The 49,763-nt window shown below is 42.0% G+C and carries 49 protein-coding genes and 1 tRNA gene; 31 read left to right on the top strand and 19 right to left on the bottom strand.

Going from position 1 to position 49,763, the window contains the following annotated elements:
* Positions 1-265: 265 nt before the first annotated feature.
* The 3 genes from NBH03_RS12420 to NBH03_RS12410 all read right to left on the bottom strand — a co-directional run bounded on the left by NBH03_RS12420 (position 266) and on the right by NBH03_RS12410 (position 1,829).
* Positions 266-353: transfer RNA gene (locus NBH03_RS12420), tRNA-Ser, on the bottom strand.
* A 69-nt stretch (positions 354-422) separates the two neighbouring features.
* Entirely contained in the window at positions 423-974 is a 552-nt protein-coding gene (locus NBH03_RS12415; RefSeq protein WP_250799770.1) for a Fe-S-containing hydro-lyase, read from the bottom strand.
* Positions 975-986: 12 nt separating this feature from the next.
* A complete protein-coding gene (locus NBH03_RS12410) occupies positions 987-1,829 on the bottom strand; it encodes a fumarate hydratase (protein ID WP_015512989.1) in 843 nt (280 codons plus the stop codon).
* A gap of 195 nt (positions 1,830-2,024) precedes the next feature.
* On the opposite strand from NBH03_RS12410, the gene NBH03_RS12405 reads away from it, so the two are divergent.
* The gene (locus NBH03_RS12405) at positions 2,025-3,299 is read left to right on the top strand and encodes a chloride channel protein (RefSeq protein ID WP_215691151.1); all 1,275 of its coding nucleotides are present in this window, start codon (positions 2,025-2,027) and stop codon (positions 3,297-3,299) included.
* A 158-nt stretch (positions 3,300-3,457) separates the two neighbouring features.
* On the opposite strand, the gene gyrA is transcribed toward NBH03_RS12405, so the two are convergent.
* The 6 genes from gyrA to dnaA all read right to left on the bottom strand — a co-directional run bounded on the left by gyrA (position 3,458) and on the right by dnaA (position 12,255).
* On the bottom strand, positions 3,458-6,007 hold the full coding sequence (gyrA, locus tag NBH03_RS12400; RefSeq protein ID WP_250799769.1) for a DNA gyrase subunit A: 2,550 nt from the start codon (positions 6,005-6,007) through the stop codon (positions 3,458-3,460).
* Positions 6,008-6,042: 35 nt separating this feature from the next.
* Entirely contained in the window at positions 6,043-7,953 is a 1,911-nt protein-coding gene (gene gyrB / locus NBH03_RS12395; protein ID WP_117528540.1) for a DNA topoisomerase (ATP-hydrolyzing) subunit B, read from the bottom strand.
* A gap of 17 nt (positions 7,954-7,970) precedes the next feature.
* Positions 7,971-9,068 carry a DNA replication/repair protein RecF gene (gene recF, locus NBH03_RS12390; protein WP_250799768.1) on the bottom strand — a complete coding sequence of 366 codons (1,098 nt, stop codon included), beginning with the start codon at positions 9,066-9,068 and terminating at the stop codon, positions 7,971-7,973.
* 3 nt (positions 9,069-9,071) lie between these two features.
* The gene (locus NBH03_RS12385) at positions 9,072-9,281 is read right to left on the bottom strand and encodes an RNA-binding S4 domain-containing protein (protein WP_330371273.1); all 210 of its coding nucleotides are present in this window, start codon (positions 9,279-9,281) and stop codon (positions 9,072-9,074) included.
* A 99-nt stretch (positions 9,282-9,380) separates the two neighbouring features.
* Positions 9,381-10,484: a DNA polymerase III subunit beta gene (gene dnaN / locus NBH03_RS12380; RefSeq protein ID WP_250799767.1), complete on the bottom strand. Its 1,104-nt coding sequence runs from the start codon at positions 10,482-10,484 to the stop codon at positions 9,381-9,383.
* Positions 10,485-10,887: 403 nt separating this feature from the next.
* Positions 10,888-12,255: a chromosomal replication initiator protein DnaA gene (dnaA, locus tag NBH03_RS12375; RefSeq protein ID WP_117528537.1), complete on the bottom strand. Its 1,368-nt coding sequence runs from the start codon at positions 12,253-12,255 to the stop codon at positions 10,888-10,890.
* A 538-nt stretch (positions 12,256-12,793) separates the two neighbouring features.
* On the opposite strand from dnaA, the gene rpmH reads away from it, so the two are divergent.
* From rpmH to NBH03_RS12330, 9 genes are all read left to right on the top strand, one after another.
* On the top strand, positions 12,794-12,928 hold the full coding sequence (gene rpmH / locus NBH03_RS12370) for a 50S ribosomal protein L34 (protein WP_015512996.1): 135 nt from the start codon (positions 12,794-12,796) through the stop codon (positions 12,926-12,928).
* 126 nt (positions 12,929-13,054) lie between these two features.
* Positions 13,055-13,414 carry a ribonuclease P protein component gene (gene rnpA / locus NBH03_RS12365; protein ID WP_015512997.1) on the top strand — a complete coding sequence of 120 codons (360 nt, stop codon included), beginning with the start codon at positions 13,055-13,057 and terminating at the stop codon, positions 13,412-13,414.
* Complete coding sequence (gene yidD / locus NBH03_RS12360) at positions 13,407-13,616, top strand: membrane protein insertion efficiency factor YidD (RefSeq protein ID WP_207658540.1); 210 nt, start codon at positions 13,407-13,409, stop codon at positions 13,614-13,616. Before rnpA ends, yidD begins: the two co-directional genes overlap by 8 nt.
* A gap of 18 nt (positions 13,617-13,634) precedes the next feature.
* Positions 13,635-14,924: a YidC/Oxa1 family membrane protein insertase gene (locus tag NBH03_RS12355; RefSeq protein ID WP_117539783.1), complete on the top strand. Its 1,290-nt coding sequence runs from the start codon at positions 13,635-13,637 to the stop codon at positions 14,922-14,924.
* A 17-nt stretch (positions 14,925-14,941) separates the two neighbouring features.
* A complete protein-coding gene (gene jag, locus NBH03_RS12350; protein ID WP_250799766.1) occupies positions 14,942-15,736 on the top strand; it encodes an RNA-binding cell elongation regulator Jag/EloR in 795 nt (264 codons plus the stop codon).
* 202 nt (positions 15,737-15,938) lie between these two features.
* Entirely contained in the window at positions 15,939-17,315 is a 1,377-nt protein-coding gene (gene mnmE, locus NBH03_RS12345) for a tRNA uridine-5-carboxymethylaminomethyl(34) synthesis GTPase MnmE (RefSeq protein ID WP_117539781.1), read from the top strand.
* A 14-nt stretch (positions 17,316-17,329) separates the two neighbouring features.
* Complete coding sequence (gene mnmG, locus NBH03_RS12340; RefSeq protein ID WP_250799765.1) at positions 17,330-19,279, top strand: tRNA uridine-5-carboxymethylaminomethyl(34) synthesis enzyme MnmG; 1,950 nt, start codon at positions 17,330-17,332, stop codon at positions 19,277-19,279.
* Between the two features lie 12 nt (positions 19,280-19,291).
* Complete coding sequence (rsmG, locus tag NBH03_RS12335) at positions 19,292-20,011, top strand: 16S rRNA (guanine(527)-N(7))-methyltransferase RsmG (RefSeq protein WP_117528532.1); 720 nt, start codon at positions 19,292-19,294, stop codon at positions 20,009-20,011.
* A gap of 11 nt (positions 20,012-20,022) precedes the next feature.
* On the top strand, positions 20,023-20,463 hold the full coding sequence (locus NBH03_RS12330; protein WP_015513002.1) for a GNAT family N-acetyltransferase: 441 nt from the start codon (positions 20,023-20,025) through the stop codon (positions 20,461-20,463).
* Between the two features lie 58 nt (positions 20,464-20,521).
* Here NBH03_RS12330 and NBH03_RS12325 read toward each other — a convergent pair whose 3' ends face one another.
* From NBH03_RS12325 to argS, 4 genes are all read right to left on the bottom strand, one after another.
* The gene (locus tag NBH03_RS12325; protein WP_227082434.1) at positions 20,522-21,175 is read right to left on the bottom strand and encodes a DUF4446 family protein; all 654 of its coding nucleotides are present in this window, start codon (positions 21,173-21,175) and stop codon (positions 20,522-20,524) included.
* A 25-nt stretch (positions 21,176-21,200) separates the two neighbouring features.
* Positions 21,201-22,289 carry a ParB/RepB/Spo0J family partition protein gene (locus NBH03_RS12320; protein WP_250799764.1) on the bottom strand — a complete coding sequence of 363 codons (1,089 nt, stop codon included), beginning with the start codon at positions 22,287-22,289 and terminating at the stop codon, positions 21,201-21,203.
* Positions 22,280-23,059 carry a ParA family protein gene (locus NBH03_RS12315; protein ID WP_015513005.1) on the bottom strand — a complete coding sequence of 260 codons (780 nt, stop codon included), beginning with the start codon at positions 23,057-23,059 and terminating at the stop codon, positions 22,280-22,282. The genes NBH03_RS12320 and NBH03_RS12315 overlap by 10 nt, the downstream gene beginning before the upstream one ends.
* A gap of 367 nt (positions 23,060-23,426) precedes the next feature.
* Positions 23,427-25,112 (bottom strand): arginine--tRNA ligase, encoded by a 1,686-nt coding sequence (gene argS / locus NBH03_RS12310; RefSeq protein ID WP_250799763.1) that lies wholly within the window; start codon positions 25,110-25,112, stop codon positions 23,427-23,429.
* A 306-nt stretch (positions 25,113-25,418) separates the two neighbouring features.
* Here argS and NBH03_RS12305 point away from each other — a divergent pair, with 306 nt between their 5' ends.
* The 6 genes from NBH03_RS12305 (at position 25,419) to NBH03_RS12280 (ending at position 31,431) form a co-directional block, all read left to right on the top strand.
* On the top strand, positions 25,419-26,378 hold the full coding sequence (locus NBH03_RS12305) for an alpha/beta hydrolase (protein WP_250799762.1): 960 nt from the start codon (positions 25,419-25,421) through the stop codon (positions 26,376-26,378).
* A 150-nt stretch (positions 26,379-26,528) separates the two neighbouring features.
* A complete protein-coding gene (locus NBH03_RS12300) occupies positions 26,529-28,016 on the top strand; it encodes an aminotransferase class I/II-fold pyridoxal phosphate-dependent enzyme (protein ID WP_250799761.1) in 1,488 nt (495 codons plus the stop codon).
* Between the two features lie 109 nt (positions 28,017-28,125).
* Entirely contained in the window at positions 28,126-28,710 is a 585-nt protein-coding gene (locus tag NBH03_RS12295) for a nucleoside/nucleotide kinase family protein (protein ID WP_250799760.1), read from the top strand.
* Positions 28,711-28,803: 93 nt separating this feature from the next.
* Complete coding sequence (holB, locus tag NBH03_RS12290; RefSeq protein ID WP_015513010.1) at positions 28,804-29,793, top strand: DNA polymerase III subunit delta'; 990 nt, start codon at positions 28,804-28,806, stop codon at positions 29,791-29,793.
* Between the two features lies 1 nt (position 29,794).
* Complete coding sequence (locus NBH03_RS12285) at positions 29,795-30,697, top strand: PSP1 domain-containing protein (protein ID WP_117528523.1); 903 nt, start codon at positions 29,795-29,797, stop codon at positions 30,695-30,697.
* A complete protein-coding gene (locus tag NBH03_RS12280; RefSeq protein ID WP_117528522.1) occupies positions 30,697-31,431 on the top strand; it encodes a tRNA1(Val) (adenine(37)-N6)-methyltransferase in 735 nt (244 codons plus the stop codon). The genes NBH03_RS12285 and NBH03_RS12280 overlap by 1 nt, the downstream gene beginning before the upstream one ends.
* Before the next feature lie 140 nt (positions 31,432-31,571).
* On the opposite strand, the gene NBH03_RS12275 is transcribed toward NBH03_RS12280, so the two are convergent.
* On the bottom strand, positions 31,572-32,345 hold the full coding sequence (locus NBH03_RS12275) for a hypothetical protein (RefSeq protein ID WP_250799759.1): 774 nt from the start codon (positions 32,343-32,345) through the stop codon (positions 31,572-31,574).
* Positions 32,346-32,602: 257 nt separating this feature from the next.
* Between NBH03_RS12275 and rsmI the strand changes: the two genes are divergently transcribed.
* Positions 32,603-33,451, top strand: coding sequence for a 16S rRNA (cytidine(1402)-2'-O)-methyltransferase (gene rsmI, locus NBH03_RS12270; protein WP_250799758.1), 849 nt, complete (start codon positions 32,603-32,605; stop codon positions 33,449-33,451).
* Between the two features lie 155 nt (positions 33,452-33,606).
* On the opposite strand, the gene NBH03_RS12265 is transcribed toward rsmI, so the two are convergent.
* Complete coding sequence (locus tag NBH03_RS12265; protein ID WP_015513017.1) at positions 33,607-33,876, bottom strand: AbrB/MazE/SpoVT family DNA-binding domain-containing protein; 270 nt, start codon at positions 33,874-33,876, stop codon at positions 33,607-33,609.
* 288 nt (positions 33,877-34,164) lie between these two features.
* Here NBH03_RS12265 and NBH03_RS12260 point away from each other — a divergent pair, with 288 nt between their 5' ends.
* Positions 34,165-34,707, top strand: coding sequence for an isochorismatase family protein (locus NBH03_RS12260; protein WP_250799757.1), 543 nt, complete (start codon positions 34,165-34,167; stop codon positions 34,705-34,707).
* Positions 34,708-34,827: 120 nt separating this feature from the next.
* Here NBH03_RS12260 and NBH03_RS12255 read toward each other — a convergent pair whose 3' ends face one another.
* The 4 genes from NBH03_RS12255 to NBH03_RS12240 all read right to left on the bottom strand — a co-directional run bounded on the left by NBH03_RS12255 (position 34,828) and on the right by NBH03_RS12240 (position 39,566).
* Complete coding sequence (locus NBH03_RS12255) at positions 34,828-35,244, bottom strand: metal-dependent transcriptional regulator (protein ID WP_117528519.1); 417 nt, start codon at positions 35,242-35,244, stop codon at positions 34,828-34,830.
* A gap of 58 nt (positions 35,245-35,302) precedes the next feature.
* Positions 35,303-35,755, bottom strand: coding sequence for a MarR family winged helix-turn-helix transcriptional regulator (locus NBH03_RS12250; protein WP_320054966.1), 453 nt, complete (start codon positions 35,753-35,755; stop codon positions 35,303-35,305).
* 177 nt (positions 35,756-35,932) lie between these two features.
* The gene (locus NBH03_RS12245) at positions 35,933-37,630 is read right to left on the bottom strand and encodes a phosphoenolpyruvate carboxykinase (ATP) (RefSeq protein WP_215691189.1); all 1,698 of its coding nucleotides are present in this window, start codon (positions 37,628-37,630) and stop codon (positions 35,933-35,935) included.
* A gap of 118 nt (positions 37,631-37,748) precedes the next feature.
* Positions 37,749-39,566 (bottom strand): DUF885 domain-containing protein, encoded by a 1,818-nt coding sequence (locus NBH03_RS12240; protein WP_250799756.1) that lies wholly within the window; start codon positions 39,564-39,566, stop codon positions 37,749-37,751.
* Positions 39,567-39,916: 350 nt separating this feature from the next.
* Between NBH03_RS12240 and metG the strand changes: the two genes are divergently transcribed.
* The 13 genes from metG to NBH03_RS12175 all read left to right on the top strand — a co-directional run bounded on the left by metG (position 39,917) and on the right by NBH03_RS12175 (position 49,382).
* Positions 39,917-41,893 (top strand): methionine--tRNA ligase, encoded by a 1,977-nt coding sequence (gene metG / locus NBH03_RS12235; protein WP_250799755.1) that lies wholly within the window; start codon positions 39,917-39,919, stop codon positions 41,891-41,893.
* Between the two features lie 251 nt (positions 41,894-42,144).
* Positions 42,145-42,771 carry a trimeric intracellular cation channel family protein gene (locus NBH03_RS12230; protein WP_117528545.1) on the top strand — a complete coding sequence of 209 codons (627 nt, stop codon included), beginning with the start codon at positions 42,145-42,147 and terminating at the stop codon, positions 42,769-42,771.
* A gap of 97 nt (positions 42,772-42,868) precedes the next feature.
* Positions 42,869-43,645 (top strand): TatD family hydrolase, encoded by a 777-nt coding sequence (locus NBH03_RS12225; protein ID WP_250799754.1) that lies wholly within the window; start codon positions 42,869-42,871, stop codon positions 43,643-43,645.
* A 240-nt stretch (positions 43,646-43,885) separates the two neighbouring features.
* The gene (locus tag NBH03_RS12220; protein WP_250799753.1) at positions 43,886-44,098 is read left to right on the top strand and encodes a hypothetical protein; all 213 of its coding nucleotides are present in this window, start codon (positions 43,886-43,888) and stop codon (positions 44,096-44,098) included.
* A complete protein-coding gene (locus tag NBH03_RS12215) occupies positions 44,062-44,871 on the top strand; it encodes an RHS repeat-associated core domain-containing protein (RefSeq protein ID WP_250799752.1) in 810 nt (269 codons plus the stop codon). Before NBH03_RS12220 ends, NBH03_RS12215 begins: the two co-directional genes overlap by 37 nt.
* A 107-nt stretch (positions 44,872-44,978) precedes the next feature.
* The gene (locus NBH03_RS12210) at positions 44,979-45,455 is read left to right on the top strand and encodes a hypothetical protein (protein ID WP_147322556.1); all 477 of its coding nucleotides are present in this window, start codon (positions 44,979-44,981) and stop codon (positions 45,453-45,455) included.
* Between the two features lie 29 nt (positions 45,456-45,484).
* Complete coding sequence (locus tag NBH03_RS12205) at positions 45,485-45,970, top strand: hypothetical protein (protein ID WP_250799751.1); 486 nt, start codon at positions 45,485-45,487, stop codon at positions 45,968-45,970.
* Between the two features lie 212 nt (positions 45,971-46,182).
* Entirely contained in the window at positions 46,183-46,896 is a 714-nt protein-coding gene (locus NBH03_RS12200) for a hypothetical protein (RefSeq protein WP_117529294.1), read from the top strand.
* Between the two features lie 244 nt (positions 46,897-47,140).
* Entirely contained in the window at positions 47,141-47,566 is a 426-nt protein-coding gene (locus NBH03_RS12195) for a hypothetical protein (RefSeq protein ID WP_250799750.1), read from the top strand.
* On the top strand, positions 47,554-47,781 hold the full coding sequence (locus tag NBH03_RS12190) for an RHS repeat-associated core domain-containing protein (protein WP_250799749.1): 228 nt from the start codon (positions 47,554-47,556) through the stop codon (positions 47,779-47,781). The genes NBH03_RS12195 and NBH03_RS12190 overlap by 13 nt, the downstream gene beginning before the upstream one ends.
* 262 nt (positions 47,782-48,043) lie before the next feature.
* On the top strand, positions 48,044-48,538 hold the full coding sequence (locus NBH03_RS12185) for a hypothetical protein (protein ID WP_227082422.1): 495 nt from the start codon (positions 48,044-48,046) through the stop codon (positions 48,536-48,538).
* Between the two features lie 72 nt (positions 48,539-48,610).
* Positions 48,611-48,802, top strand: coding sequence for a hypothetical protein (locus NBH03_RS12180; protein ID WP_250799748.1), 192 nt, complete (start codon positions 48,611-48,613; stop codon positions 48,800-48,802).
* A gap of 19 nt (positions 48,803-48,821) precedes the next feature.
* A complete protein-coding gene (locus NBH03_RS12175; RefSeq protein ID WP_015513028.1) occupies positions 48,822-49,382 on the top strand; it encodes a hypothetical protein in 561 nt (186 codons plus the stop codon).
* Positions 49,383-49,763 lie beyond the last annotated feature (381 nt).

The raw sequence follows: 49,763 nt of genomic DNA, 5'->3' as shown, positions 1-49,763 counted from the left end.
TGAGCCAGGATCAAACTCTCATGTTTGATTTTGGTTAAGATTCACAGCTAGCTGTTATCTCTTCCCGTTTTACTTTGGTTTGTGTTCTTAAAAATTCTTTTTAGGAATTTTCGGGATTGTTTTATTATTTAGTTATCAATGTTCTTTTCTCTTAGTCAGTGTTTTGCACCGACCGTTATAGGATATCATTTCTTTCAAACTTTGTCAAGCACTTTTTTAATTTATTTTTAAAAAGTTTTTTCAAAGTTTTCTGGAAATGTTCCAGCGGAGAAAGAGGGATTTGAACCCTCGCGCCGGTTGCCCGACCTACACCCTTAGCAGGGGCGCCTCTTCGGCCTCTTGAGTATTTCTCCAGTCCTCACCGTCATTGCAGTGAGCATTTGTTATTATACAGGTACTGTAACCTTTTGTCAACAACTTTTTTAAATTTTTCGATATTTTTTTGCTACGTCTTCATATAAGTAACTGCCTTCGCTGTCAATGACCACGATTGCAGGAAGATTCTCCACTTCCAGTTTCCTGATTGCCTCTGTTCCTAGGTCATCATAAGCAATCACTTCTGCCTTTTTAACTGCTTTAGATAAAAGTGCGCCTGCCCCTCCGACTGCTGCAAAATAAACAGCGCCATTTCTCACAATTGCTTCCCGAACTTCTGCAGAACGCTTTCCTTTTCCGATCATACCCTTTAATCCCTGGTCCATGAGAAGTGGTGCATACTTATCCATTCTGCTGCTGGTTGTCGGTCCGGCCGAACCAATCGGACGTCCTTCTCTGGCCGGTGACGGTCCCATGTAATAAACAATATTATTCTTCAGGGGCATCGGTACTTCCTGCCCATTCTGAAGGGCTTCATACATTCTCTTATGTGCTGCATCCCTGGCCGTATAAATGGTACCTGATATATATACATAATCTCCGGCTTTCAGTATCTTCACTTCATCATCATTTAATGGTGCCTTTATATGTCTGTCCATTATCACCGCCTCCTATAATTCTTTTGTCACATGTCGATTCACATGACAGCATATATTAACTGCTACCGGCAGTCCTGCAATATGCGTCGGATATGTCTCGATATTCACTGCAAATGCCGTCACTGTTCCGCCTAAACCACCCGGTCCGATTCCAAGTCGGTTCACCTTATCCAACATCTCTTCCTCCAATGCACGTACATAAGGTACAGAGGAATGTTCACCTGCTGCTCGTGTCAATGCATGCTTGGCCATGATGGCACATTTTTCAAAATCACCACCGACACCAACACCGATCACCATCGGCGGACAGGCATTCGGTCCTGCCAGATCAACTGTCTCTAAAATTACTTTCTTCACACCTTCTATACCATCTGCCGGTTTCAGCATGACAACGCGGCTCATATTCTCGCTTCCGAATCCTTTCGGTGCCAATGTGATTCTGAATCTATCGCCCGGAACAATAGAATAATGAATGATAGCCGGTGTGTTATCCTGAGTATTCACTCTTTCAATCGGATCACTGACAACAGACTTTCTCAGATAGCCTTCAACATATCCCTGTCTGACGCCCTCATTGATGGCATCCTCAAGACCACCATCCGTAATATGTACTTCCTGCCCGATTTCAACAAAAACAACAGCCATGCCCGTATCCTGACAAATTGGGATCATATCTTCCCCTGCAATCGTCAAATTTTCGCACAACTGCTCCAGAATCTGACGTCCGAGCGGAGATTCTTCCTTCTCCACACCTTTGTAAAGTGCAGACTTCATGTCATCTGACAAATAATGGGTGGCCTGAATACACATTTCTTTGATACTGCTGATAATCGCATTACAACTGATTTCTCTCATAGCTTCCTCCGTAACTTTTTAAGCAGATAAATTTATTATATAATGACGTTTTTTTGATGTCAATAAGCTCAAAACCCCTTATTTTCTTGCATTTCAGTGCAACAATCACTATAATAAAATTATCGTAACTGTTCAGAGCTTGGCTCTGAACAGTTACAAATTATCTTTACTAAATCTTTAACAGGAGATAAAACGATGAATTTCAAGGACCACATCGAACATTTAAAAACATTTTTTACCCCATCTGTAAAAAATGTCATCTTACTGATCCGCTGGCTGATTACGGCCGTCTTTACAGGCCTTCTCGTTGGAGCCGTCGGAACACTTTTTTATTATGCCATGAGTTTTGTGACCGGCTGCCGAACCGCTCACCCCATACTCATTTACCTGCTACCCTTTGCCGGTCTGCTGATTATTTTTCTCTACAGGGTAAGCGGTCAGTACAACAATACCGGAACCAATCTGGTTCTGTCCTCCATCCAGTCGGACAACCATATTTCTGTTAAAGTAGCACCTCTAATCTTAGTATCAACGCTGATCACCCATCTGTTCGGCGGTTCGGCCGGTCGTGAAGGTGCTGCCCTGCAGATTGGCGGAAGTCTCGGTGATTTTCTGGCTCAGACCTTTCATTTTGATGAAAAAGATAAGAAACTGATGATTATGTGCGGCATGAGTGCCTGCTTCTCAGCTGTATTCGGTACCCCGATGGCTGCCGCAGTATTTTCTATGGAAGTCATCAGCGTCGGCATTATGCATTATTCTGCCTTGGTACCATGTGTTATTTCATCTCTGACAGCTTCCATGCTGGCCAGACATTTTGGCGCTATGCCGGAAGTTTTTCCGATTACGGATCTCCCGGCTCTGACAGCCCTTACCGTCGGTCAGATAATTCTTGCTGCAGCTGCTTTTGCCGCCATCAGTGTTGTCTTCTGCATTGCCCTGCATCTTTCCGAGCATACATACAAGAAATACATTGCCAACCCGTATCTTCGCGTTTTTGTCGGCGGTTTAATTGTTGTTCTTCTGACACTGCTTTTACATACCAATGATTACAATGGTGCCGGCATGCCGATGATTGCTCGCTGCTTTGAAGGCTCTGTTCCGCCATGGGCGTTTATGATGAAGATTATTTTTACAGCAGCTACCCTGGGTGCCGGATTTAAAGGCGGTGAAATCGTTCCTTCGTTCTTTATCGGTGCCACTCTGGGCTGTGTAATCGGTCCAATCCTCGGTCTTCCTGCTGCTCTCTGCGCCGGCTGCGGTATGGTCGGTGTGTTCTGCGGTGTGACCAACAGCCCGATTACCTCCTTGCTGATTTCCTTCGAACTGTTTGGCTTTGAAGGGATGCCCTATTATCTGATTACCATTGCTGTCAGTTATATGCTGTCCGGATACTATGGTCTTTACAGCAGTCAAAAGATTATTTATTCAAAGACGCGAACTGAATATATCGATGCGCATACGCATTGATCAGCCATTATCTCCAAAGGTAGCCTATGCTATGCTTTGCTTTCACTGTTAATACAAAAAACAAAGGGCCGCAGCATTTTTTCACGATGCTGCGGCCCTTTTTCCACATTTCTGATTTTTTTCAGAGGACTTATCCACAATCAGAACCATTCATCCAACTATTCTGTTTCATTTTCCTCAGAATTATCCACTGAATCGGTCTCTAAAACTTCTTCTATCATCCCGGCCTCTTCTGACTGTTCGTCTGAAGTCTCCTCATCGTCTTTCATATCTTCACGGATCTTTGCAATACTTGCAACTACAGAGCCTTCATCCAGCTGGATCAGTTTAACCCCTGAAGTGATACGCTTCAAAATAGAAATGCCTTCTACCGGCATACGGATAATGATACCGCCGGTTGTAATGATCATCAGCTCATCTTCTGCGTTGACACATTTTACGCCCACAACAAGACCTGTCTTATCTGTGATCTTATAGCATTTAAGGCCCTTGCCGCCGCGATTCTGAACATTAAATTCTTCCAACATGGTTCGCTTTCCGAGACCTTTTTCGGATACGATAAGCACTGCTTCGCCCTGGCTGCTGACCTGCATGCCGACAATCAGATCATCCGCATCCAGATCCATGCCGATCACGCCCATAGAAGTACGGCCTGTTGCACGAACATTATCCTGCTTGAAGCAGATACTCATACCCTTCTGGGAAACAAGATAAATCAAATCAGACTCATCTGTTACCTTAACTTCGATCAGTTCATCATCTTCACGCAGACCGATAGCCAGAAGGCCTGTCTTACGGACATTGATGTATTCCATGATAGACGTCTTCTTGACCATACCGTTCTTTGTAGCCATGAAAAGATATTTGTCATTCTCATATTTTTCAAGCGGAATGGTTGCTGTTACCTTTTCACCCGGCTCAAGCTGCAGCAGATTGATCAGTGCTGTACCTCTGGCAATACGGGATGCCTCCGGAATCTCATAGCCTTTCAGTCTGAATACACGGCCTTTATTAGTGAAGAACAGAACATAATCATGGGTGTTTGCCATCATCAACTCTGTAATGCAGTCTTCATCCAGCTTCGTCATACCTTTAATGCCTCGGCCACCGCGGTTCTGACTTCTGAAGTTATCCATGGTCATACGTTTAATATACCCCAGCTGAGTCATGGCAATGACTGTATTTTCGCGTTTGATCAGATCTTCAACGGTAATTTCGTCATCATCCACACCCAGGGATGTTTTTCTGTCATCACCATATTTATCACGGATAAGCTTAATTTCTTCGCGGATCACGCCGAGAAGCAGTTTTTCATCCGCAAGGATTGCTTTTAATTCGCCGATTCGCTTCATCAGTTCATTGTATTCGTTCTCAATCTTTTCTCTTTCCAGACCTGTCAAAGCTCTCAGACGCATATCAACGATGGCCTGAGCCTGAACCTCAGTCAGACCAAATGTTTCCATCAGCCGTGTTTTGGCCTCTGCAACATTTTTCGATGAACGGATAATGCTGATAACCTCATCAATATGGTCAAGAGCAATTAATAAGCCCTGTAAAATATGTGCACGTTCTTCCGCTTTATTTAATTCAAAACGTGTTCTTCGTGTCACAACTTCTTCCTGATGCTTCAGATACAGTTCAAGCATCTGTTTCAGATTCAGGATCATCGGCTGATTATTAACAAGCGCCAACATGATCACACCATACGTATCCTGCAGCTGGGTATGTTTATACAGCTGGTTCAGTACAACATTCGGATTAGCATCCTTTTTCAGTTCAATCACGACACGAAGGCCTTCACGGCTGGATTCATCTCGAAGATCAGAAATCCCTTCAATCCGTTTATCTTTTACCAGCTCGGCAATTTTTTCAATGAGTTTTGCCTTGTTGACCATATAAGGCAGCTCTGTGGCTACAATACGATGACGGCCATTCGGCATTGTCTCGATATCCGTCACTGCTCTTACTTTTAATTTGCCGCGGCCGGTACGGTAAGCCTGATTGATACCGTTTTTGCCAAGGATCATGGCACCTGTCGGGAAGTCCGGTCCCTTGATTATCTCCATCAGTTCTTCGATGGTTGTCTCACGATTTTCTTCCACACGATTATCAATGATCTTGATAACACCGTCAATGGTTTCACGCAAATTGTGCGGCGGAATATTTGTCGCCATACCAACAGCGATACCTGTTGTACCATTCACCAGCAGATTTGGATATCTGGACGGCAGTACAACCGGCTCTTTCTCTGTCTCATCAAAGTTCGGCTGAAAATCAACAGTGTCCTTGTTGATATCTGCCATCATTTCCATGGAAATTTTGCTGAGACGTGCCTCAGTGTATCGCATGGCTGCGGCGCCGTCGCCATCCATGGAGCCAAAGTTGCCGTGGCCATCTACCAGCGGATATCTTGTTGACCAGTCCTGAGCCATATTGACCAGTGCACCGTAGATGGATGAATCACCATGCGGATGATATTTACCCATTGCATCACCGACAATACGCGCACATTTACGATGCGGCTTGTCAGGACCATTATTCAGCTCTATCATTGCGTAAAGTATTCGTCTCTGTACCGGTTTCAAACCGTCTCGGACATCCGGCAGAGCACGGGATGCAATAACGCTCATGGCATAGTCGATATAGAAGGTTTCCATTCTTTCCTTCAGATCGACCTCATGAATCTTATCGAAAATCTTATCGTCCATTCTCTTCCTCCATAATTCTTAACGCAGAACCTTTACTATATATCCAGATTTCTGACATATTTTGCATTCTTCTCTATAAATTCACGTCTCGGCTCTACTTTGTCACCCATCAGGACGCTGAACGTCTCATCGATGCTGACTTTTTCAGCATCATCCATGGAAACACGCATCAGAATACGTCTTTCAGGGTCCATGGTTGTCTCCCAAAGCTGTTCCGCATCCATCTCACCCAAACCTTTGTAACGCTGGATCTTGTTATTCTGATCACGACCGATTTCTGTCAGGATCGCGTTCAATTCATCATCACTGTAAGCATACCATTCCTTTTTGTTTCGCTCAATCTTATAAAGCGGCGGCTTTGCAAGATAAACATAACCTTCACGGATCAGATCCGGCATAAAGCGATAAAGGAATGTCAGAAGCAGTGTACTGATATGGGCACCATCCACATCGGCATCCGTCATGATAATAATCTTATGATAACGCAGCTTGGTGATATCAAAATCTTCATGGATACCTGTACCAAAAGCCGTGATCATGGCTTTAATCTCATTGTTGACAAGAATCTTATCCAGACGTGCTTTTTCGACATTCAAAATCTTACCTCTCAGAGGCAGAATAGCCTGTGTGGCTCTTGAACGTGCTGTCTTTGCAGAACCGCCGGCGGAATCACCCTCGACAATGTAAATCTCACATTTCGCCGGATCTTTATCTGAACAGTCTGCCAGTTTGCCCGGAAGACTCATACTGTCTAATGCACCTTTTCTTCTTGTCAAATCTCTGGCTTTTCTTGCTGCATCTCTGGCTCTCTGTGCCATGACAGATTTCTCCACAATCAGCTTGCCGATGGCCGGATTCTGCTCAAGAAATACACTAAGCTTGTCGCTGACAATACTCTCAACGGCTCCTCTTGCTTCGGAGTTGCCCAGTTTCTGCTTTGTCTGACCTTCAAACTGAGGCTCCCCGATCTTGATGCTGACAATGGCCGTCAGGCCTTCACGGATATCTTCACCTGTCAGACTCTGTTCGTTGTCTTTCAGAAGCTTATTCTTTCTGGCATAATCATTAAATGTCTTGGTCAATGCACTTCGCATACCCACAAGATGGGTACCGCCTTCAGGCGTCGTAATATTATTGACGAAACTATAAACATTTTCATTGTAGCCGTCATTATGCTGAAGTGCAACTTCCACAAGTACGCCGTCTTTTTCACCTTCACAGTAAATAATCTCATCATACAGCGGTGTATTGGCCTTATTCAGATAAGCCACATACTCGCGGATACCGCCTTCATAGTGGAAAGAGGACAAAATTGGCTCTTCCTCACGGACATCTGTCAGAGAGATACGAAGTCCCTTTGTCAGAAAAGCAATTTCTCTCAGACGCTGTTTCAGTACTTTATAATCAAAAACTGTTTCTTCAAATATTTCTTTATCCGGCAGGAAATGGACCGTTGTTCCTCTCTTCTCTGTCGGACCGATCTTCTGCAGTTCACACATGACTTTACCGCGTTCATAACGCTGATAATATTCATAACCATCTACATAAACATTGACTTCAAGCCATTCGGACAGGGCATTAACAACCGATGCACCGACACCATGAAGTCCGCCGGATACCTTATATCCGCCGCCGCCGAATTTACCGCCGGCATGAAGAATGGTAAATACAACTTCTACCGCCGGTTTATGGGCTTTCGCTTGTATACCGACCGGTATACCACGTCCGTTGTCGACAACTGTAATGGAATTGTCTTTATTAATGGTCACCTCAATATGATCACAGTAACCGGCAAGGGCCTCATCGACGGAATTGTCAACAATCTCATATACCAGATGATGAAGTCCCTTCGCTGAGGTACTGCCAATATACATACCCGGTCTCTTTCTAACTGCCTCAAGCCCTTCCAATATCTGAATCTGACTTGCGCCGTATCCTTCACTCATATCTCAAACCTCCTGCTTTATCCTACTACCTCATTGACAAAATCAACTGTTCCATCCGTCACTTTAAAAATGCGGTCTATGTTAAATCTGTGATTGACAAATTCGTCCAAACCCGTACACGTGATCACGGTCTGAATATCTTTAATGCAGTCCAGAAGATAATTCTGTCTGGAACTATCAAGTTCCGACAAAACATCATCCAGCAATAATACCGGCTCGTCCCCGATACTCTGACGCACAAGTTCAATCTCAGCCAGCTTCAAGGACAATGCTGCTGTCCTCTGCTGCCCCTGTGAACCAAATTTGCGAATATCCACTTCTCCGACCATAAACAGAAAATCATCTCTGTGCGGTCCTGTTCCTGACATTTTGATCCGGATATCCTGATCTCTTTTGGATAACAGTACACGCTCGAAATCCTCCGGCTCCGTACTCGGCTGATAAACAAGCCGAAGCTTTTCTCTGTTGCCGGTGAGCCTTCCGTGAATCTGCTCCAGCCATTCATTCAACTGCGCAATAAACAGTCTTCTTGTCTCAATGACTTTTCTGCCATAATTCACCATCTGCATATCCCATATATCAAGTGTATCCTTTAATGCAGAATCAAAACCTATCTGCTTGAGAAGATTATTTCTCTGGTTCACAATTTTGTTGTAATTGGAAATATTATGTAGATAAACTTTATCCAGCTGACATAATTCGAGATCGAGAAAACGTCGTCTCTCCCCCGGTCCATTTTTAATCATGGCCAGGTCTTCCGGTGAAAAACAGATCATATGCACAAGACCAAACAATTCCCCGGATTTTCTGATGGGAATACCATCAATAGCAATCCCTTTTGATTTATTCTTCTTCAGATGCACGTCGATTTTGTGTCGTACATGCTCCTTTGAAAGCAGCATCCGAATATGGGCTTCTTCTTCACCAAACCGAATGATTTCACGATCACGGCTGCCTCTATGGGATTTTGTTGTCGCACACATATAAAGTGCTTCCAGCACATTCGTCTTCCCCTGAGCATTATCTCCGAAAAAGATATTAATGCCCGGACTTAAATTAACTGAAAGATGCGCATAATTTCTGTAATTCTCCAATGCCAGCGATTCTACATACATACTCTATACAACTTCTATCTTTTCATTTTCAAATTCAACAATATCACCCGACACGATTTTTTTGCCGCGCATATAACAAACTTTACCGTTGACTTTCACAAGTCCTTCCTGAACAACAATCTTGGCATCTACGCCTGATCCTACCAGACCAGTTGCTTTCAAAAGCTGTCCAAGTTTAATATGTTCATCCTTTAATCCAAATGTCTGCATCATTCTACTCCTTATTTATTCCTGTATATTTTGAGTCAAGCAACTGACAAAATGCAACACATTTTATGTCAGCTTTATGAAATGATGCTTGACTCTGAACAATTACATGTTGAAACTGATTGGCAAAACAAGGTAGATATAAGACTGTTCATCGTTTTTGATGATAAAAGGTGCCTTTGGATTGACCAGATACATGGTAATCTCCTCATCATCAATAACACGCAGTGCATCCAGGATAAACTTCGGATTAAATCCGATCATGATATCCCGTCCTTCTTTGCTGATATCAATATCTTCATTCATGGAACCCATGGCTGACTGGATCTTCATCTCCATGGAACCATCTGTCACGTTGATAATAATTGGCTTTCTTTCACTTTCACGAATCAGAAGAGACGCACGTTCAATACACCCCTGCAGCTCTTTCTTATTAATGGTTATTTTGGTATTGTAATCACTTGAAATCATCTTGTCAATCTGGAAATATTCTCCTTCCAACAGACGTGATACAACCACTGTCTGATCAAATTCAAACAATACATGTCTGTCTGTAAAATAAATACGGACATCATCATCCATATCACCGGACAAAATCTTACTGATCTCATTCAGGGTTTTTCCAGGAATAACTGCTTTGATCGGATCATATGATTCTTTAAGTGAAATTTTACGGATAGAAATTCTCTGACCGTCCAGTGAAACAAGACGCAGCTGATCCTGATCAATCTGTAAAAGTTCACCGGACATCATTCGGTTGCTTTCATTATCAGAAATTGAAAAAATCGTCTGACGAATAATTTCTTTTAATGAGAACTGGGAAAGCGTAATAAAATGGGTCTTTTCTATTTCAGGCAATGCGACAAAATCTTCACCATCTTTTCCGGCGATATTAAATTTTGCTTTTTCACATTTAATCAATGCCTTATTGTTGTCATCTGTTTCAATGGTAACTTCACTATCCGGGAGTTTTCTCACAATCTCAGAAAACAGTTTAGCCTCCAAAGCAATACATCCTTTATCAAGGACATCGCCGTTAACTGTTGTTTCAATACCGAGATCCATATCATTGGCTGTCAATTTAATGACCCCTGATGTTGTATCAATCAGTATACATTCAAGAATAGGCATTGTTGTTCTTGCAGGTACTGCTTTTAAGACAGTGTTGACACCGGTAAGCAATGCTGATTTATTACAAATGATTTTCATATGTTGATACGTCCTTTCGTATATTCTATATAAAGGTGATGTTATCCACAAAAGTTAACAGTCATAAAAAAGAGAGGTGTGCATATACATAAATATATATATGATAATGTTGTAGTAGTTGTAGGGGGCGTTTATATTGTGGATAAGCTCTACAACCGTGATAAATGCTGACTTCTGGTAGTGAAATCACTGTGAATAACTGTTGAAAAAAAATAGGATAACATGGCATTTTTCCACAATTTTTAAAATCGCGTCCCGCTTCGCGGGAAAGGTAAAAAATGAGTATCCACCGCTTGTCCACTGCACTATCCACAGGTTATTCACAACGCAAATAAACCATCAACAAATTGTGGATAACTCCTGTGGAAATTCGGTGGAAAACTCGTTTTATCCAGAGTTTATGCTACTTTGGAGGGTTTAACTTCTTGGTGATAATATCAATTGTACTGCGTAACTGCTCATCCTTCTCCAAGTCAGTCTTAATCTTCTTGATGCCATGAAGAACCGTTGTATGATCTTTATTGCCCAACGCAGCACCGATCGCTGCTAATGAAAGCCCAGTGTATTTCTCACAGAGATACATACAGATCTGTCGTGGATAAGAGATATCGCGGCTTCGGTTTTTACCAAGAATATCATCTTTTGTTACCTTATAATTATAGTGCTCTGTTACTGTCTCTATGATGACTTCCGGAGTGATCGGTCTTGCTTCATCCGGTGCAATAATATCCTTTAATGCTTCACGGGCCAGATCGGTATCAATTCTGTCTGCGTGTTTCAGACGTGAAAAGTTGTAAATCTGGCGCAGTGCGCCTTCAAGTTCTCGGATATTGGAGCTGATATGATCAGCAACATAATGAAGCGCATCTACTTCTATATTAATATGTTCAAGTTCAGCTCTTTTTACCAGGATAGCAACACGGGTTTCATAATCCGGTGGCTGTACATCAACGGTTAATCCGACTTTGAATCGGGAGATCAGACGATCTTCGACACCGACAATATCTTTTGGCGGTTTATCGGATGAAATAACGATCTGTTTTTTATTTTCATACAGTGTGTTAAATGTATGGAAAAATTCTTCCATTGTACTGTCTTTGCCGGCAATGAACTGAATATCATCGATCAGGAGCATATCAATATTCCGGTACTTATCTTTAAATGCCTCCTGGGTTTTGTTCTTGATGGCTGAAATTAATTCATTGGAGAATGTTTCTGTCGTTGTGTATATAATTTTGTAATCTGGATTGTAGGAAAGAATGTAATGTGCGATGGAATGCATCAAATGCGTCTTTCCAAGTCCAACACCTCCGTAGATGAACAGCGGATTGCCGTAATCTCCGGGATCTGATGCGACAGCCAGAGCTGTTGCGTGGGCAAGTTCGTTGTTTTTGCCAACGACAAAAGTATCAAATGTGTAATTAGGATTCAGCGTTTTGTTTGTAATGATCGATGCAGCAGGTTTTTTCTCCGGCTCTACAGTCTGGGTGGCCTCAATTTTGCCGAGTTCTTCGCTGGTCGTAATGTGAATATCATAAACGTCATTAAAATACTCTGAAATAGTGACTTTCAGAGGCTGTTCGAACTTTTTCTTTATATAGCTGCACATTTGCTCAAGTTCATTGTTGACGAGAATGGTAATTGTATGACCTTCGACAGAATAGACAGTTAAAGGCTTTATCCATGTGTTAAAAGCAACGGGAGAAATGTCATGCTCAATTCTCATAATATCCAATATCTGATCCCAGTTTTCTCGAATTTTGTTAATCACGATAATCCCCCTAATTATAGTTTACTTACTAAATATTTTATAACATTTTAAATTTTTTTACAATGCTTTTGGTGAAATCTTGTGTGGAAATTGTGGATAACTTTTATCCACCGGTGTGTATAATATGGAAAATCGCCCCAGTGGGTTTACATAAGATTGGACGAAAATCGTGGAAAAATAGGGGCTGTGAATAAGTTATTCAAATTATACACACCTCTTAAAATAGCATAAATACTGAAAATCTGGTATTTATCCAATATTAATCCACAAGTTATCCACAAGTTATCCACTTTTTGTGGATAAGGTTATGAAAAACAAAATTTTTCCACAACCAGTAGTGAGTAAATTGTGGATAAATCCACATAGCACCTATATGTCGATAAATCGTGGAAAATGCTGCAAAAAATCGTGAAAAAAAATAATTGTTTTACTTGACGGAATGAGGGCAAACTAATATAATAGAATAGATTAGATAATACAATAACGTTAGTCTGTAATTTTATAGACAGCGCAGGAAGAATAAAGGAGGTGTATACCTATGAAGATGACATTCCAGCCAAAGACAAGACAGAGATCTAAAGTACACGGCTTCAGAAAGAGAATGAGCACTGCTAACGGCAGAAAAGTTTTAGCAGCCAGAAGAGCTAAAGGAAGAAAAGTTTTATCAGCATAATCGTACCGTTTCATATGGTATCATAGATGTCAGCTTAGGCCGCAGATTTGTGGCCTTTTTCTTTCTTATTCGGGATGATTCGATGATAACCATGATATAATTTTGAGAAAGAAATGGAAGAATAGAATGGAATATTCAGAATCATTAAAGAAAAACAGGGATTTTAAAACTGTATATGGTAATGGAAAGTCACGTGCGAATAAATATTTGGTCATGTACGTGATGAAGAATGGAACAGAGAAGAACAGAATTGGTATATCTGTCAGTAAAAAGGTTGGCAATAGCGTTGTCAGACATCATCTGACACGTTTGATCAGAGAAATTTATCGTTTAAATGAACATCATTTTAAAAAGGGACTGGATATCATATTTATTGTCAGAGTCAATGCAAAGAAGATTGATTATCACACATTGGAGAAGGCATTGATGCATGTGGCAGATATCCACAGAGTTTTGGAAAAGAGCCGTAATGAGCAAAATGAGTAGAATTTTAATAGCGATGATCAGATTTTACAGAAAATATATCTCGCCGATGAAAAGGGGATGCTGTATTTATATTCCGACCTGTTCGCAGTATGCAATTGAAGCTATTATGAAGTATGGTGCTGTTAAAGGGAGTTATCTGGCAGCCAGAAGAATTTTAAGATGTCATCCGTTTGCGAAGGGTGGTTATGATCCTGTTCCATAAACCAAGGAGGGCAATACGTTGAGTATTTTAGTTTTGACACAGACCGGGGGCATTTTGAAGCCTTTTGCTATTATCCTCGGTTTCATTATGAACTACATTTATCGATTTCTTCAGATTTTCGGTATTAATAATGTAGCTCTGACAATTATTTTGTTTACGTTGGTTATCAATGTGCTGATGATTCCATTGACGGTCAAGCAGCAGAAGTTTTCGAAGATGTCTTCTTTGATGAACCCCGAACTTCAGAAGGTTCAGAAGAAGTATCAGAACCGTAAAGATGAAAAGTCTATGCGTATGATGCAGGCTGAGACACAGGCAATTTATGACAAGTACGGTGCAAGTCCGACAGGCGGATGTCTGCCGATGCTGATCCAGCTGCCAATCCTGTTTGCATTGTATCGTGTTATTTATAATGTACCGGCTTATGTTGAACCGGTACGTGAGATTTATGAACATATTGCCCAGCCAATCATGAGTGCATCAGGTGCCGGCGATATTATGACAACACTGATCAAGGAAATGAGTCTGAGAGTTTCCAATTTTGATATTAGCAATATCAATAAGGTTATTGATGCACTTTATGTTGTTAAGAGTACAGGATGGAGTGCCGTCAGCGATGCATTTTCAGGCAGTGCAGATGTTGTGAATGCGATTTCTCAGTATTCTTCAGAAATCATCAGAATGAACAGTATTCCGGGCGGATTGAATATTGCGGATGCACCGGTTATTTTTGGTAATGGCTTCAAAGGTATTTTCCCAGGTGTACTGATTCCGATTCTTGCAGGTGTTTCACAGTGGGCGAACCTGAAGGTTTCCCAGAGAAGTCAGCCTAAACCGGATCTGGATTCTACAATGGGCAGCACAATGAATACGATGAACATGATGATGCCGTTGATGTCTGTGTTCTTCTGTATTACACTTCCTTCCGGTATGGGTATTTACTGGATCGCAAGTGCTGTATTCAGAACAATCATTTACCTGTTTATTGATAAGTTCTTTAATAACAAGAGTGTAGATGATATCATTGAGGCTAATAAAGAGAAAGCTGCAAAGAAAGCCGAGAAACGCGGTGAACAGAACGCAAAACTTGAAGAATATGCAGCTATGAAGACAAAGAATATTGATCGTCGTTCTATTTCTCAGATTGCTAATGCAGGCAAAGGCAATGGAGATGCAAAGGCAGAGAAGAAGAGTGAATCTTCCAATGCCGGAGGAAAGAGCAGCAAGAAGGTTGATAAGAACAATGCAGAGGCGGATAAGAAGTCCATATCCGGATATGCGCATATGCTGAATCGACATGACGATTAATTTGGGGGATTACACGCATGGAATATATTGAAGTAAGTGCGAAGACAGTTGAAGATGCTATTTCCGAAGCTGCTATTAAGCTTGAAGTGCCAAGCGATAAGATTGAATATGAAGTAATTACTGAAGGAAGCACAGGTTTCTTAGGACTGATCGGCAGCAAGCCGGCAGTGATTAAAGCACGTAAGAAGTTCAATCTTCTTGACCATACAAAGGATTTCCTTGCAAGACTGTTTAAAGCCATGAATGTGGATGTCAATAGTACAGTGGATTATGATGAAGAGAGCAGAACAATGAATATTGTCTTTGATGGTGAAGTCATGGGTCTGCTGATCGGTAAGAGAGGACAGACACTGGATTCTCTTCAGTACATCATCAGTCTGGTTGTGAACAAGGAAAGTGATTCTTATATCCGCATTAAAGTGGACACAGAGAATTATCGTGAGAGAAGAAAGGCAACACTTGAGAATCTTGCGAAGAATCTTGCCTATAAGGTGAAGAGAACAAGACGACCGGTATCCCTTGAGCCAATGAATCCTTATGAGCGCCGTGTGATTCATTCTGTACTTCAGAATGACCGTTATGTAGAAACACACAGTGAAGGTGAGGAACCATACCGTAAGGTTGTGATTACTTTAAAGAAAGATTACCGGGAGAGAAGTCCTAGAAGTGGTTACAACCGTGAGGGACGCTATAATCGTGAAAATAATTATAACCGCGAGAGAGGCTATAGAAGAGAACGTTCTTACAGCCGTGAAGAAGTTGAAAGACCTGCGGAGAATAATGAGAATAACGATAGTAATGATAATGTCTGATGCAGGCAGCACGCCGGAGGCGTTCTTGAATGTATAAATCTGGCATATGATCAGGGAGCTGTCGCATCAGTAAGGCGTGTATTCTATTTGATGGAATACGAAGCCCGGGATGCGGCAGCTTTTTTGTGTCGGCAGGAATTTGGGTGGAATTTTCTGTGACACCGAAAGGGCACTTGGTGCCGGGATGTGCAGGAGGTAGAAAATGCAGAGTGACACAATTGCAGCGATATCCACAGGCATGACGAATGCAGGTATCGGAAAAGTAAGGCTCAGCGGCGATGATGCGGTGACGATTGTTGACCGAATCTACAGAAGCCCTGGCGGCAGAAAGAGACTGAGTGATGTCTCAACACATACGATTCACTATGGCTATATTTATGATGGAGACTGCCTCATTGATGAGGTCATGGTATTGATTATGAGGGGGCCGAACAGCTATACAAGAGAGGACGTTGTCGAGATAGATTGTCACGGCGGTGTGGTTGTTATGAAAAAGCTCCTTGAGACGGTATTGAAATACGGCGCCAGACTGGCAGAACCGGGAGAATTTACAAAGCGTGCCTTTTTGAATGGACGGATTGATCTGTCTCAGGCGGAGGCAGTGATTGATGTTATTAATGCGAAAAGTGATATGGCACTGGAGAGTTCTCTGAACCAGTTAAGAGGAAGTGTTAAGAAAAGGATAGAGAAGTTAAGAAAAGGAATTATAGGCAATATTGCGTTTATTGAAGCGGCTCTGGATGATCCTGAACATATTCAGGCAGAAGGTTTTGGCGATGAGTTGGCTGTTCAGGTGCGCGGGTATATGGCAGAACTTCAGAAAATGTTGGATTCCGCAGATAATGGCCGTCTGGTCAAGGAGGGAATCAAGACTGTTATCCTGGGAAAGCCGAATGCAGGAAAGTCTTCATTGATGAATGTACTTCTGGGTGAGAATAGAGCCATTGTCACGGAAATTGCCGGCACAACCAGGGATACGCTGGAGGAACATGTCAGTATACATGGTATTCCGCTGAATATTATCGATACGGCCGGCATTCGTCAGACAGAGGATGTTGTGGAGAAAATCGGTGTCAGGAAGGCAATCGACTTTGCGGAGGAAGCGGATCTGATCATCTATGTTGTAGATAGTTCAACGGAGATGGATCAGAATGACGATGATATTATTCGAATGATCCAGAGCAAAAAGGTCATTGTGCTGATGAATAAATCAGATCTCCGGCCGGTTGTGTCACGCTCAGATATTGAGAAGCAGCTGCAGGCACCGATAATTGAAATATCAGCCAGAGAAGAAACAGGATTGGATATTTTCGAGGATACATTGAAAGACATGTTTTTCGCAGGTGATATTCACTACAACGATGAGCTTTGCATTACCAACGTGAGACATAAAGCTGCGATTGCAGCAGCGCTTGAAAGCCTCAAAATGGTGATGCACAGCATAGAAGATGGGATGCCGGAGGATTTCTTCTCAATAGATCTGATGGATGCTTATGAGCAGCTGGGACATATTATTGGTGAAGCAGTGGAAGATGATCTGGTGGATACAATTTTCAGTGATTTCTGCATGGGAAAATAAAGGAGTACAAAACGGTGGAATATAAATACGAAGCATACGATGTGGCGGTCATAGGCGCTGGACATGCAGGCTGTGAAGCGGCCCTCGCCTGTGCGCGTCTTGGACTTAAGACGATTATTTTTACAATTAGTGTTGAAAGCATTGCAATGATGCCTTGCAATCCGAATATTGGCGGCAGCTCAAAGGGACATCTTGTCAGGGAAATCGATGCCCTTGGCGGTGAGATGGGAAAGAATATAGATAAGACATTCATTCAGTCAAAAATGTTAAATAGTTCAAAGGGACCTGCGGTTCATTCTCTCCGTGCACAGGCTGATAAAGCGGATTACAGCCGAAAAATGCGCCAGACCCTTGAGAATACAGATAATCTGACAATCAAACAGGCTGAGATTGTGGACATTATCGTGGAAGAAGGATGTATGACAGGTGTGAAGACTCATACAGGCGGAATTTATCCATGTAAAGCGGCTGTGCTTGCCACAGGTACTTATTTGAAGGCCAGATGTTTGTGCGGTGAAACAATTACTTATACAGGTCCAAACGGATTAAAGGCGGCTAATGATCTGTCTGAAGCCCTTAAGAGAGAGGGGATTGAGCTGGTACGTTTTAAGACCGGAACTCCGGCCAGAATGGACAAGAGAACCATTGATTTCAGTAAGATGGCGGAGCAGTTTGGAGATGAGACGGTTGTGCCGTTTTCATTTACAACGGATCCGGCATCGGTACAGAAGGAGCAGGTTTCTTGCTGGCTGACTTATACCAATGAGGAAACACATCAGATCATCAGAAACAATTTGGATCGTTCACCGATTTATGCGGGTATTATTGAGGGAACAGGGCCAAGATATTGTCCGTCTATTGAGGATAAGGTTGTCAAGTTTGCCGATAAAAACAGACATCAGGTTTTTCTGGAGCCTGAGGGGCTTTATACGAATGAAATGTATGTGGGAGGTATGTCCAGTTCTCTTCCGGAGGATGTTCAGTATCAGATGTATCATACGGTGCCGGGACTTGAACATGCGAAGATTGTCCGTAATGCTTATGCGATAGAATATGATTGTATTCCGGCTACGCAGTTGAAACCAACGTTGGAATTCAAGAAAATCAGTGGTCTGTTCAGCGGCGGTCAGTTTAATGGCAGTTCGGGATACGAGGAAGCGGCGGCACAGGGATTGATGGCCGGTATTAATGCGGCGATGAAGGTGCTTGGAAGGGAGCAGGTGATCCTGAAGCGTTCGGATGCTTATATTGGTGTTCTGATTGATGATCTGGTTACGAAAGAAACCCATGAACCGTACCGAATGATGACATCCAGGGCAGAATACAGACTGCTTCTCAGACAGGATAATGCTGATCAGAGATTAACAGCAATTGGTCATGATATCGGTCTGATTGATGATATAAGATATCAACACCTGCTTCAGAAGGAAGTGTTGATTTATCGGGAGATTGAACGTGTCAGCCATGTCAATATCGGTGCGGGTCCGAAGACACAGAAATTGTTGGAAGCATGCGGCAGTACACCATTGAAAACAGCTGCTACATTGGCTGAGTTGATCCGCAGACCTGAGCTGAATTATAAGATGTTGGCGGATATTGATGAGGATAGACCTGAATTGCCGGATGAGGTGACTGATCAGGTAGAGATCAGCATTAAATATGATGGCTATATAAAACGTCAGTTGAGTCAGGTAGAGAAGTTTAAGAAACTTGAAAGTAAGACACTTCCGGAAGATATCTGTTATTCAGATATCCATGGCCTTAGAATTGAGGCACAGCAGAAGCTGGATAAGATTAAACCGGTTTCAATCGGCCAGGCGTCACGTATATCCGGTGTTACACCTGCAGATATTTCTGTTTTGCTGATTCATTTGTCTCAGGGTGGTCAGAAGCAGCATATGCAGGACATGCACAACGATGAAAAGCCGGAAAATGATACACATGAAACCGCCAATAGAGAATAAATGAGGAAAAATATGTATTCGATTGAAAGCTTTAAGAAAAAAGTTAATATGTTACATATTGAATTAAGTGACAAACAATATAATCAATATGTAACATATTATGAAATGGTTGTAGAAAAAAACAAGGTCATGAACCTGACTGGAATTACTGAATTTGACGAATTTATTGATAAGCATTATATTGACAGTCTATCGATTGTCAATGCGGTGGATATGCACCAGGTTCAGAGTGCCATTGACGTGGGAACCGGTGCCGGATTTCCGGGGATTCCTCTGAAGATTGCCTTTCCGCATCTGAAAATCACATTATTGGATTCGTTGAACAAGAGAATTAATTTTCTGAATGAAGTTGTAGAAACGTTGGGCTTGGAAAATGTTGAGACATGCCATGGACGTGCTGAAGATTTTGGCCATAGAAAAGAGTATCGTGAGCAGTATGATCTTTGCACATCGCGTGCAGTGGCTAATCTATCAACATTAAGCGAGTATTGTGTACCATTTGTAAAAATCGGTGGACAATTTGTCTCATACAAATCCGGGAATGTGGATAATGAATTAAGAGAATCAGAAAAGGCAATCAGAATTCTTGGAGGAGAAATCGGGAAGGTCTGTAGTTTTGTGCTTCCTGAGACAGATTTTGCGAGGACATTGGTTCCGATTAAAAAAATCAAATCAACAGGAAAAAAATATCCGAGAAAAGCTGGCACACCATCGAAAGAGCCATTACAATAGGGAGGCAGAACATGATTAGAGGCGTTTATCTCAATACAATGAATGATGATCTCAGTAAATGTATGAAGATTTATCAGGATGTTTTTGAAGAAGATATGAATGAGAATGTTGAAACTTGGAAAAATTCTAATAGTGAAGACATGGCGATTTATCTTCTTTTGTATAATGAAAACGAGATACCGGTGGGAACGGCCAGACTGATCTTTGATTTTGATGGTGTTTTCAAATTTGATGGATTGGCTGTGCTTCCTGAGTTCAGAAAGAATGGTTACGGCGATTTCATTATGCATATGATTTTTGACAAAGCTTATCAGAGCGGTGCACATTATCTGGTAAGCAATGATATTTATCATATGCCTGATTATTTTAAGAAATATGGTTTTTCAATTGAAAATAATCATTTATCCCTGGATTTGAAACAGTATTTTAATACACATAAATGTTGTCATTAACAATCGTAAAAAGATCCCGAGTCGCATTTGATTCAGGATCTTTTTTATTGCAAGTGTTTTATTCATTTTCTTTCGTGGTTGACTGAGAAGCAGATTTCTTCTTAGCAACAGCTTCTTTTTTCGAAGGCGTCTCTTCAGACTGTGCCTTTGATTTGGTGATTTTTCGAATTTTCTTGCCTCCGGCAATGGTGGTTGTTGTCGGTTGTGGTGAGTTAGATGCAATTGCATTTTTGACAGCTTCTGCTTCCTCTTCGCTTAATGGCAGTTCGCATTCACCGCGTACGATGTCCTTGATATATGTATAAGAACCTTCACGGCTATGGATACAGTTCATAACAAAACCAGTATTGCTGTCATTGAGAAGTGCATAGGCAAAACTTAATTGACCGCCTAATTCCTTAAATGCATCATATTTAACAACGCCGCATTTCTGATAGGAACGGTTTAAACTCTTTTCTACATACATCATGCGTTTATGAAGTAAGTCTGTCTGCTCTTTTACAAGATCAATATCATCAAATTGTGCTTTGAAGGTATCCTCAAGGGTTTTTCCATTTTTACCTTTCATAAAGATTTTATAATTCATTTCAAGTCGTGACTGTCTTAAGACAAGCATAATGACAAGTACAATTGCCACAACAGTCAGGATAAGTGAAAGTATAACTAATATGCCCGGATCAAAATTTAATTTGGCAAAGATTTTACTTTCCATTTTTACCTCCTTGTTAGTTTAAGTATTATTTAATTGTTTCTAATAAAGAAACAATTCTTTCAAGATCCTCTTCAGAGTAATATTCTATTTCAATGCGGCCTTTTTTATTGCTTTTTGCATTAATCTGAACTTTTGTACCAATGATTGACTTGATTTTATCCTCTAACTGATGATAGATAATGGCTGTCTGTGGGTCAATACCGGCCTTCTTATTTTTCTTGTCAGCAAGCATGTTTTTGATTAAGCGTTCTGTTTCGCGTACGCTTAATTTGTTGTCAAATATTTTCATGGCCAGTGTATATTGCAGTTCAGGGTCTGTAATAGCCAGTAATGCACGGCCATGTCCGCTTGAAATCATTTCGTCAACGATCATTTGTTTAACTCTGTTGTCCAGTTTTAACAGACGCAGAGAATTTGTTACAGCAGTTCGACTCTTGGATACTTTTTCGGCTGCTTCTTCCTGCTTTAAGCCGTATTCATCAATTAATTTCTGGAAGGCAATGGCTTCCTCAATTGGATTCAGGTCTTCACGCTGAAGATTCTCAATCAATGCAATCTCCATACTCTCCATTGGCGTGTAATCCTTAATAATAACGGGGATTTCTGTGAGTCCGGCCAATCTGGCTGCACGCCAGCGTCTTTCGCCGGCGATAATCGTGTAGAAATCATCTTTCTTCTGTACAATCAGCGGCTGGATGATGCCGTGGAGTTTGATAGAATCGGCTAATTCCTGAAGTGCATCCTCATCAAAATTTTGTCGGGGCTGACTTCTGTTTGGCTCTATTTCATCAATTTTAACAAGTGTTTCTGCATTTTTCTCAATGACTTTTTCAACAATTTTCTCAACAGGTATCTCTACAACTTTCTCGACAGGTACTTCAACGATTTTCTCAACGACCTTTTCAACAGGCACTTCAACGATTTTCTCAACAATATTGGAAGAATGGGTCGCATCTTTCTGAGTTGACTTTAAATCCGCTTCAGTCTTTGAAGATGTGGATTGCAATTCGGATTTCTTAGGTGCAGTTGTCTCGGAATGTGTTGTCAGTGATGTTGTTGGGGAGATAAGAGCATCCAGCCCGCGCCCGAGCCCTTTTTTCTTCTTTACAGCCATTCGTTTTCATCCTCTTTCTCAATTACTTCTTCTGCAAGGTATCTATATGCTTCAGCACCGGCAGATCGGGAATCGTACATATTAATTGGCATTCCGTAACTTGGTGCTTCTGCAAGTCGTACATTTCTAGGAATAATGGTTTTATAAATATTCTTGTCCAGATTTTCCTTGACATTCTCAACAACCTGTAGAGAAAGGTTTGTTCTGGCATCATACATCGTGAAAACAACGCCTTCTATTTCAAGCTTCGGATTCAATCGTTCCTTAATTAAATCAATGGTATGTATTAACTGAGATAAACCTTCAAGGGCATAGTACTCACATTGGATCGGAACAATAACAGAATCCGCTGCAGCCATAGCATTGATTGTAAGAAGATTCAAAGATGGCGGGCAGTCAATGATAATATAGTCATAGTCACTTCTAATCATATCCAGTTTGGATTTCAGAAGGTATTCTTTGTTTTCAAATCCTATCAATTCAATCTCGGCACCGGACAAATTGATGTTGGATGGAATAACAGACAGATTCTCCATAACGCTTGGATAGATGCATTCAGAAAGTTCAGACTCATCCAGAATCAGTTCGTAGACGGTGTTTTCTGCCTGGTTTTTGTCTACGCCTAACCCACTTGTTGTATTCCCCTGAGGATCCATGTCTAAAGTTAATACTTTTTTGTTCTTTTCTGCCAGACATGCAGACAAATTGATAGCTGTTGTTGTTTTTCCTACGCCACCTTTTTGGTTTGCGACAGCAATAATTCTGCTCATAAATCCTCCTTATATTACTCTGTTTTATTATCCGGATTAAAATTCCCGGATTAATCATTACTCTAATAACGCTCATTAAATTATAACATTTCTTATAAAAATAATCTACCTATATTATAAATGTTTCACGTGAAACATTTGTGAAAAACATATAAAAATAGTATATTTCATGTTTCACGTGAAACATTTGGAATACAAGCAGGAGATATGAGGATGTTTCACATGAAAAATCCTACGCAAATTCGGAAGGCTAAGGCGACTACTATTATACAAATAGAAAAGCCAATGTTTCACGTGAAACATTGGCTTTGTTTGTACCAGAATCAAGATTCTTTAAAACAACGGTTTAAAATCACACAGTTGCGGATTACATTTGTTCAGGACACTGAATACCAAGTAATGATAAAGCGTCTTTGATGATGTAACGTGCAATCTTTACAACATTGGTTCTTGTATATTTGGTTGTCTCGTCCTCAACGTTGATCTGACACTCATGATAGAATTTATTAAATGCATGGGCTAAATCAATGCTGTATCGAGCAATAACTGAAGGCTCATAACGTTCAGCTGCATCTTTGATTACCTGAGGATATCTTTCAATTTCCTTTAAGAGACCGATAGATGCTTCGTCGGTTAATAATGTATAGTCAATTGTATCAGGTACTTCGCCGATCTTTCTCAGTACACTTGAAGCACGTGCATAAGTATACTGAACATAAGGACCTGTCTCACCATCAAAATTCAGCAGCTTGTTCCAGTCAAAGATGACATCCTTGATTCGCTGGTTGTATAAATCATTGAAGATAATAGCACCGATACCAACCTGTTTGGCAACTTCTTCTTTATCAGGAATATCAGGGTTCTTCTCTTCAATAATGCTTGTTGTCTTATTGATTGATTCACGAAGCAGATCTTCTGCAAAAATAACATTACCTTTACGTGAAGAAATCTTACCGCTCTTAAGGCTTACGAGACCATAAGGAATATGCACAAGATTCTTGGCGTAATCGTTGCCCATTAATTCAATAACCTTGAATACCTGTGCAAAATGCAGTTTCTGTTCAAGACCTGTGACATAGAGACAACGGTCAAAGTTGTAAGTTGCCTTACGATAAAGAATAGCAGCAAGATCTCGTGTCGCGTAGATGGAACTTCCGTCTTTCTTGGCAACAATACAAGGCGGCATATCATATTCGTCCAGAGGAACAATCATAGCACCCTGGCTTTCCTTTAATAAGCCATCATCTGTTAGGCGCTTGATAACATCGGCTGTCTTGTCGCGATAAAAACTTTCACCGGCAAAGGAATCAAATTCCATACCTAAAATGTTGTAAACACGCATAAATTCCTTTAAGCTGATATCACGGAACCACTGCCAGATCTCAAGGGCTTCTTCGTTACCCTGTTCCATCTTCAGAAACCAGGCACGTGCTTCATCATTCAGTGAATCATCCTTTTCAGCCTCTTCGTGGAATTTGACATAGATATCCATTAATTCTTCAATACCTTTTTCTTCAACGGCTTCACGACTGCCCCATTTCTTGTAGGCAACAATTAATTTGCCGAACTGAGTGCCCCAGTCGCCGAGATGATTGATACGAACGACTTTATAACCGAGCTTGGAGAAAATCTTATACAGAGAATTACCGATGATGGTTGTTCTCAGATGGCCAACATGGAAATTCTTAGCAACGTTAGGTGAAGAGTAGTCGATACAGATTGTCTTGTCCTTACCCTGATCAGAACAGCCATAATCAGTTGTGTTGTTATACTTATCGATAATCTGCTGTGCATACTGTGCTTTATCGACATAAAAGTTGAGGTAACCACCTATAACCTTGATTTCACTTAAAAATGCCTGATCACCAATGGACTCTTTCAGGTCCTGTGCGATCATAGGAGGCGCCTTGTGATAGGATTTGGCAAGACGGAAACATGGAAATGCAAAATCACCCATTTCCGGTTTTGGTGGAATTTCAATAAGCTGTGAGATTTCTTCGCTGGTCAGAACTTCGATGCTCTGAGACAGTAAATTGACAATTTGATTCTTCATTAAAAACACCTTTCTATACTAAAAGATAGCTTAAACTTATAAAATGTTAGCTAGCGGTAACAAATAACAAAAAAGAACATAATTGAACAGAAAATAAGCTGAAAAGCGGTAGATCTGCTGATTGTATAAGATGTTCTCTATTGTTTTTAACATATGTTCTATTATTTTACAATAGATTTGAAAAAATATCCACACTTTTTCAAGATGATATAAAGGCAAATTACGGGAAGCAAGCTATGATAGAGACTTGTAAATATTGCAAACATGACATATAATAATAGTACTTGACAGAAAGGAGCGGATAGTGTGAAAGAAAGCAGAAAAAAGCTTCTTAAAGGGATCGTAACTGCAGCTGCTGCGGCAGGTGCTGTTTATGGTATGAACCGCCTTGTTTTTTTCCTGTCAACGATGAAGGATTTGTTGACATCAAAAGAAAAGTCTTATTATAACTGGCGGTTTGGTGATATATATTATGCAAGAAAAGGTGAAGGACGCCCTGTTTTACTGTTGCATCAGCTGAGTGCTTCGGGGTCAGATTGTGAATGGCAGTCGATGATTGATGAATTGGCGGAGGATCATACGGTTTATACGATTGATCTTCCGGGATGCGGCCGATCACAGAAAGAGAAGATGGTCTATACCAATTATCTGTATGTGCAGGCAGTGAATGATTTTGTTAAGCATGTGATCAAGACAAAGACGGATATTATTACAAGCGGGGATACGTCGTCGATTGCAGTGATGGCCTGTCACAATGAGCCTTCATTATATGGTCGTTTTATTTTTATTAATCCTGAATCCTTGGATCATATGATCAGGACACCGGGACCACGGCAGAAGTGCCTGAGTTATCTGCTGCAGCTGCCGTTAGTGGGTACGCTGTATTATGTTCTGGCGAATTCCAGATGGAAGGTTAAGAGAGATTTTAGGACGAAATATTATTATAATGAAGACAGAATTGAACCAGGCATGGAAGATATGTTTTATGAAGCGGCCCATCTGGGCGGATTTGCAGCGCGCTTTGCATATGCCAGCCAGGTTGGATACTATACGAGAATCAATGTTGTGTATGCATTGAAGCAAATTGATCACAGCATGTATATTATCGGCGGAGAAGCCATGGAGGGTATGGATGATACGATTGCAGGGTATACGCATTTTAATCCTGCAATAGAGGCTGTTCGGATGGAGGGCACAAAGGGAATGCCGCATATGGAGAAGCCGGTTGAAACTGCAGATTTATGTAAACTGTATTTGGAACGCTGATGCGAAGCGGACAGTGAGAATAGAGGAGAGGAAAAGGGTTGTCGGCTCATGACATGACGCGGCAGCCCTTTTTATCTATATTGAAACAATAGTCCTGCTTTTGCGGAGGGTGAGGCAGAGCGTGAAAAAACTGGCTGGAGATTGAATAAAATGTGCAAAAATAATGAAATAGAAAGAAATGATGAACAGCCCTTGCTTGAGAGACTTGAGGCGTATGGGCGCACAGATGTCTATCCGTTTCATATGCCGGGGCATAAGCGGCGCCTGGGTCCAAAAGAGATGGGACATTTATATGAAATGGATATTACGGAAATTGATGGATTTGACAATCTGCATGAACCGGAAGGCATCTTAAAAGACGCACAGCTATTTGCGGCGGAGCTGTATCATTCGGAAGAGACAGCGTTTATTGTCAATGGCAGCACAGGGGGGCTTCTTGCAGCGATTGCCGGAATATGCCGGGATGGCGGAGAAATCCTTGCAGCAAGGAACTGTCATAAGGCGGTATATCACGCCATTGAGCTGCATCATTTGAAACCTTATTATATTTATCCTCCAATAAATACAAAATACGGGATAAACGAAGGGATTTATCCACAAGATGTTGAAAAAATGTGGATAACTCACCAAAATATCCAGGCAATTGTGATTACATCTCCAACATATGATGGTGTGGTATCAGATATTGAGGCAATCTGTGAGATTGCACACAGGCATCGTGTACCGGTGATTGTGGATGAGGCGCATGGAGCACATTTTTGTTTTTCAGATTATTTTCCCAAAAGTGCAGTGGCATGCGGTGCGGATGTGGTTATCCAGAGCACGCATAAGACGCTGCCTGCAATGACACAGACGGCTTTAATCCATTTGAATGGGAATTTGATCGATAGAGAAAGAATCAGAAGAATGCTGACCATTTACCAGACCAGCAGTCCTTCATATATTTTGATGGGGAGTATTGATGGCTGTCTGCACATGCTGTCAGAAAATGGTGAAATGTTATATAAGGCATACACAGAACGACTGCAGAAACTGAGAAATGCCATTCATGAGCAATGCCGTTGGATTAAGCTTCCTGAGTACGAAGAGCTGGACGCTGCATGTTCAAAGGATTATGACAAGTCAAAAATAGTTTTGTCGGTGAGAAATACAGGCATGACAGGCAGACAATTTCATGAGATACTGTTACATGATTACCATCTTCAGATGGAAATGGTTTCAGCAGAATATGTGCTTGCCATGACGGCGGTGGGAGACTCAGAAGAAGGCTATGATCGGCTTCTTCATGCGCTGGTGGAGACAGATGCGAAGATCAATGCGATGCTTGCACAAAACGAAGCCAAAAAGGATGCTTTGGATGAAGAGGAGAAGCTGCATGACTGGGCGAAACTTCCGGTTGTCAGTCAGAAAATGACCATTTACGATGCAGAACAAAGAAAAAAGATTTTGTGCAGGCTGGATGATGCTGCAGGCGAAATTGCAGCGGACTATATTTATCTGTATCCGCCGGGAATTCCGATTGTAACGCCGGGGGAGATGATTACAGGGGCGGTCATTGGTACGATTCATTGGTGGCTGTCAGATGGACTGCATGTCAGCGGCGTGTATGAGGAACGGGATGTTCGGATTATTTGCTGAGAATCGTTTGCCGGGAATTGGGTGGAACGCTGCCTGATGACAGAAAATAGATAATAAGAAAAATGGCAATAGAAATAATAAGGAAAATGCCAATAGAAAGAGAAATGATATGGGAAAGTTATTTTGCCTGATAGGGAAAAGTGCATCGGGAAAAGATGCTATCTTCAGATATTTGAGGGATAATAAGGAGCTGGGCCTGAAAGAAATTGTGCCGTACACCACCAGACCAATGAGAAAAGGGGAAGAAAACGGCGTTGGGTACTATTTTGTTGATCAGGCCGCTTATGAAAAAATGTGTCAGAACGGAAAAGTCATTGAAAGCAGGACCTATGAGACAATAAACGGACCGTGGCATTATTTTACGGTGGATGACGGACAGATTCGTCTGGACAGGGATAATGCGATTTTGATCGGTACGCTGGAAGTGTATAATCAGATGAAACGGTATTTCGGGGAAGAACAGGTTGTGCCCCTTTATATTGAAGTGGAAGACGGTCTGCGTTTAGAACGTGCCCTTGCCAGAGAAAGGATGCAGGATGTGCCGAATTATGCTGAATTATGTCGGCGTTATCTGGCAGATCGACAGGATTTTTCGGAGGAAAAAATTGCTGAAGCGGGCATTTTAAAACGCTACCAAAATATTGATTTTGATGCATGCTGCCGGGAGATTGTCCGTGATGTGAAGATATTTTGAAAGAATAAATGAATAAAAATTCACAGTGTAAAAAAGCATCAATTGTACAAAAAATAGTGAATATATGTTATACTGTTGATAGAGGTGATATGTATGACAGGTTTCGGCGATATTATCGGACATGAACAGATTATTGAACATTTCAGGAGTGCACTTAAGAATCATCAGGTCTCTCACGCTTATATATTAAACGGTGAGAACGGTTCAGGAAAGAATATGCTGGCGAAAGCTTTTGCGAAGGCGCTGGTGTGTGAGGCAGGATATGGTGATTCATGTAATATGTGTCGGGCGTGCCATCAGTTTGACAGCGGCAATCACCCGGATGTGAAATGGATTACCCATGAGAAAGCGAACAGCATCGGTGTAGATGAAGTTCGTGAACAGATTAATAATGACATTGTGATTAAGCCATACAGCAGCAAATATAAAGTTTATATTATAGATGAAGCTGAGAAGATGACAGTTCAGGCTCAGAATGCCCTTCTGAAGACCATTGAGGAACCGCCGGAATATGCAGTGATTCTTTTTCTGACGAATACGTTGGATGTACTGCTTCAGACTGTTCGTTCAAGATGTATTATTATGAATCTGAGAAGCGTGGATACGAAGCTGATCCAGCAGTATCTGATGCAGAAGTATCAGCTGCCGGATTATCAGGCCAGAGTATGTGCAGCCTATGCGCAGGGCAATGTCGGTAAGGCAATCATGATGGCGACTTCCGAACATTTCAGGGAAATGCAGGATTTCCTTCTGAGACTCCTGAAACGAGTGGATGATATGGAAGTATATGAAATTGTTGCAGCTATTCATGATATGACCACTTATAAAATGGATATCAGAGATCTGATCGATCTGATGATGGTCTGGTATCGGGATGTCCTGATCCTCAAAGCGACAGAAGATATCAACCAACTGGTGTATCAGGACGAGCACAAGTACCTTCAGAAGAAAGCTACGACGTCTTCTTATGAAGGACTGAATAACATTATGGAGGCATTGGAGAAGGCAAAAGTACGTCTGAATGCCAATGTTAATTTTGATATTACGATGGAGATGCTGCTATTAACAATAAAGGAGAATTAAAATGGTAAAGGTAATTGGCGTGAGATTCCGAAACGCAGGTAAGATCTATTATTTTGACCCGCTGGATCTGGATATAGAAGTGGGGCAGAATGTGATTGTGGAGACTGCGAGAGGTATTGAATATGGCCATGTGCTCATTGCACCGCGTGAAGTAGACGACAGCAAAGTGATACAGCCTTTGAAGGCTGTCATTCGTCTTGCAACACCGGAAGACGATGAGATTGAACGCAAGAATAAAGAGAAAGAGAAAGACGCATTTAAGATCTGCCTTGAGAAGATTGCCAAGCACAAACTGCAGATGAAGCTGATTGATGCGGAATATACATTTGACAACAATAAAGTCCTTTTTTACTTTACAGCAGACGGACGAATTGATTTCCGTGAGCTGGTGAAGGATCTGGCTTCGGTATTCAAGACACGTATCGAACTGCGCCAGATTGGTGTCCGTGATGAGACGAAGATCATGGGCGGTATCGGTATCTGTGGCAGAAGCCTCTGCTGTCATACATTTTTGTCGGAATTTGCACCTGTGTCGATTAAGATGGCGAAGGAACAGAATTTATCTTTGAATCCGACAAAGATCAGCGGTGTCTGCGGCCGACTGATGTGCTGTCTGAAGAATGAAGAGGAGACGTATGAGTGGCTCAACAGCAAGCTGCCGAATATCGGTGATCGTGTGACGACAGATGATGGCTTTAAAGGTGAAGTACAGAGTGTCAGCGTACTGAGACAGCTTGTGAAGGTGATCGTCACCCTTGAGAATGACGAGAAAGAGATCCGTGAGTATAAGGTAAGCCAGCTGAAGTTCCGTCCGAAACGCCGCAGAGATAAAGGCAATGTGAATGATGCGGAGCTGAAAGCTCTTGAGGCGATGGACCGTAAGGAAGGAAAGTCATCATTATAATGGATTATTTATTACCCGGTGAAAGATTTGATGAACTTCAAAGAAATGGCTACCGTATTATTCAGAATCCGGCAAAGTTTTGCTTTGGCATGGATGCTGTTCTGCTTTCGGGTTTTGCACGGGCAAAACGCGGTGAAAGGGTACTGGATCTCGGAACGGGTACAGGCATTATCCCGATTCTGATGGCAGCGAAGACGGATGGTGAGCATTTTACGGGACTTGAGATACAGGAAGAAAGTGCGGATATGGCGGCCAGAAGTGTAGCCTGCAATGGGCTTCAGCAGAAGATAGATATTGTCAATGGCGATATCAAAGAGGCATCCGGGATATTCGGGGCTGCTTCTTTTGATGTTGTGACGACGAATCCGCCGTATATGACGGATACCCATGGGCTGAAGAATCCTGATATGCCAAAGGCAATTGCCAGGCATGAAGTATTGTGCACATTGGATGATGTTGTCCGGGAAGGGGCAAAAGTGTTAAAGCCCGGCGGCAGGTTTTATATGGTGCATCGGCCATTCAGACTGGTTGAGATTTTTCAGACGATGACGAAGTATAAGCTTGAGCCGAAGCGAATGAAACTGGTGTACCCTATGGCGGACAGAGAACCGAATATGGTGCTGATCGAGGGCATCCGAGGGGCAAAATCCATGATTAAGATTGAAAAGCCTCTAATTGTTTATGAGAAGCCCGGTGTTTATACTTCGGAGATCTATGATATCTATGGCTATTAGAATAAGTGCATAGCGATGCAGCAGATAAAATGCAGAAAAAAGGCGGATGAGAAAATTCATCCGCCTTTTTTCTGCATTTTATCTGCTGCATGTAATATGGATCATTCATTCGGTATCCTATATCCGATAAAAATCGGTTATTAACGGTATTCTTTGAAGCAGGTGACCGGAATCATATAGCGGTTAGGCAGATCCGGCCGCTTACCCGGATATTCGCCGATGGCAATGCCGTTGTAGCCCTTTTCAAGCAAGGTATTCAACTGCGCCAGACTGATGATGGCCACGGAATTCTCGCCATCTAAGTAAGCAATATGGTAGAATTCAGGGCGAATACCGGCATTTTTTGTAAATGCGCAGATATTCTTGTAAACATGCTTGCCCAGCAGCAGGCTGTCGCAGCCATATTTCGGAACCATTGTGCTGTTCCCCTGAGTTGTTCCCTGATAGCGGATCTGCTTCTTGATCTTGAGGTAGAGAAGCGAATTGCCGTTAATCCAGTAGCCGCTTGGCTTACCGATCAGCCACTGGTTCTCCGGGCGATGCTGGTAGTAAGTCGGCAGATATGCATAGTCATTGAAGGGAAATACAGTCTCTTTAGTGCCGCGGGATTTGCTGATGAGCTCGCTGATAATGGCACAGGATTCCTTATTCTCAGCAATCTGATTCTCAATTTTGGATGGGGCATAAGGATTGGAAATCTTCAATTTGCCGTGCTTCCTTGGGCCGTGTTCCTGAAGAACAATATTGTCCGCATATCTTCGGGAATTCTCAAGGACGATGAGATCGAAAGTGACATGGGCATTCAGTGGATACTCCCTGCCCTCTTTCATCTTGAAACTGATGTCATGTTCGCCTTCGGCTTTGATGTAGCCGTATTTCTGTTCGGGATTGACGTATTTGATTGTACCTTCCATGTCGATTTCTCCTTTGATGGTGATGTTTTGAAGAAAAATGCTCGTACTGAGTTGTTGGTTCTATTATAGCATAGATGGGAGAATTTCTGTAGTCCGGATGGTATTTTGGAAGTTGGATTTGAGGGGGGATTATAGTATAATAGGGATGATTAAGCAAAGCCTAAAGCCCCGGATGCTGAAGGGGTGAAAATATGATGCAGAGAAAATGATAAAGAAAAAATGATGCATAGAAGCAGAAAAGAAAGGAATCGGCAGAAATGGCAGGAAAATTATATTTATGCGCAACGCCTATCGGCAATCTGGATGACATTACGTATCGTGTGCTTGAGACACTGAAATCGGTGGATCTGATTGCTGCGGAGGATACACGCAACAGCATTAAATTGCTGAATCATTTTGACATACATGTACCGATGACAAGTTATCATGAGTTTAACAAAATTGATAAGGCAAAATATCTGGTTAATCAGATGTTAGACGGTACGAACATTGCATTGATTACGGATGCCGGTACACCCGGAATTTCTGATCCGGGAGAGGAATTGGTGCGTTTTTGTTACGAAGCGGGAATAGAAGTGACTTCCCTTCCGGGGCCGGCAGCCTGCATTACGGCATTGACATTGTCCGGTTTATCCACCCGCAGATTCTGTTTTGAGGGTTTTCTTCCAACAGATAAGAAGGAACGTCAGGTGGTTCTTGAACGTTTGAAGAAAGAGACGAGAACAACTGTCTTCTATGAGGCCCCGCACAGGCTGCTGAAGACACTTCCGCTGCTGATAGAGGCAGCAGGAGAGGACAGGAAGGTTTCTGTATGCCGAGAGATTACAAAACGCCACGAAACGGTGTTCAGAGCTACTCTTGGTGAAGCGTATGCCTATTATCAGGCCAATGAGCCGAAGGGGGAGATCGTGCTTGTGCTGGAGGGGGTTTCTCAGAAGAAGCTGGATGAGGAACAGCAGCAGTCATGGGAGAGTATGTCTATTGAAGATCATATGGCGCTGTATATGAGCCAAGGCCTTCAGAAGAAAGAAGCGATGAAGCGCGTGGCAGCGGACAGAGGTGTGACGAAGCGGGATATTTATCAGTATTTGGTGGATGTAAAATGAATTAAGGCAAATCATGATTGAGGGGTGCAGAGTGCCAGTGGCACTCGTTTTGCAACGACCGAAGTAGAACGAAGAACTGTGACACTCTGATTACATAGATACCCGAAAGGAAATCCATGTAATCAGAGGGCTAAGCCAATGAGTATTTTTTATTTTCAGACACCCTCAATCACATGAAGTCCTGCAAGACGGGCCATTTCCATAATGGACTGCTTGGAAACTTTCTTGTCATGGAAATCAATCAGTTCATCCATATTGCCGGTAAAGATATCACTGGCTTCATATTTTCTCAAAATAATGCGATCGTCATCTACAAAGATTTCAAGCGGGTCATGTTCGCCGATATTCAGGTTGCGTCGGAGCTCAATAGGGAGCGTAATTCTTCCGAGATCATCCAGCTTTCTTACAACACCTGTGCTTTTCATCAAAAAAACCTCCTTATTTCAGGCAGGCAAAGGGGAATCGTGCCTGCGGAAAACAAAAAAAGACAACCAAAACAAGTGTTTCGATTGTCTCCATTGACATACATATTTATCTGCGTTCTAATATATCATTTAAGAAAGAAGATGTCAACTGAAATTGTTGAAATTTTCCAGTATGTTGGTGGGAAATATATTGTCATACCGGGGTGCAGATGGTAAAATAAACGGGAGAATATCTGACACGGGGGTTATAAATGTCGGATAAACAAAAAGATAATGGAGGGGTTTACGATGAGAATTTTACCAGAAGAAACAGGCGCTGTTGTGATTGATATGCAGGAGAAGCTGATGATGGCCATGAATGAGACAAAGGTCTGCGAAGAGAAGGCTGCAATGCTTCTGAAAGGCCTTCAGGTGCTGTCGATTCCGACGGTGATCGTTCAGCAGTATACAAAGGGACTGGGCCACACATTGCCGTCACTTTATGAGGCAGCAGGCACAACGGAATACTGTGAGAAGGCATCTTTCAGCTGTTGCAGAAACAAGGCGATTCTTGATAAGCTTGAGAGTATGGGAAAGAAGAATATTCTTGTGATGGGAACAGAAGCACATATCTGTGTTCTTCAGTCCTGTATTGATCTGAAGGCAGCAGGATTTCAGCCAGTGATGGTGGTGGATGCAGTTGCTTCACGGCGGGAAGCAGACAAGAAGATAGCCATTGAGAGAGCAATCCAGGAAGGTATTCTTGTGACAACAGCGGAAGCAGTCCTGTTCGAACTGACCCTGGACTCAACGAATCCATGCTTTAAGGCCATTTCCAAACTTGTGAAATAGTATCTTATAAGAGTGTGAAATAATAGAATATGATGAAGAAATCCCTCATTTCAAAACAATATGGTTCAGAAGCCATTGGGTTTTGAACCATATTGTTTTGAAATGAGGGATTTATGTCTATTATTTGGCCTTTTTGTCGGCGGATTTCTTATCAGTAGATTTCTTGATGAATTTCTTCAGTTTCTTGCGGGTGCCTTTGCTGATGTCGTGTTCCATCAGATCTGCTTCGGCAAGAGCCGTCTGTTCGTCTACATCAAGGATCTCCGTGAGAAAACGATAGACGATCTTGTTGGTATCAAGGATATTCTTGGCTGTGTCACGGCCTGCGTCCGTCAGGGTAATCTTGCCGTAATGCTCATGTTCCAGCAGTTCCAGTTCCTTCAAGGTATTCATGGCCCGGTTGACACTTGGCTTGGAGATACCCAGGGAACGGGCAATATCTGTGATGCGCACTTCCTGACCTTCAAGGTTCAAAAGGTATATTTCCTTTAAATAATCTTCCAAAGACGCGGATAATCGTGTTGTTTCTTCTTTCATTTTATTACCACCTTTCAACTTGTGAGGTAGGTTCTGTGTCTTTTGATGGGTGCAGTGCTCAGATATCCTTCAGATTCTTCTCAAAGGAGGAGAGTCCCTTGATCAGGATCCGGCATTCCTCTTCGGTTAGAGAGGCATGGATGGCATCTACAATACGGGTGTGGAAATCCTCATGATGCCGGAAGGCGGATTCGCCCTTCTCGGTGAGAGATACGAGAACAACACGACGGTCTGTTTCACTGCGGGTTCGAAGAACATATTCCTTTCGAACCAGTCCGTTGATGGCAATGGTCAGCGTGCCCACGGTGACGCCTACCTTCTTGGCAAGGGAGGACATATTGACTTCGTTGTGAAGACCGATGGCATTGATGACATGCATGTCATTGACGGAGATATCCTTGAAGGTGTCCCTGATAAGAAAATTCCGTTCAATATCCAGTGCATGATCAAAAAGATAAACAAGGATTTCGTTCAGCTGATCATAATTATCCATAAAAAATAAACCTTTCACAATTATTCTGTACCTTCTGATATGTGACCTGTCTGAAGTCCATAACGTACATATATCTAAGGCTCATTATAACATTTGTACCATGTGACGGCAAGAAAAATAAAGGGATGAAAAGCAAACAGGAGGCGATGCAGATGACATCTCCTCCTGTCGGAAAATTCTATGATATGATTTAAATTATTTCAGTTCGTCAACAACCTTCTGGATAGCAGCCAGTGCATCATCAGGAAGCTTGTCATAGCCCTCTTTTTCTGTGGCGAAAGCTTTGATCTCGTCGACACGGTCGTTCATGCGGGCTTTGAGCTGATCTGTGTAGTTCTTGTCCTGCATATCAGGCACAAAACCTTCCCAATCCATGATCTCGATATCGGAGAACGGACCCCACTGATGGAAATCAGCACGTTTCTCAACGATAGCTTCGAGGATACCCAGAGTATCTTCTTTCTGGACTTTCTTGCCCATGAAATCGCCGGTATTAACGATGTAGCAGTCAACGTGCTTCTCTTCAACCAGTTTCTTGAACTTCTCATAGTCATTAGCCAGAGGATATGTTCTGAATGGGTTGGCATAAGGAACAACAACCAGTTTGTTTGGGTCAACGCCAGGCGCAAGTCTCTCTGCAGAAGAACGTTTTGTTGCCAGTGTGGCACCCATAACGGAAGCAAGGGAAGCTCCTTTCAGTTTAACAACCGGTGGAATTGTAGGGTCTTTCATAATCCAGAAGATCGCATTAACAGGGGCGTTAATCTTGTCCACACGGTTCGGAGACCAGAGCTTGGACTTGATGGCACGGCCATTGCCGTTACGGATATCTTCTGTGACAAGCTGGATCTTGCCGTCCTCATCCATTGTAGCGGAGCAGTTCTGAGCTGTCAGAAGGAATTTGTTGTCAGCGCAGCCTGTCGGATAGTCCGCAGTCTTGTCGAAATATGTCGGTTCAATGGCAATGGATGAGCATGTATCTGTATTGATAATGAAAGCATCATCATGGAGGACTTTGATCTCATACTTGCCGCCGTGTTTGGCATGTGTCAGAGTGGACTTGCCGGAGCCTGACAGGCCGTAAACGGAAGCAACGTACTTGGAGCCGTCAGGAAGAAGGTATTCCTTCTGGCCGCCGTGGCAGGAAGCATAGCCGTTGCGGTTGGCGATGGCCCATACCATTGTCAGTGTGCCCTTCTTGTGCTCACCAAAGTATCTCATACCAAGGATGCATGCACAGTTTGTCTCTGTATTGAAATAGCAGAGTGTCTTCTTGGCAGGATCGCTTAAGCAGTCAAGGCTGACACCAGGTGCTTCGTTCGGAATCCACTGTGGATCTGAAAAAATATAGATATCTGCTTCTTTGCCGTCGCCGACAGGTTTGGAAGCTTTGTACATCTTAACATAGTCATCGGACATATACTGGAAGTTCAGCATCCAGTTGTAAAGAATGTTCTCTTCACCTTCAGGAATCAGCAGGTGGCACTTCACCATGAATTCAGGGTCAAGGCCTGCGTAAACGGTTGCATGATACAATTTCTTGAACCTTGCCGTGTAAACGGCATCCATAACAACTTTGTCCAGTGCGTCACAGTCAACGCCGGGTTCGCCTGCGATACGTCGGGCTGTTGCGTAACGGCCTGTGATGGCACCGTCATTGAACAGAAGTACTCTTGCATCACTGTCAAGACCGAATTCTTCACCTCTGTAAACAGGCATATCTGTTACGATCGTACCAGGTGAATTCTTGGCCAGATTATAAGCTTCTTTCAATGTGTTGACTTTGACAACATTATTGCCGTAGAAGGCAGCTTCGATGATAGAACGTGTCTTGGAAAAACCAACTTTTCCGGCACCGATTTCGTTGAGTGGATAATAAGCTTTTGTTGACATATCTATACTCCTCCTGAAATAATAATTCAAGTCGAACGCTTGTACATGCTTGTACAGCGTATACCACTAATCAATAGTTTAGTTGATTAAAGAGTGAATGTCAAGTTGAACAGGATAATCAAGCTCCAATATAATATTTTTGTATATATTTCTCTAAAACATCAAAGGAACATGGTCCGATGTTTAGGATACATTGATGAAATTCTTTTAAATTAAAATCATCACCCATGGTTTCTTCGGTATCATCTCTGAGTTCTTTAAATTCCATATAACCGATGCAGTATGGAAGGTAGGAGGCAGGATCGGAGACAATGGCGCGAAAAACGGAATGAACGGTTTCGTCATCGTCGAGGCCATAGTTGGACAGAAATTCCGTCACATCGTCAGTGGTCCAGCCCTCATAGTGAATGCCAAGATCGATCCGGCCGTAGAGTGCCAGCGTGATATCCTGATTGAGCTGCAGGCAGCGGGCCAGATTGACATCCAGACCGGTCCATGTGTAAGACATATTTTCGGCATAAGTGGCCCAGCCTTCCACATAACCAAGGAAGTTCATAGCCTGGCGCAGGGGATCCGGGTCTGTGGCGGAGAAGGCAGATTGCTGATAGAGATGTCCGGGATAGCCTTCATGGGCCAGTGTCGTAAAAAGGGACAGATTGTCAGTAATCTGGCTGTTATTCAGGTAAATCACATTGTTGTCAGTGACATCCACAGGCGGAATCATATAAAAGGCGGGATTCATGCTGTCTTCCAATGATTCGGGAACATATTTCAGTGTATATTGGCTGGAAACTGCATCCGGAAAATCTTCTTTCAGCGAGGACTGAAGGGTTTGAAGAATAATTTTCGGGTCGTTCTCTGAAATATCAATGGCCTCATCCAGTTTGTCGGCAAGGCTGTCATCGGATGACAGAAGCAATGCCATCTGAACTATTGTATTCTGCAGCGTATCATCCAGCCATTCAATCAGTTCTTCGGGGGTTTTGTCGGAGCCTGTCTGGCTTTTGACAAGATATTCATAGTATTCTTTGCCATGGTCAAAATAACAGAGGCCATTCTCATTGGTACCGCTGCCTTTTAAAGCTTCCATGCCTTTGATCAGTGACTGGTAGGCAGGAATGACATAATCATGGACGGCCTGGTCATTTCGTTTGATATAATCTGCTTTGTCGCTGTCTGACAGACCGGAAACCGATTCGAGTTTTTCAGGAAAGACTTCAATCAGCATGTTGTTGTCGGGGTCTTCGATGAAAGACTGACAGGAAGCAATCACTTCATCCGCAGATTCATCAGACATAAAGAGGCCGGCATCGGCTTTTTCCTGTTCGTAATCAAGTATATTGTTAAAGCAGTCCGGAAAATCCTGAAGCAGAAGCAGATAATCATCTACATCCGCAGGGCTGTAAAAAGCATATTCAGACATCATAACCGGCAGCAGGCTCTGGGTGCCGGAGGTGCTGCTCAGATATTCCGGATAGTAAAACAGGGTTTTGCTGTCATAGGTTTGCTCTGTTTCCAGAAATTCATCGAGAATATCGTAAGTCTGCTGTTGTTTCTCTGTGAGTTCTTCATAGTCAAAATCGTGAAGCTCCTGTCTGAGCGCATCGGTACTGATGTCGGAGACAAATGTATCGATGGGATTCTGCAGATTAATACGTCCAAGGTCAATGGTATCAAGGTCAATATCATAGGCTGAAGGATCCTTGAGCTCAAAATGCAGGGTCAGGGCATCTGTGCTGACTGCATCAGTAAAAATTTCCCGTGTAAAATCATCGAAATCCGCATTGACTTCGTCACTGGCTGTACCGACACTGTAACGTTGATCGTACAGCTCATGGGCCGCAGCGGATGTGAGCATATTGGCGGATGAGCAGCCGCACAGAAGCACAGATGCGGCAATCAGACCGGCGATCAGCCGGTGAAAAGTATTTTTCATGGACAGATTCCTCCTAAATGCAAGTGCAAAATAGTGATGTAAATATTATAACATAGGAATAGTATGGCGGTCTCCTGCTATTTTTATGTTATTTTGCGGGTTGTATTCGAGTTTGGGTTATACTATAATTAATAACTAGTACATCGTTTTCGAAATAACTACACCATTCACTTGCCTGCGAATCCTATTGTACAGGTAGAAAAGCCTCGGCGTAGCCCGCTACGCCTGCGTTTTTTTACCTGCACACTCGAATCCGCATCCTACGCGATTGGTATAGTTATTTACGAAACGATGTACTAGAATGAATTTTTTGCGCCCCGGCGCGTGATATATATCAGGAGGAGAGAAAAATGGCAAAGAAACCATATTATATTACAACGGCGATTGCCTATACATCAGGCAAGCCACATATCGGTAATACTTATGAAATCGTTCTGGCTGACAGTATTGCACGTTTTAAGAGAATGCAGGGATACGATGTCCGTTTCCAGACAGGTACAGATGAGCATGGTCAGAAGATTGAGATCAAAGCAGGCGAAGCAGGTATTACACCGAAGCAGTTTGTAGACAATGTATCCGGTCAGATCAAGGAGATCTGGGATCTGATGAATACATCCTATGACAAGTTTATCCGTACAACAGATGAATACCATGAGAAGCAGGTTCAGAAGATTTTCAAGAAGCTGCATGATCAGGGTGATATTTATAAGGGCTACTATGAAGGCAAATACTGTACACCGTGTGAATCTTTCTTTACAGAGAGTCAGCTGGTGGACGGCAAGTGTCCGGACTGCGGCCGCGAAGTCATTGATGCCAAGGAAGAAGCGTATTTCTTCAAACTGAGCAAATATGCAGACAGACTGATTGATTATATTAATACACATCCTGAATTTATTCAGCCTGAATCCCGTAAGAACGAGATGATGAACAACTTCCTTCTGCCGGGTCTTCAGGATCTGTGTGTATCCAGAACCTCTTTCAAATGGGGTATTCCGGTTGATTTTGATGACAAACATGTTGTTTATGTATGGATCGATGCCCTCAGCAACTACATTACAGGCCTTGGCTATGATGTGGACGGCAACAGCGATGAACTCTACAAGAAGTACTGGCCGGCTGACCTGCATCTGATCGGTAAGGATATTATCCGTTTCCATACGATTTACTGGCCGATCATGCTGATGGCACTGGATCTGCCGCTGCCAAAGCAGGTATTTGGTCATCCATGGTTGCTGGTTGGTGATGGCAAGATGAGTAAGTCAAAGGGCAATGTGATTTATGCGGATGATCTGGTGAATTATTTTGGTGTGGATGCAGTTCGTTACTTTGTTCTGCATGAGATGCCGTTTGATAATGACGGTTCTATCACATGGGAACTGATGGTTGAACGTATGAATTCAGATCTGGCGAATATTCTGGGCAATCTTGTGAACCGTACCATTTCCATGAACAACAAGTATTTCGGCGGTGTGATCTCCAATCCGGGTGTAAATGAGCCGATTGATGATGATCTGAAAGCTGTTGCACTGGCAATGCATGAGAAAGTGGATGCCAAGATGGAGAAACTCAGAGTGGCAGACGCAATTACTGAAGTATTTACACTGCTTAGAAGATGCAATAAATATATCGATGAGACAGAACCATGGAAACTGGCAAAGGATGAGACAAAGCAGGACAGACTGGCAACCGTTCTCTACAATCTGATGGAAGGAATCCGTATGGCAGCCGTTGCGCTGGCAGCTTATCTTCCGGATACATCTGCCAAGATTTTGGATATGCTGGGCACACAGGAAAGAGATTATCTGAAGCTTGACCAGTTCGGACTTCTTGAAACAGGCGGAAAGGTCGTTGAAAAACCTGAAATTCTTTTTGCAAGAGTAGACATCAAAGAGCTGATGGAGAAGGTTGAAGCGGACAAGGCAGCCAATGCACAGGCACAGTCGGCAGCAGCACCGGCAGAAGAAGCTGAAACAGAAGAAGGCATTGATATCGAGCCGAAGGCAGAGATTACATTTGATGACTTTGAGAAGCTGCAGTTCCAGGTGGGCGAGATTATCGCCTGCGAAGCTGTGAAGAAATCCAAGAAGCTGCTTTGCTCACAGGTGAAGATCGGCAATCAGGTGCGCCAGATTGTTTCCGGTATCAGAAAGCATTATTCACCGGAAGAAATGGTAGGCAAGAAAGTCATGGTTGTGACCAACCTGAAACCGGCGACTCTGGCGGGTGTGAAGTCTGAAGGTATGATTCTCTGTGCAGAGGATGCAGATGGCAATCTGTCTCTGATGGTTCCGGAGAAGAAGATGCCTGTCGGCGCTGAGATCTGCTAATAAGCGGAAACCGGATTCGGCAGTAAGTCTCGGTTGATTTGACAGCCGAAGTTTAAAGCGTGAATAAGAGAGCCTCAGGGATGACACGGCAGAGACCGAGGTTGTTTCTGAGGCTTTTTATGACAATATATCGTGCAGACATGTTGTCTGCACAGCAGAATTTTATTCTGCGTCGGAATTTGCAGGTGAGTTTCGAACAGGAGAAGGAAAGTTTTGGGTGTAAAGAGAGGAAATCGTTTGTGAATACGGAAATGCTTGTATTTATCATAGAAATCATTGGAACAGTGGCTTTTGCCTCATCCGGTGCTATGGTTGGCATCCGCAAAAAAATGGATGTTTTGGGGGTTATTGTGATGGCTGTCATGACCGCTGTCGGGGGCGGAATTATCAGGGATCTGGTGCTGGGCATTCACCCGCCGAATACCTTCAAAAACCCGATTTATGTAGAGTATTCGGTTCTGACAGCGGTGATACTTTTTGTTGTTTTTTATATCAAAAAACAAATGCTTGACAGCAAGGCATTGTTTTATTATGAGAAAATAATGATTCTTCTGGATGCCATCGGTCTGGGAGCCTTCACGGTCATTGGTGTGGAAACAGCTTATGAGATCGGCTATGTCCATCATAGATTTCTGCTGTTGTTCGTGGGTGTTATCACCGGCGTTGGCGGCGGTATGATTCGTGATATGATGGCGCAGCAGATACCATTTATTCTGGTAAAGCAGATTTATGCCTGCGCATCATTGGCAGGGGCCGGCGTCTGCATATGGCTGATGCCTTACCACAAGTCTGCCAGTATGATTCTGGGGGCAGTTGTGGTGGTGATCATCCGTATTCTGGCGGCCACGTATCGGTGGGATCTGCCGAAGATCGAGTAGAGATTGAAGAAATTGGGTTTGCCGAAGAATGAGCAGCGCCTGATGTGCGGGGACTTATTGAAGATTAAGCAGAAATTGACGAATGGAGGGATAGCGCATGATTTTTGAGACACATGCTCATTATGACGATAAAATGTTTGATGAAGACAGGGAAAGCCTGCTTGAGAGTATGCAGGAAGCGGGAATCGGCAGGATTGTGAATATCGGTGCCGATCTGGCTTCTACGGCTTCAAGTATTGCCCTTGCGGAAAAATATCCGTTTATTTATGCGGCAGCAGGTGTGCATCCAAGTGATGCCGCCCAGTTAAATGAGCATACATTTCAGTGGCTCAGTGAGCAGACGGCCCATGAGAAAGTGGTGGCTGTAGGTGAGATCGGGCTGGATTACTATTGGGAAAAAGACCCGGAGGTCAGAGCCAATCAGCGATACTGGTTCAGGCGTCAGCTGAATCTTGCCAGGGAAAAGGTATTGCCGGTTTCTATCCATTCAAGGGATGCGGCGAAGGATACATTGGATATTGCGAAGGAAGAACATCTGGCAGAAATCGGCGGCGTAGTACACTGTTTTTCTTATACAGTGGAAATGGCCAGAGAATATCTGAATATGGGCATGTATCTGGGCATCGGCGGTGTTCTGACATACAAGAATGCCAGAGTGCTGAAGGAAGTGGTTGACTATGCGCCTATGGACAGAATCGTGCTGGAGACGGATTCTCCCTATCTGACACCTGTGCCGAACCGCGGCAAGCGGAATTCTTCACTGAATCTGCCGTATGTGGTGATGGCCATTGCGGAGATCAAGGGTATTACGACAGCAGATGTTGAAGATATCACCTGGGAGAATGCCATGAAATTGTATAGAATGGCAGAATAAAAAGAATATTGATTTGTAACTGTTCAGAGCCAAGCAAAATTTTAAAAAACAGGTATAAAATGCTTGCATTTTTAAAACTGTTTTTGAAATTTTATTTGGCGGATACGCCACACCGACGAAATGCGTAGCATTTTGGAGGCTGGCTCTGAACAGTTACATTGATTTTTAGATTAGAGACATCTTTTGATATGACTTTGTATAAGATACAGAGAAAATATCAAAGGATGTCTCTTTTTTGATTTGCTTGGCCGTATGGGAAAAGCGGTTTCGAATACCGGCGAAGAACGGCTGTATCATTATGATGCGAATGGCAATGTAGAGAGTGTGACAACGGTGTGTGATAGGAATAAGCAGACAACCGTGTATACATTTGATAAGGATGACAGGGAGACAAAACTGCAGCCGGGCAGTGGGGTGTGGACTACAGCTATGATACATGGGGCAATCTTCTGAAGACAGGCGGTTCCATGGCGTCAACACTTGGTGTGGATAATCCGTTCAGATACCGCGGTTACTATTATGACACAGAAACAGGACTGTATTATCTGGAAAGCCGTTATTACAATCCGGAATTAGGCAGAATGATGAGTGCGGACAGTTTGTCAGTGCTGGGCATGAGCAAAACGACAATGAATGACAAGAACCTGTATAACTACTGTGACGGCAATCCGGTCGGAAGAGTGGATGAAAGCGGTAATTTCTGGGCAGGAGCGATATTTGGCGGAGTTATTGGCTGTGTGGCAGGACTTATGACAGCAGGTGCAGTTGCTGAGATAGAGGGAAGAAAAGTGACAAAGAAGGAAGCGCTGGTTGCAGGCCTTACTGGTTTGGCATCAGGGGCTTTATCAGGAGCAATATCTGGAATGACGGGTATTCTGACCCCTAAAAAAATTTTCGAATATCAGTGGTTAGGAAATATAGCTGTTGCAGGAATTGCAGCGGGGTTGGCGGCAGCTGGGTCAGCTCGGGACAGGGTAGATGCGGCATTAAATGATATGGTAAAGGCGGCTGTGACGGGATTGACTTTTGCACCGACGGTTCCAGTACTGGAGTCTAATGGAAACACTATTTTAGGAGCAGCCGTAGGAGGAATATATGATATGTCCATTGCAAAAGCAAACAGCAACAGAAAAAATAATACATCCAGAATATCTGTATCATCATCTTCAAAGAGTGGATATTCGGAAAGATGGTTAGTCGGTGTGGAATGGAAATATGCGACTTAATGTACTGGCATATCTTTTCAAAGTGCAAAAGGAGATGGTATAATTAAGAGATAGCAGAATTGGCTGCTGCCTCGAAAAGATTTGGTTATGCCAGGGGGGAGAAAGTCATGAAAGAGATAAGAGGCGGTTTACCTGAAAAGGATGCCAATAGAGGATTTTGGGGAGTTTCTACATTTTTTTTAATAGTTTTAGTTTTATTTGGTTTTTTGTTATGTAGAGAAGGAACAGGAATCTGTGAAACTATTATAGGTATTGGTGCGATATATTTAATTTTACTGTGCTTTTTTATAGGAATTTCCAGGTCATATGTAATGAATGAAAAGGGGATTGCAATTACATTTAATAATTTTAAAGTTTGGACCAAAATGTATCCATGGGAAGAATATGATGAAATAAAAATAGAAAATACTCAATGGAGTCAGCATAGCCAAGTGATTTTTACAATGACTTTTGTTAAGAAAAAAAGAAATATTTATGATTTTATATTTTCTGGGAATGTGTCTGCGGAATGCACAGAAGAGACGTATGCACTGGTGAAAAGCTGGCTACCGGAGAGTGTGAGAATGCCAAAGGTTAAGTTTTAATTGTTGTTTATTTTCAATGAGGTTGTGTAATGGAAAAAGATAATATTCATAGTATAAGGAATTGTAAAAGTAGAATGGATTTTGTAGGAAGTGCAGTGCTGTTACTTATTCCAATTATAACATTGGAAATTATAGGCGTATTGAAAACAACTATAAGTTTTTTTGTACTTGGCAATATTATAATATGGGGAATTTACTTATTCTTATTATGGGCATTGATTAGAGAGTGTACACCAGGTATAGTAAATCAGAACGGCGTCGAGATTACATTTTACAATTTTAAAGAATGGACGGAGACTTTTTCTTGGGAAGAGTATGAAGAAATAAAAATAGAAAATACGCAATGGGGACAACACGGGGCACATGTGTTTATTATGACCTTTTGTAAAAGGAAAAAAAGCATACATGATTTTATATTTTCCGGGAATATGACTGTAATGTGCACAGAAGAAAATTATGCTTTAGTGAAAAGTTGGATACCGGATAGTGTAATGATGCCAAAGGTTAAGTTTTAATTATTTGATTTTCGATGCCCCGTAATTCCTGCGGGGCATCTTTTCACCACGACAAAGATAAAGTGAAAACATATTTTTTGCGGATTTGGCAACAGAAAGAGCGTATCCATTGCCGGAAAGGCGGCAGTCAGCCATGATTATGAGGCAAAGAACGGCAACCTCTTAAAGAGCACCTTTAATTTTAAACTCTGCTTAATAAGGAGGATAAATAAATGGAAATAAAATCAAAAAAAATGCCTAAAACAGAAAAAATGCAGAAAATGTGTATTTTATTAGGTGCCATTATAATAATAATTGTTCTTGTATTTATGCCGAATGGATTTATAAGTGCGATTAATGCGATTAAAATGAAGCAATTGAGTGTCTGGGAGCTGATGATTATGAGTTTTTTGTCATTTGTTCCAATGTGGATAGTCATCGAAGATATAGTACTTGGCATGATATCATGTCAGATTTCGTATCGATTAAAAGAAAATGGCATTGAAATTTTATATAAAGGAAAAGTCAGAAGAGCCTATAAATGGGATGAGATGAGGACACATAGGATTGTGTACATGGGGAAAGGAACATTACGGAATTCAGAAGATTTTTGGTGTGATGTAAAGGCATGTGTGGTATTTTCAACGAGAAGAATAAAAGATTCATTTTTTCAATCACCATTTCCGTTTGAAGCTTGGAATGAACAAATATCAGGAGTGTGTTTATTGTTTCCAGGAGTGGCGATGTTGGTTGCGATGGCTGTTTGGTTTTTTAGAAAACGTAGAGTAGTAAAAATATACTTAGATAATCGAGAAAGCTTTAGTAAGGATAATATTTATTATAGTAGTGTGAATAAAAAATATTTTTTGCAGAAAATGAAAGAATGGCATGTAGAATTGGAGGATAATAAACCTGAGGAAATACCTCCTTGGAAAGAACAAATTTAGTATGTAGACATGGACTACAATATCACAAGACAGGGACCGTCTGACCAAGATCACCCATAACGGTTTTGACTATACCTTTGCCTATGACGGATTTGGCAACAGAAAGAGCGTATCCATTGCCGGAAAGGCGGCAGTCAGCCATGATTATACCTATGATGCCCAGGGACAGCTGACCCGTGAATATGACCCGGATAAGAAGCTGTATCTCGGCTATCAGTACGATGCCGGCGGCAACCTGACGGAAGTGTGTAGTTACCCGGCAGGGGCAGAGGGCGGACCGGAAGGAACAGGGACAGTCCTTAAGCGTTTTGCCTATGGCAGCACATGGAAAGACCAGATGACATCGGTTACAATGGACGGGAAGACAAGGAACTTCACCTATGATGCCAACGGCAACCTGCTCAGTGACGGGAAATATACCTACAGCTGGACAAAAGGAAGCCTGCTTGAGAAAGTGACAGGCGATGGCCTGGAGGCTGTCTATACCTATGACGCATCAGGCATCCGGACATCCAAGAAGGTGAACGGCACTACAAAAGAATACCTGACAGCGGGCGGCAGTGTCCTGTCAGAGAAGAAGAACGGTGTATGGCAGCAAGTCCTGATAAGGACAACCCGTACAGATTTAAGGGGTACTACTATGATGAAGAGACGGGGATGTACTATCTGAAGAGCCGTTATTATCAGCCGGAGATCTGCAGGTTTATTAGTGCGGATGATGAAGATGTTCTGAGTGTGAAAACGGATTTTGATGATTGTAATCTGTATGCCTATTGTGATAATAATCCAATAAGTCGTTTAGATGAGACCGGTGATGTTTGGCAAGCGGCGTTAGCAGGTGGATGGGTTATTGGAGGAAGTAATGCTTGGAATCCAGTTGGTTAGACGGTATTAGGAATAATAACAGCTGTTTCTGTAGTATATGGAGCTAAAAAGTTATATAAGTTTGCAAAATCAAAGAGAGGAACAGCACAACCGGAATTAAAGAAGCAAGGACGTGAAAATCAAGAAAAAAAGAAACAGAAAAATAATTGGAAGAAAAAGTCTGGTAAAAAACCGAGACAGCAACCTAGACCACATCATCCAAGTAAAAAAGGACATAGAAAATATTAGTTTATGTTCGAAATTTGATATGAGGTAAATGAAATTGAGAAAATTATGGTATTGCACAGATTGGAGTATTTATATTTCAAAAAATAAGAGAAGTGGAATAAGAATGCGTTTTGATAAAAATGTAGACGTTGAGGTAAAGAGAGCATGTAAAGAATATGTACAATGGCTAAAAAGTATTTATCGTTTCCCTGTTCGTGTGCCAATATATTTTAAGGAAACAAAATATATAAAAACATCTTCGAAAGATTTAGTTTCAGCTGTGTTTTTTGGACCAAATGATTTAATGGTAGAACCATATATAAAAATTGCAGTGGGAGATTATAATGATTTATGTAAAGTCCAAGGAAAAGATGACGCATTAGCAGCAATTTTATGTTCAATAACGCATGAATTAACTCACTATTTTCAGTGGATAAAATACCATGAATTATGGTTATCAGGGGAAAAAAACCAGTATTTTGAAAGACAAGCAGTGTATTATGGCAGACAAATTGTTTATGATTATGCAGATACGAGAGAACATCCTTAACTTTAAAATATATTATAAAGTATTCGGATAGGTGCTGAAAATGCATTTGCACTCCACTTAAAAAATATTTCATTGGAAATGGGAACGAATTCATTAGGAAGAGTATATGGAAAGTATACACATTCGGTAGGAGATGGCTATGGTTATAGTAAGCTGTCAATAAAGTTTCCAGAAATTATGGCGGTTGCAGCTCTTGTAATTTATGCACCAGGAGTATTGGGAGCGATTGAAACAATTGGAGCAGTTATTTCAATATTTGATTAATTTATAAAGGGGCGATTAGATGAATACAGGTACAGTGCAAATAATGTGGAAAGAAATTATAGTTGGTTTCATTATTCTTTATTTACTTCGCGGAGTATTAGATGTCTATATGATAAAGAAATATGAAAAATTACTTAAGTTATTTGGCGTGATTGAAATGGATACGCTTAAGTTAGAAGCAGAAAAACATCTAAAATTATGTAATTTTTTCTCAGTTGGGCCGTGGAATAAGGCTATATATTGGACATATAATGGACTTTGTTGGTTATTGGCAACAATAAGTTATGTTGAAGATGATGAATATGATTTTTTAGCATATTTGGGGAAAGTAAAAAATGAGCAGGAATTTGAAATGAAATCATTTGTACTTGCACTGTATTATCGCTCAAAAAAGGATTTTAATCAGGCAAGGCATTATTATGATGTGTATTTGACCAGCAAACATGTTAATAATGATATTGGAGTCATAATGGATAGTGTTTGGAGCGGAAAAGCAAAAAGTGAATTGGTGGCTGAAAGTGTCAAGAAATTTGAAAACCCGGTGTTAAGAAAACTTTTTGCGGAAAATCATATTTTGTAAAAAGGTGTTTTCAATACCCCGCATTCCTTCACTACAAGAAAAATAAACTGAAAATATACAAATGAAAAATTAAGAGGAAAGGAGATTGACGAAAGATGAGAGATTTAATATTACAGTTTTCAAATAACATTTTTAATGAGCACCTATGGCGGCAGTGTCCTGTCTGAGAAGAAGAACGGTGTATGGCAGCAAGTCCTGATAAGGACAACCCGTACAGATTTAAGGGGGAAAGCTGTTTAAAAATATTAAGAATGCAATGAAGGCATTAACTAATAAAGTAAAAAGTGCATATTCTATGGCGAAACGGTTTGTGAAAAGTTGTAAAAAAGGGGTTGAGCAAACAGAATATGTAGATTTAGGAGTAGGCGGATGAGCAGCAAT

Origin of the sequence: Coprococcus intestinalis (genome assembly GCF_023656595.1) — a bacterium.
Lineage (GTDB): Bacteria > Bacillota > Clostridia > Lachnospirales > Lachnospiraceae > Coprococcus_A > Coprococcus_A intestinihominis.
Note: the sequence above shows the minus strand (reverse complement) of the source record. Positions and strands in the feature narration are given on the sequence as shown.

What these genes read in the sequence shown, in the direction of transcription:
- NBH03_RS12415 (WP_250799770.1), bottom strand. Translation starts at nt 974, where the DNA reads ATGGACAGACATATAAAGGCACCATTAAATGATGATGAAGTGAAGATA.
- NBH03_RS12410 (WP_015512989.1), bottom strand. Translation starts at nt 1,829, where the DNA reads ATGAGAGAAATCAGTTGTAATGCGATTATCAGCAGTATCAAAGAAATG.
- NBH03_RS12405 (WP_215691151.1), top strand. Translation starts at nt 2,025, where the DNA reads ATGAATTTCAAGGACCACATCGAACATTTAAAAACATTTTTTACCCCA.
- gyrA (WP_250799769.1), bottom strand. Translation starts at nt 6,007, where the DNA reads ATGGACGATAAGATTTTCGATAAGATTCATGAGGTCGATCTGAAGGAA.
- gyrB (WP_117528540.1), bottom strand. Translation starts at nt 7,953, where the DNA reads ATGAGTGAAGGATACGGCGCAAGTCAGATTCAGATATTGGAAGGGCTT.
- recF (WP_250799768.1), bottom strand. Translation starts at nt 9,068, where the DNA reads ATGTATGTAGAATCGCTGGCATTGGAGAATTACAGAAATTATGCGCAT.
- NBH03_RS12385 (WP_330371273.1), bottom strand. Translation starts at nt 9,281, where the DNA reads ATGATGCAGACATTTGGATTAAAGGATGAACATATTAAACTTGGACAG.
- dnaN (WP_250799767.1), bottom strand. Translation starts at nt 10,484, where the DNA reads ATGAAAATCATTTGTAATAAATCAGCATTGCTTACCGGTGTCAACACT.
- rpmH (WP_015512996.1), top strand. Translation starts at nt 12,794, where the DNA reads ATGAAGATGACATTCCAGCCAAAGACAAGACAGAGATCTAAAGTACAC.
- rnpA (WP_015512997.1), top strand. Translation starts at nt 13,055, where the DNA reads ATGGAATATTCAGAATCATTAAAGAAAAACAGGGATTTTAAAACTGTA.
- yidD (WP_207658540.1), top strand. Translation starts at nt 13,407, where the DNA reads ATGAGTAGAATTTTAATAGCGATGATCAGATTTTACAGAAAATATATC.
- jag (WP_250799766.1), top strand. Translation starts at nt 14,942, where the DNA reads ATGGAATATATTGAAGTAAGTGCGAAGACAGTTGAAGATGCTATTTCC.
- mnmE (WP_117539781.1), top strand. Translation starts at nt 15,939, where the DNA reads ATGCAGAGTGACACAATTGCAGCGATATCCACAGGCATGACGAATGCA.
- rsmG (WP_117528532.1), top strand. Translation starts at nt 19,292, where the DNA reads ATGTATTCGATTGAAAGCTTTAAGAAAAAAGTTAATATGTTACATATT.
- NBH03_RS12330 (WP_015513002.1), top strand. Translation starts at nt 20,023, where the DNA reads ATGATTAGAGGCGTTTATCTCAATACAATGAATGATGATCTCAGTAAA.
- NBH03_RS12325 (WP_227082434.1), bottom strand. Translation starts at nt 21,175, where the DNA reads ATGGAAAGTAAAATCTTTGCCAAATTAAATTTTGATCCGGGCATATTA.
- NBH03_RS12320 (WP_250799764.1), bottom strand. Translation starts at nt 22,289, where the DNA reads ATGGCTGTAAAGAAGAAAAAAGGGCTCGGGCGCGGGCTGGATGCTCTT.
- NBH03_RS12315 (WP_015513005.1), bottom strand. Translation starts at nt 23,059, where the DNA reads ATGAGCAGAATTATTGCTGTCGCAAACCAAAAAGGTGGCGTAGGAAAA.
- argS (WP_250799763.1), bottom strand. Translation starts at nt 25,112, where the DNA reads ATGAAGAATCAAATTGTCAATTTACTGTCTCAGAGCATCGAAGTTCTG.
- NBH03_RS12300 (WP_250799761.1), top strand. Translation starts at nt 26,529, where the DNA reads ATGTGCAAAAATAATGAAATAGAAAGAAATGATGAACAGCCCTTGCTT.
- NBH03_RS12295 (WP_250799760.1), top strand. Translation starts at nt 28,126, where the DNA reads ATGGGAAAGTTATTTTGCCTGATAGGGAAAAGTGCATCGGGAAAAGAT.
- holB (WP_015513010.1), top strand. Translation starts at nt 28,804, where the DNA reads ATGACAGGTTTCGGCGATATTATCGGACATGAACAGATTATTGAACAT.
- NBH03_RS12285 (WP_117528523.1), top strand. Translation starts at nt 29,795, where the DNA reads ATGGTAAAGGTAATTGGCGTGAGATTCCGAAACGCAGGTAAGATCTAT.
- NBH03_RS12280 (WP_117528522.1), top strand. Translation starts at nt 30,697, where the DNA reads ATGGATTATTTATTACCCGGTGAAAGATTTGATGAACTTCAAAGAAAT.
- NBH03_RS12275 (WP_250799759.1), bottom strand. Translation starts at nt 32,345, where the DNA reads ATGGAAGGTACAATCAAATACGTCAATCCCGAACAGAAATACGGCTAC.
- rsmI (WP_250799758.1), top strand. Translation starts at nt 32,603, where the DNA reads ATGGCAGGAAAATTATATTTATGCGCAACGCCTATCGGCAATCTGGAT.
- NBH03_RS12265 (WP_015513017.1), bottom strand. Translation starts at nt 33,876, where the DNA reads ATGAAAAGCACAGGTGTTGTAAGAAAGCTGGATGATCTCGGAAGAATT.
- NBH03_RS12260 (WP_250799757.1), top strand. Translation starts at nt 34,165, where the DNA reads ATGAGAATTTTACCAGAAGAAACAGGCGCTGTTGTGATTGATATGCAG.
- NBH03_RS12255 (WP_117528519.1), bottom strand. Translation starts at nt 35,244, where the DNA reads ATGAAAGAAGAAACAACACGATTATCCGCGTCTTTGGAAGATTATTTA.
- NBH03_RS12245 (WP_215691189.1), bottom strand. Translation starts at nt 37,630, where the DNA reads ATGTCAACAAAAGCTTATTATCCACTCAACGAAATCGGTGCCGGAAAA.
- NBH03_RS12240 (WP_250799756.1), bottom strand. Translation starts at nt 39,566, where the DNA reads ATGAAAAATACTTTTCACCGGCTGATCGCCGGTCTGATTGCCGCATCT.
- metG (WP_250799755.1), top strand. Translation starts at nt 39,917, where the DNA reads ATGGCAAAGAAACCATATTATATTACAACGGCGATTGCCTATACATCA.
- NBH03_RS12230 (WP_117528545.1), top strand. Translation starts at nt 42,145, where the DNA reads ATGCTTGTATTTATCATAGAAATCATTGGAACAGTGGCTTTTGCCTCA.
- NBH03_RS12225 (WP_250799754.1), top strand. Translation starts at nt 42,869, where the DNA reads ATGATTTTTGAGACACATGCTCATTATGACGATAAAATGTTTGATGAA.
- NBH03_RS12210 (WP_147322556.1), top strand. Translation starts at nt 44,979, where the DNA reads ATGAAAGAGATAAGAGGCGGTTTACCTGAAAAGGATGCCAATAGAGGA.
- NBH03_RS12205 (WP_250799751.1), top strand. Translation starts at nt 45,485, where the DNA reads ATGGAAAAAGATAATATTCATAGTATAAGGAATTGTAAAAGTAGAATG.
- NBH03_RS12200 (WP_117529294.1), top strand. Translation starts at nt 46,183, where the DNA reads ATGGAAATAAAATCAAAAAAAATGCCTAAAACAGAAAAAATGCAGAAA.
- NBH03_RS12190 (WP_250799749.1), top strand. Translation starts at nt 47,554, where the DNA reads ATGTACTATCTGAAGAGCCGTTATTATCAGCCGGAGATCTGCAGGTTT.
- NBH03_RS12175 (WP_015513028.1), top strand. Translation starts at nt 48,822, where the DNA reads ATGAATACAGGTACAGTGCAAATAATGTGGAAAGAAATTATAGTTGGT.